The organism is Wolbachia endosymbiont (group A) of Tromatobia lineatoria (assembly GCF_964028565.1).
Classification (GTDB): domain Bacteria; phylum Pseudomonadota; class Alphaproteobacteria; order Rickettsiales; family Anaplasmataceae; genus Wolbachia; species Wolbachia pipientis.
Genome location: NZ_OZ034791.1, coordinates 1094944 through 1152178, shown reverse-complemented (window position 1 = coordinate 1152178; position 57235 = coordinate 1094944). Strand labels below are relative to the sequence as shown.

Below are 57235 nucleotides of genomic sequence, written 5' to 3'. Positions count from 1 at the left end.
CAGTAAAATGCTTTGTCTTTCTGGATGGCAGCCAGAACCAGAGGAGTTTGTTCTTAAAAGAGAAAATAAAATAATACCACTAAAATTAATGGGAACAAGATATACTAAATACAATGCTGTTTACTCCAAGGAATCAAATCAGTTCTATTATCTTCCAAGCAAGGAAATAGTTTACCCTTTGAAAGAAACTCAAGAGAGGTTGGATAAAATAATATTTAATAAGCAAGAGTATGTTTTCTTCCCTGATGAAAATGAGCAGAAGAAGGAAGAATGCAGTTATTGTGTGAAGAAAGATAGCAAAATAGACGAAAAATTAAAATCTGGTGAAGGACTGAAAGTAGTATACAAATTGACGGATGTAGAGCATAAAGAAGGATGTGAGCAAGGTGATGATGGTTGCATCTGCTTTGATGGAAAGTGTAGCCGTTCAAAACAATATTTGAATAAAAATGAAGATGATAAGCCATTCTACTTAAGGTATGAGGAAGTGGATTGTAAAGATAAGGATGGTAAAGTATTAAGAGATGAAAAAAATGAAGTACGAAAGTGTACACAATTAAAAGATCAACTGATTAAAGCAAACAGAACAGAGGTTTTTTACGCTGATAAATTGTGTAGGTTCGATTTAGAAGGTCTCAAAAAGAAATTAAAAGAAAAATTAAAAGAGATAATCAAGGAACATCTGAAAAATAAGAAACCAGATCTTGAAAAAAATAATGAAAAATCCTATGATCATAAAAATAAAGATGTTTATACAGATGACTTATCAATAAAATTTGATCGTATTAAAATAGAAGCGTGGGGAAGTGGTGAAGCAGGTCATATACAAGGTAGTGGCTGTGACAATCAAAAATGCCATTCTACTGAAAGCAGAGTAGGGATGCCAGGAGATTATATTAAAGCTAAACTGAAAATCGATCCTAATTATCCTATAATTAAGGTGCAAGTCACAGAGGGAGGGGGTAACCAGGAAAGTAACTTCTCAGATAAGGACGGGGGACCTGTTTTCATAGAAATGTGCAATTCGCAGAAGCAACATTGCCAGCAACTGATTACTGTTGCAGGTGGAGGTGAGTATAGAACATACGGTGGTAAGGGTTATGAGGAAACAGTAATTCATAAGCAAGATTTAAAGCTAGAGGAGAAAATTGTAAAGGCAGATAAACTGAAGTCTACACAAGACAATCAAATAGCATATATAGAAAATGGTGAAATCAAGTATGAAACAGTAGAGTGTGGAAGTGGTTTGAGAAGCAGTAGATCTGGTGCAGGTGGCTGCATTAATAAAAGCAAAGGAATTTATGGTAAAGGCTCTCCAGGGTATGTGAAGATTAGACCTATTATAAAGGAATTTGACGAAGAAGAAATAAATGCTGCTATTAAAAAAGTAATAGAGGATCTATACGATCTTGAAACTATGACTGATTTTTGGGTAGGGGATCTTAACGTGAATATAAGTGGGATAATTAAAGAGGAAGTCAAAAAAGAATTATCAAGGTAAAAAGATATAGCTCTGGAAATGATGCTCTTGTTTTAATAATTAATTAAAGTAAAGCATGTAGTAAATGGTGTAATTGCTGTATCTTAACAAAAAGGTATAACGAATGTAGGAGGGTGCTTTATGTGTGCGCCAAGAAGTGCGTAAGGAACAGTTGGTGAAAATCCAACACGGGTAAAGCTTAGCCGGCAACCTGGAACAAACCATTATGCTGCGTAAGGTAACGAGCGTAGTAAAGCTAATGGAATGGACAACATAGGGTGCAACGAAAGTGAAGGTATTGAGTCCCGTAATTCACGCGTCATGGGGGCTGACACTTTACATTTGGTGGAAGGCAACATGGGTAATAACGCTAAGGCAAGATATTACTCACCTCATCGGGATCGAAGGCCGCGTCATGTGTTGAGATGGACCTTACGTGAACTTGGGAGATCCTTTGTATTCCTGTAAGGGTACTCTGGAACAAGTCAATAAAGGCGAAGACTGGAGGAAGATGCAAAGGAAGTCGGACTAACTGATAGTACTCGGAGTGTGGGAAAGCCACATACAAGGGGAAGCGGTTAGCAATATAGTGACTGGTATAGGGATTGCTATACCAATACAACAGAGATTGGAGGAGTATGCAAGGAAAACTAAACCAGATAGCAGTAAGGGCTAAGCAAGATAAGCGAGTAAAATTTACATCATTAGTTCATTTGATTAATGAAGAGAATCTTGCAGAGTGTTATAAGGAACTAAAACGCAACAAGGCTTGTGGTATAGATCGTGTGACAGTGGAAGCTTATGGAGAAAATCTAGAAGAGAAACTTAAAACACTAGTGGATAGTATGAAGAGAAAACAATATCAACCGCTACCAGTGAAAAGGGTATACATACCCAAAGCCGGGAGCAAAGAGAAGCGCGGTCTCGGAATACCATCAACGGAAGATAAGTTGGTACAGGTAATGCTAAAGAAGATATTAGAAAATATTTATGAAGCAAACTTTATGGACAGCTCGTATGGATTTCGACAGGAAGAAATTGTCATCAGGCGATAAACGCTCTAGATAAAGCAGTTATGCACAAACCAATTAACTATATTGTAGAAGTGGATATCAAGAAGTTCTTTGATAATGTTCAACATAAATGGCTAATGAATTGTCTAAGGGAACGAATAGCTGACCCAAATTTATTGTGGTTAATAAAACGATTTCTAAAGGCAGGAATAGTCGAAGTTGGATGTTATAAAGCAACCGATCAAGGCACACCACAAGGTGGTATAGTAAGCCCTGTATTAGCTAATATATACTTACACTATGTGCTGGACTTATGGTTTGAAAAGAAATTTAAGCCAAAAGCCAGAGGATATTTACAGCTAATAAGGTTTTGCGACGATTTTGTAGTTGGCTGCGAGAGGGAAGAAGACGCAAAAGAATTTCTAGAATTACTGAAACAAAGACTAAGTAAATTTGGGTTGGAAATAGCTGAAAATAAAACAAAAATAGTAAAGTTTGGTAAGAAAGAATGGTATCAAGCAGAAAGAGAGAAACGTAGGACGGCTAGCTTCAACTTTCTAGGATTTACACATTATTGTGGAAAAAGTCGTAATGGTAAACTTATGATGAAGCAGAAAACTTCAAAAATAAGCCTAGCCAGAAAGATTAAAGAAATCAAAGAATGGTTGAAGATGGTACGAAGTCGTATCTGTCTCAAAGATTGGTGGCAGAAACTTAAAGCCAAACTAACAGGACACTATAGCTACTTCGGAGTTAGCGGAAATTATCGGTGTTTGATTCAATTCTATCGACCGGTAACAAAGTTAGCATTTAAGTGGATAAACCGACGTAGTCAAAAGAAAAGTATGGATTGGGAACAATTTATACACTATTTAAAAGTAAATCCATTACCAAAACCAAAGGTATATGTTTCTTTATACACAGGAGCACTAGTGTGAACGCTGTATTGTGGAGCCGTGTGCGGGAAATCCGCAAGCACGGTTCTTTTGGGGAGACTATGGTTATGAGACCAAATCGCTGGTTTCAAGGTCATGAGTCTCTACCAGACTAAGATAAATTGAAGCATTTTTGTGGAAATAAAGCGAAATATGGAAGACAAAAGATAAATGCATTCTGAAAGGCTACACAGCATGTTCGTCCCGCTAATTAATAATATCTTTATTATTGTATGAGATAGGTAATTTAGCATTTATGAATTTGTAATGTGTTGCATATAGCTCAAAGAAATAAGGTTTACTGGTTACACGCTGCAGCCAATGCCACAACACTAGGACCTATGTTTATCTGCATGTTAATTTGCGTTGTGATTTTATGGAGGTCTTCTGTTACCTATGCTAGTGAAAATTTGGAGATACAGAAGGCCTTTGATAGTGTTGTCAAGCATATAAAAGCTGATAAAAAATATAAAGATCTTGATGTTATTGAGAGAAAAAGTGATAAATTTAACATCAAAATTGCGCAGAATTCTGGCAAGAGTTTTGACATATACTCTACTTTAAAAAAAGCAAAAGATTCCTTTGAATCAGGAGATAATGAAACAGCTATTTCTCTCCTTAATCAGATCATTGCAAAGTTTCCTTATCATAAAAATGCTTTAATTGGATTGGGAAATATTTATTACGCTAATAAAGAATACAAAAAAGCTGTAGAGATTTACACAAGACTGTTAAAAGAACACCCTAGTAACCCTTACATATTAAAAAATTTTCTGACGATAATCTCACAATATAATCCTGATCTGGCGTTGAGTGAAATGTTAAAATTGTATGATATACATAAAAATTATGCTCCTTTATTAGCAAATTTAGGTATGATCTATATGAAAAAGGAGGATTATGTAAAAGGTAAAGAGTATATGATAACTGCTATTTTCCTCGATGAAAACAATATTTTTTATACTTATAATTTAGCTGTTATTCTAGATAAACTTTCAGATTTTCAAAATGCTACAATATTCTACTTAAAATTGTTGAACATGGCTACAACTTCGAAAGATGTGAGTGAAAAAATACCTTTATACAAAGTGACAGCAAGACTAAAATTTATAAAACTTCACAGCACGCACTCAAAGATTTCATAAAAGCTTATAGCTCACCTAAATCTAATTTATCGTATCTGTTCAAGGGAGTGGCTAATGTGCAAATATTGAAGCAAAGTGTGTGAAACACAGATGTACGAACATTTGTTTGCAAAGGTAATTTACACAACAAATGCATAACTGTACGAACATTGTGATTTTGGCCCATCAGGAGGGTGTCATCCCAGTGCTTGACACTGGGATCCAGGAATTTTATTAAGTTGGCGAGCATAAAAATAGCTGTTTTATGTAAAAATACAACGTTTTAATGATTATGAAAAAGCTGGATTCCAGTGTCAAGCACTGGAATGACACCATTCTTTTTTCTGGATCCCAGTGTCGGCTACTTGGATGACACCATTTATTGTAAGGACTTACCTCACATTTACTCTATGATTATCTTTTTAGATCACCTTATCTACCTATTTTGCCACTCTGCTGAACGGATACAATTTATTGCTATTTTTGTTTACAATAATAATATTGAGCTATAGAATTAGATCTAAAGGGGCAATTAGCTCAGCTGGTAGAGCATCTCGTTTACACCGAGGAGGTCGGCAGTTCAAGTCTGTCATTGCCCATTTGCTTAACTGAATGTTAGTATTATTAATTACTTCAATTAAAGTATAGAAAATGCAGGATAATATAGTACCAATCTCAATAGTAAAAGAGCTGGAAGATTCTTATCTTTCCTACGCAATGAGCGTTATCATAAGCCGGGCTATACCTGACGTGCGGGATGGATTTAAACCTGTTCACAGGCGCATATTATATGCAATGTCAAGAGCTGGATTCGATGCCGGTAAGCCATATAAAAAGGCAGCTCGTATAGTTGGGGATGTAATGGGGAAATATCACCCACATGGTGATGCAGCTATTTACGATTCCTTGGTTAGAATGGCCCAAGATTTCTCTCTTCTTTTACCACTTGTTGATGGGCAAGGTAACTTTGGTTCGATAGATGGAGATCCACCAGCTTCAATGCGATACACAGAAGCAAGACTTCAAAAAGTGTCGCACTTTTTACTGAATGATATTGATGAAGATACAGTTAATTTTAGGCCAAACTACGATGGAAATGAAACAGAACCAGTTGTGCTGCCTGCAGAGTTTCCGAATCTATTGGTAAACGGTGCAAGTGGTGTTGCAGTTGGTATGGCAACCAATATTCCTTCTCATAATCTTGGAGAAATAATAGATGCTTGTATATTATATGTAAATAATCCTGAAGTTACTTTGGATGAGTTACTTGAAGTGATGCCAGGGCCGGATTTTCCAACTGGGGGAACAATTCTTGGAAGGTCTGGAATAAGATCAGCATTTGCAACTGGTCGTGGATCAATTGTTGTGCAAGGCAAGACTCATATAGAAGATCTGCCACAAGATAGGCAAGCAATAGTGATTGATGAAATACCTTACCAGGTAAATAAAGTAAAATTAATTGAGAAGATAGGTGAGCTTGTAAAAGAAAAAAGAATTGATGGTATAACAGAAATTAGGGATGAGTCCGATAAGTCTGGTATTAGAGTAGTAATTGACCTCAAAAGAAATGCTGAAGCAAGTTTTATACTTAATCAAATATTGGGGCTAACTCCACTAAGAAGTAGTTTTAGTGTTAACACTTTAGTGCTCAATAACAACAGGCCTGCTTTGATGTCATTGAAAGAAATCATAACTGCTTTTGTTGATTTTAGAAAAGAAGTATTAATCAGGAGAACAGAATTTCGTCTAAGAAAAACGAGGGAAAAAGCTCATATATATATAGGGCTCTACATTGCGGTCCTCAGCATAGATGAAGTGATAAAAATCATCCGCGGTGCAAAAGATCCTGCGGAAGCAAGTAGAGAACTTTTAAATAAAGAATGGAAAACTTCGAATGAAATCAATACTATTATCGAGTTGATTTCAGATAGCGCAAGCTTTTTGAAAGATGGAGTGTATAGATTAACTGAACTACAAATTAAAGCTATCCTTGATATGAAACTGCAGCGTTTAACAGGCCTTGAAAAAGACAAATTAGAAGCTGAGCTAAGTTCAATGATCAACCTGATAAAAGAATATATCGCTTTTCTTGGCTCAGGAGAGAAGTTGATGAAAGAAATAAAAAACAATCTACAAGAAATAAAGAACAGATTTGCTGTGCCGCGAAAAACTTCAATAGAAGAGTCAGACGCGGACATTGAAGCTGAAGATCTAATTCCACAAGAGGATATGGTGATAACCGTAACTATGAATGGTTATATCAAGCGTGTAAAACTTTCTCACTACAGAACTCAGCGTCGTGGTGGAAAAGGAAAGCTAGGACAGGGATTAAAAGAAGAGGATGTAATCACAGAATTATTTGTTGGAAATACCCATACTAGCTTTTTATTCTTTTCTAACATTGGTCGAGTTTATAGATTAAAAGTTTATAAGTTACCTCTTGCAGAGCCAACCGCACGTGGAAGAGCACTTGTTAACATATTTCCGCTTAGCGATGGTGAAACTATAACTAATATCATGCCATTGCCAAGTGAAAATGACGAAAATCAAAACATAGTTTTTGCTACTGCCTATGGAAACATAAGGCGTAACTCCTTAGCGGACTTTCACTATATTCCAAGCAATGGAAAAATAGCAATAAAGCTCGATGAAGGAGACAAATTAGTATCGGTTAAGGTATGTAATGAAATTGACCATGTTTTACTTTCAACAACGCTTGGAAAAAGTATCAGATTTGTTGTAAGTGATGTGCGTCAATTTAAGAGTCGCAATTCAGATGGCGTAAGAGGTATCAAACTTGTAAAGAATGACAGCGTGATATCCATGACCATATTAAATGGGATAGGTGTAGCAACAGAAACAAAAGAACTTTACTTAAAAGTTCCACTTGCAAAAAGACTGGGGACTGCAATTAATAACTCCATTGATTCTAAATTGGAAAAGACTTTGAATGATTTAGGAATAGATAACGAATTATTCTTAAAACTTGCAGTGAATGAGGAGTTTATATTAACTATTACTGAAAATGGCTTTGGTAAAAGAACTTCTGCGTATGAGTATAGAGTAACTAACAGGGGTGGTGTTGGTATCACCAATATTCTTACTACTAGCAGAAACGGTAATGTTGTTGCTAGTTTTCCAGTTGAGCAGGGTGATAATATAATGCTTATTACAGATAAAGGAAAGTTAATTCGCATTTCGGTCAATGAGATTAGAATTGCAGGACGCAGCACTCAAGGAGTCACTCTGTTTAAAACAGAAAGTAGAGAAAAAGTGGTGTCAGTAGCGAAAATTGAAGATCCTGATTCCACTGAAGATAGTATTTTTGAAGTTGAAAACTCTATCGCTTCTTAACCGTAGTATAGGTTAAACAAAAAGCGCAAGTTTTTGTTGATTAATACGCAGTATTTAAATTAAAATATATACTTATGGCTAAGTAAAGATCAATGGACAAAAAATTAACTAAAAATAAAAAACCACTGGCAGACAAAGAGGATAAAAAAACACCTCCTGTTAAAGATCTTACTAAAAATAAGAGTAGGAGAGATTTTATAACATTAACTACATGCGCTATGGCAGGTATAGGAGCTGCAAGCGGACTTTGGCCACTGGTTAAATCTATGAATCCTTCTGCTGAAGTTCTAGCAACTTCCACAGTGGAGGTGAATTTGTCTGGAATTCAGGAAGGACACGGAGTAAAAGTAAAGTGGCAAGGTAAACCAGTATTCATTCGTAGACGCACAAAGCAAGAAATTGAGGCTGCAAGAGCTGTGAATGTGAAGAGCTTGAGGGATCCTCAATTAGATGAGCAGAGAGTATACGAAGGAAAAGACGAATGGTTAATTATGCTTGGAATATGTACACATCTTGGGTGTGTACCGGTTGACCACGCTACAAGAGATGGTAATGGTTGGTTCTGTCCTTGCCACGGTTCATATTATGATACATCAGGTCGAGTAATTGGGGGTCCTGCACCGAAAAATATGGCTGTACCTGATTATTTTTTTCCCAGTGAGAATGTTGTGGTAATTGGCAAGAAGGCTTAACGAATATAAATAAACTCGTTAAAAAAAACTCACAGGATCAACATCTATTATCACTGCAATACTCGAATTCAAGTTACAATTTTTAATCCAATATTTCAGCTTTTTTTGTATGGATAGACTATGCTTATTGTGTATTTTTAATAATACCCTATACCGATACTTATTATTTAAAAAATTTATCGCTGCTGGTGATGGGCCAAGAATTTCAAATTCCTTTTTGTCTACACCTACATTTTTTTCCTGGATACAAATAGTTGAGCTACTTGAATGACAGAGAAGAGATTTTACTATTTCATTCGCTGCTTTTTGTGTTGCAATCTGATTCTTACCACAGATTATAAGCGCTATTAATCTGCTAAATGGTGGCATTTTGGCTTCGCGTCTTGACTTAAGTTCGATTTCATAAAATGAGTCTCTTTTTTGATGCAGCAATGCTTTTATTATTGAACTTTCAGGATTATTGGTTTGCACTATTACCATTCCTTTTTCATTAAACCTTCCTGATCTGCCTGCAACTTGGTGCAATAATTGATACGTCTTTTCCGCTGCTCTCAAATCAGAATTTTCGAGACTCAAATCTGCATTCATTACTCCAACCAAAGTTAATTTGGGAAAATTGTGCCCTTTAGCAATTATTTGTGTGCCGATTATAATGTTCACCTCTTCTTTCAATATCAAGTCAATTACGTTACTAACCGACTTCTGATCGCTGCTTATCATCGCAGTTTTTGCGTTTGGTATTAATTTCACCATTTCTTCAAGCAACCTTTCAATTCCTATGCCGTAGAGGGACAATGGCTGTTCACTTTGGCAATTAGAGCATTTCTCTGGAAGTTTTAATTGATAAGAGCAATGATGGCACAAAAGAGCATTTTTTTTCTTGTGATATGTAAGCCAAACAGCACAATTTAAGCAGGAAATTTTATATCCACACTTTTTACAAATTGCCAGTTGTGCATACCCTCTGCGGTTTAGAAAAAGCATAACCTGCTGTTTTTTCTCTATGGTTTGTTTGATGCTTTCAAAAAGCTCAGAGGAGATCCATTGCTTGTTGTTCCTCATATCTACTACTTTAATGAGTGGCAATTCTGCACCACCAAATCGTTTAGTTAGCTTTACATGATTGTAATTCCCGTTTTTAACATGATGAATCGTTTCAAGCAGTGGAGTAGCTGATGATAAAATAATCGGAATATTTTCAAATTTGGCTAAGATTATCGCCATATCTCGAGCATTATATATAATTCCCTGTTCTTGTTTAAAAGATGAGTCGTGCTCTTCATCAATGATAATCAATTTTAGGTTTTTATAAGGCAAAAAAAGCGCTGACCGTGCACCAATAATTATCTGCGCATTTCCATTTGCTATATTGAGCCAATTATTCCGGCGAGTTTTTGGAGTGAGCCCTGAGTGCCATTCAACTAAGTTTTTTGATATCTGACCGCGAACACGATTTACCAATTGTGAAGTTAAAACAATTTCAGGTAGGAGGATTAAAATTTGTGTATTACCTTCTCCTGATGTCATTTCAACATATTCTGGTGTCATACTAGTACGTGGCAAAGACGGTATGCTAAATGTTACAGTGGGTTTTGCCTTGAGTATAAAGGTGTCATTCCAGTGCTTGACACTGGAATCCAGGAATTTTGATTGTAAATTAGGTATTGGTTTTAAGTTAAAATAAACATTTGTAATGAGGTTATATGAAAAACTGGATCCCAGTGTCAGGCTACTCGGATGACACCCTCTTGGTAGACCCAAATCACAATGTTCGTACAGTTGTGTCTCTGGGCACTGGGATGGTAAAGTCTGAGCAGCATTTGGAACGGCAGTGTAATTCTTAATCAATTGTGCAATCACAGAGAGATAAACTTCCGTTTTTCCAGATCCTGTCTCACCGTCAAGCAAAGTCACTGAATACTCGTTCAAATTGCTGATTATTTTATCACTAGCTATCTGCTGTTCAGGGCTTAATTGGCAACTTATTTCACTTGTTTCCTGCTTTTGTTCAACACAAACCAATTTATCTATGTGATTTACTTTTAACACTCCTCCCATTATCACTTTGGCAAGCATACCAATAGGTATTAAATTGTATTGTGCAACCCACTCTGCAAATGCAATCAATTTTGGTCTAATATTTGGTAAATCGATTTTTTGCTCAATAAATTTTAATTCTCGGTTACTTTTATCACTGTATTTCCAAACTATTCCGATTAAGCGTTTTTTGCCAAATGGCACCACTACGTAATCTCCAAGTAAAATCTCAGTATTTTCCTCAATTGCATATGAAAATAACTGATCAATTGGAAGTGGTAGTAATACGTCAACTGTTTTTGCCATAGTGATTGAGTTTAACATTGTTTTAAAGAGCTTGTAACTTTATTAAGCTTGGCAATATAGATGAATCGGTACAGAGAAAATCTTAACGTTTAACACATTTTTCATAGTACAGACCGTATGATTGATAAATAAAATGATTTATAGAATTTGTGGAGGCTACCAATGGTCAACGACAAGATTACTTTGAACTTTGAAATAGAAAAAGGCGAACCTATAGATCGATACTACTTTTCTGCACATATAAAGCTTACAGATGAAAGCAAAAATCTTTTGCGCGAGAAGCTTGGCAGTACAATTCAATTCGATAATCTAGATGATCACTTCAATCTTAACCATGAGAATTTTTATATCTACTACAACAAATATAGTGAGCACAATGGTAGAAGTGAGCTACACGTTAGGGATGATAACGGTAAATATTTAACCTCCAATCTTCCACTTAATTACTATGGATTCTCAATGGAACTATCACCTGACGGAGCGTCAATTGCAGATTATGGTTTTTATCCTCTGTATGCAATCTATAACCCAAATCACTATGATAAAGCAAAGGAAAAAGTATTTGATGATCACGGTGAATTGTCACCAATTGCATCAAATGTGTTAGATAATTTTTTAAGCAACACAAATAGCTTAACCACACAAGATATATTACAAAATGTATTCTCACAACTGCAGAAGAAAGCTGATGAAGAAGCAGAAAGATTGGCAAGAGAGAGAGAAGCAGAAAGACAAAGGGAGGAAGAGTTAAATGAAAAGAACGAGGAGTTAAAAGAACTTGTAGAAAAGGATGAGATTAAAATATTCAAAGTGGTAAAAGGTAATGATTTAGGTAATGGGCATTCAGCAGTAGTTTTACAACTTGATGGGGAAGAAGGTGACAAGATACCTCTCGACTCTAGTAAATACTACATAGCAGAGTATAGACACCACCCAGAATGGGAAGGCGATGAATATTTAAATTTTGTTAGCCCTGATAGTGATATGCTGGTTAATTATGAAAACTTATTTTTTGTGCTCAATCAAAGCTCCTACTCAGACTTTGAAAGTGGGTTTTATTCAGAAAACAGAACCGATCCCCATAATTATGCTAAATATTCAAAGGAACCATATTTGAGTGGTGACCAGCTATCTGAAAAATTATCTAATGAATTGGAGGAAGATAGCAATCAGATAGGTACTGAATTTACAATTGATGATGAGCAAGTAGACGAAGAAGTTGTGGTAGAGAGTGAAGCCAAGTCTGGGGAGAAAGGAACGGTTGGTGAGGATAACGCAAAAAATACTATACAGGAAGAAGAATCTAACTATATAGATCAAATGCAAGCGGATGATAGCAGCAGTTATAAACCAGCTTTGCAAAGCAATCGTGATGATTATGCTGATACGAAAAAAGCTCTGCAGGAAAAATTGCATGGAGATGAAATACACAAGCAAAGTAATGAGAAAGCTCAAAAAGATATAGAAGTAAAAAAAGTAACTGTGGAAACTGACAGTAGCAGTAATAAGACTGAAAAACAAACAAAACCAACAGAAGATGAACAAGAAACTGTTATGGCAAGTGTGATAGAAAATATGGATAAAAATTCTGATATTGAAGCAGAAACTTCTAACAGTGTTGCAAATTCACAACATCCCTTAAAAATAAAGACAGGAAGTCCTCTTGAAGTGGGAAAGTATAAGGTGGAGCTGCAAGTGACATATGATGATGTAAAGAATTTTTATGATACCGTACGTGGTAAATATCATGCTGGCGATGGATATAACTACGAACAAGTAATGGTTTTATATAATGAAATTGTTAGGCCCGCTCACAATCATCATTACGAGCTGTTTACTCTTGATGAAGCACATGTTGCTAATGATCACCTGTTTATCAAGGGTCAGGATTTTGGAACTCTAAATGATTTTAATGAGATGTTCTATAAAAGTGATGAGTTAATGTGATGTAAAAAGCAAGATTCAATCTGGTGAACGAGAGTTAACTGACAGAGGAGATTGACACGTATGCCTTTATCTTTAAGATTGTTTATCAAGTATAGACATCAGCTCGCCCCATTCTCTTTTACCAATATTACTTTCTTCTCTAGTAACGTTTTCCCCTTTAATTAATTTGCGAATTATTTCTAGACCAGTTCTTGAAATACAGGCTGATTCTAGGCAATATTCAACAAAGGCATTGTAGGCCAGTGGAACCCATTTTTTTATTATATCCAGCATAACTTCTGCATAAACTCTGATTTCATATTGGGCATGCTTATCAGCTCTAAGCTTCAAAAAATGAAGGAGATTATGCAGATCTATTTTCCAATAAAATTGCGTGTAGTAATTAAGCATTAGGTTAGTTCTGGCAATTTCTCTTGCAAGCCCCTGCTCAATAAATTTTTCATAATGAGAATATACTAAATTAGAGTCATTTATTAGAGAATCTATTATTTCCTTTGAGGTATCTGGATCAAAAGCTTCCCCGCTACCTTGTTTATTATTGTCAGATTGTTTTGCAACTTGTTCTGGTTTAGGTGTATAAAATTCATTATCAAGTATTGAATACCTTGCTGAATATTCATTCACATTTGCAGTTCTATGCCTTATCCATTGCCTTGCAACAAAAATTGGAAGTTTCACGTGAAACTTAATTTCACACATTTCAAATGGAGTTGTATGATGATGTCTCATTAAATACTTTATAAGTGCTTCATCCTGACTTATCTGTTTTGTTCCCTTGCCATAAGAAACACGAGCAGCTTGAACTATAGCGCTATCAGAGCCCATATAATCCACTACTCGAATAAATCCATGGTCTAATACCTTATGTTCTTCATATAAGATTGCATCTATTTCTTTTACTATAGTTCGTTTGGTTGCTTCATTCATAAAATATCCTCAAGACGAAATGGAGATATCAGCTCCACATGAATTGAGTTTTTCATGCATTGCTTCATATCCTCTCCATAAATGATGTGAATTGTTTATTATAGTTTCTCCACCGGCTACCAAAGAAGCAAGCACCAAAGCTGCTGTTGATCTTAAGTCAGTAGCATATAGATTAGCTCCAGATAAGCTTTTTATTCCACTTATAGTAGCTTTGCTTTTCTCGATGCTGATATTAGCACCTAACTTTCTCAATTCATCTGCATGTGTAAATCTGTTTTCAAAAATGTTCTCTTCAATTACTGATATCCCATCAGCGATGCACATTGCAGACATCAGTTGTGGTTGCATATCACTGGGAAAATTGGGATATGGATCTGTCGCAACGTTAGCAGACTTAATAGAGCCATTTTTTCTGGAAATAACAATGCCTCCATCATACAGTTCAACCATAGCTCCTATAGTCTCCAACTCATTTGTAATACACCTTATATCAGATAGATTTATTCCTTCCAACTCCAACTTACCACCGGTTATTATAGCAGCTAGTGCATAGGTGCCTGCTTCTATGCGATCTGGTATTATTTTATGAACACATCCATTTAGTGCTTCAACTCCTGTTATTATGACCTTTGTATTATCAATTTCAATATCAGCACCCATTTTCTTCAGAAAATCTATTAAATCAAGAACTTCCGGCTCAGTTGCAGCATTGTTTATTGTTGTCACTCCTTCTGCAAATGTTGCTGCCATTATTACATTTTCTGTTGCGCCAACACTTATTTTCTCAAATGTGATTTCTTTTCCTTGTAGCTTTCCTTTCACTGTTGCAATTATATTATAGCCGTCAATTTCAATTTTAGCTCCCATTTCTTCTAATGCTTTAATATGCATATCAACGGGACGCTTTCCAATGTTGCATCCACCAGGAAATGCTGTTCTCGCTTTGCCAAATCTGCTAAGCATTGGACCCAATATTAGAAAAGAAGTTCTTAGCTTACTTGCGGTTTTATATGGCATCACGTGATTGTTGATATTGCTGCAGTCAATTTTCAAAGTATGGTTCGCTTTATAATTTTTATTGTGCATAAAGTTCACTTCTGCTCCAAGACTTTCAAGCAACTTAGACATTAGATGCACATCAATTAAATCAGGTACATTATGCAAAATTACCGGGGGGCTACTTAATAGACTTGCTGCCATTATTGGTAAAACAGCATTTTTTGAGCCATTAATCTTGATTTTTCCGACCAAAGGTTTGTAGTTATTTCTTATTAATATCTTGTGCATTTAATTAGATATAAAGTATAATTCATTAGTTTATTGAAGTCTTACTAAGTATAATAGATTGACCGTAAAAGGCAAAATTTGCTTTTTCTTCCTCATCATCCCAGTGTCATGCTACCTGCATGACACCTGATGCGAATTGCCCCCGAAATTTTATACTATGAATTACTCAAATGACGCTCTCGAGCTTTATCAAACCAAATAACACCAATTGCAACAATGAAATAACCAGCTGCTCCTAATGTAAGGCGAATTACTGCATCGAAAGTTGACAGAGGAGGAGACGGCATTAGAATGCTCAAAACACTATACACAAGATTATTTGTTGCATGAGCAATAGTTACTGGCCAAATCGAGTTGTCTTTTTCAAACAACCAGGTAAACATTATAGACATTGCACAAATATAAAGGGTATAAGCACAAATAGTCGGGAATGTAAAGCCATCCTTCCACAAAGCTGAGCCAGCAACCACATAAGTTGGTATGTGCCATACTGACCAAATAATACCGACAATAATTGCTCTGATATAAAAATTTGATATTTTGCTTTTAAGATTTTTCAAAAGATAGCCACGCCAACCGATCTCTTCACCAAGAGACATAATGATCCACATCACAAAGGTTGATAATAAAACAAATAACATCACTAATGGACTCAAAACTGCACTCAAATCCTTTACACGGTCTAACGTAAAAGACTCTCGGAAAAATGAAAAACCGCAATAAATTGACAAAAGACCATTGGAAATTAGCATACTTACCAGAATAAGTATAAACCCTAATAGACAGTTTTTTGGCGAACTAAGTTTAAAAAGATCCCTTACCTTCTGTTTATTATAAATGGTTAGCAAAATTGCAACTGAAGCCGGAACAAATGTTGTTAATAATGTTATGTCTTTGAAAGGTAAGCACCAAGCTATAATGCACGTCAAAAAATATGTAATTACAACAAATAATGTACAATTAATAGTGGTTAAATTCATGCATACGCCCATCAATTCCTTTTCTGCATTATTGATCTTTATTCATAAATTGTCAATAAAATACTTCTTCAGGGATGAATAGAATATTTTTTCTTTTTGAATTGCTATTGATAGTTTAATTTTTATATGTATTCCCTTTCACAACCGTTTGTCATCCCAGTGTCACGTGCTGGGATGACAGTAGGAGAGCTGCTTGCATGACAAGAGGAGGGTACTGGAATGACAAGAGGAAGACACTGGGGTGACATCAACTAAACTTGTCCAAATATGAGCGATGCATTAGTGCCACCAAAACCAAACGAATTAGAAAGTGCATATTGAATTTTATGCTCCTGAGCTTTAAACGGTACAAAATTTAAATCACATCCTTCTGAAGGCTTGTGTAAATTTAAGGTTGGCGGAATAATTCCATTATTTAACGCAAGAATACTGAATATTGCTTCAACGCTCCCTGCAGCACCAAGTAAATGTCCTATAGAAGATTTAGTTGAAGAAACAGGTATTTTATAAACGTAGTCACCGAATAACTGTTTCATTGCTATTACTTCAATTTTATCTCCAAGTGGCGTTGAAGTTCCATGTGCATTGATATACCCTACTTGATTGGGATTAATTTGTGCGCTCTTTAAAGCAAGCTGCATTGCCTTAAATGCGCCTCTTCCTTCTGGATGTGGTGCTGTAATGTGGTGCGCATCTCCTGTGAGTCCGTACCCAACCAGTTCAGCATGTATTTTTGCCCCCCTTTTTTTCGCATGTTCGTATTCCTCCAGCACCAATATACCTGCTCCTTCACCCATAACAAAACCATCGCGTTCTTCATCCCATGGCCTTGAAGCTTCTTCCGGTTTATCGTTAAATTTAGTTGATAACGCCTTCATAGATGCAAAACCTGCAATTCCAACTCTACACAGTGCACTTTCTGCTCCACCTGCAATCATAACATCCGCTTCACCAAGTTTTATAGTTCTTGCTGAGTTTATGATTGCATGCGCACCTGTTGCACATGCGGTTACTGCTGAATCGTTTGGACCTGTAAATTCGTATTTAATAGAAATATGGCCAGATATCAAATTTATTAGACTTGCAGGGACAAAAAATGGACTGACACGTCTGGGCCCTTTTTCCTGCATGGTAATAACATTTTCCTGAATTGACGGAAGACCACCTATACCAGAGCCAATAGTCACACCAACACGTTCCCGATTGATATTTTGGCTTTCCAAAATTAATGAATCATCTACTGCCTGAATAGCTGCTGCAATACCGTAATGGATAAAACGATCTGTCCTTTTTGAGTCTTTCTCAGAAATATAATCTAGTGGATTGAAATGGTGCTCAATGTTGTCTGATTGCAACGGCACCTGCCCTGCAATTTTGCAAGCAAGATCAGAAGAGTCAAATCTATCCGTATTGATTGCTTTTATGCCAGACTCACTTTTTATTAGCCTTGACCAAGTGTTGTCAACATCTGCCGCTAGTGGAGTGATTAAACCAACACCAGTGACTACTACTCTTCTGCTCATTTAACACTAACTATTAGCCTTTTTTATTATTAATGTACTCAACTATTTGCTCCATAGTTTCCATTTTTTGTGCGTCTTCATCTGGAATTTCTATTCCAAACTCTTCTTCTGCTGCCATGATGATTTCAACTGCATCTAAGCTGTCTGTACCATGCTCCGAAAGCTTTGAAGAGCTGTTGAATTTCTCTACATCCTTACTAATATGCTCTAGTATAATCTTTTTCACTTTTTCTTCTATGTCTTCTCTAGTGCTCTTTGCTAGTTCGCTATTCACATTTCTTACCAAAAAAATAACCTATTCTTTGATGTTATAAAAAATTTTTATGTTTGCAATATCTTTTATAACTGGTAAACTACAGTAAAGTTTTCTACTGCCCTAGCTGGCTAGCGTTACGTGCTAAACAATTAACAATTCAAAAATGCTAGACGAAACAACAAAAAATTTGCTTATTGTAGAAGTAAATAAACTCTTACCCGAAAATAGCGAGAATAAGCTTATATCAGCTATGCGTTATATACTCCTTGCTCCTGCAAAACATATACGCTCCTTTTTAGTCGTAGCTTCATCGCGAGTGTTTAACGCGGAAGCTAAAAAAGTAATATCAGTTGCTGCAGCAATTGAATTTGTTCATGCTTACTCTCTAATTCACGATGATTTACCGTGCATGGACAACAGTGATACTCGCAGAAGCCAGCTAAGCTGCCATAAAAAATTTGATGAAGCAACAGCAGTGCTTGCCGGAGATGCACTACTTACTCTGGCTTTTGAGGTATTATCTTCGTTAAATGAGAAACGCTGTGAGATCATAAAAGTTCTTTCTCAGGCAATAGGAATTAGGGGAATGGTGGGAGGACAGGCTTTAGATATTAACAGTGAGCATATAGATTTTAGCCCCCAACCCTCTGTCATTCAAGTAGCGGACACTGGGATCCAGAAGGCTTTGCCTACAAGCATTTCGTGCAAAAAGCCATGCGATAGTGGAGCTGAACATGAAATGGATTCCAGTGTCAGCTACTTGCATGACACCCTTTCTACCTTAAAACTACAACATTCGTACGGCTGTATGTATGACGCTGGAATGACGTCGGGCCAAGCTGATAAAATAAAAGAAATTCATTTGATGAAAACCGCAAAACTATTTGCAGCTTCATGTGAAATAGGTGCTATAATAGGGGGTGCTACAGACAAGCAACGTAAAGCGTTATATAACTATGGAATAAATCTAGGGCTTATCTTTCAAGCTAAGGATGATATTGAAGACTACGAACAAGATAAAACAAATAATCTTATGTCTGTGCTTGGTAAAAGTGAAGTAGAGGACTATATAGACGGCCTCTTTAAACAAGGCTTGGATAATTTGAGTGCGCTTTCAGGGGATACTAATTATTTATATGATTTATTGAATCAAGTAAAGAAAGATGGTTAGAAAAATTATATTACAAATGCTTATTTCCGTAGTAATGATTCTCACTTTAACTTCTGCTTTTGTGTTTACTATTGTCTATATAAACAAAGGTAAACCGGAAAAAAAGGACAAGCTTTATGAGATAAATGCCACGCATGGTGGTTTGATACAGACGATAGCACATTACCTAGTGAAGCCAATACTTGAATCAGCACTTGACCGCTATATTGAAAAGCATGGGCTGACAGAATATTTAGAAGAAATAACGCAGCAAAAGGAAGAAGATTCAATAAATTTTTATGAAATTACTGAAGGCAGTGGCAGCAAGGCTTTTTGTGGCCTGGAAGTCCTATTGCAAATATATAAAATTTCTAATAATAACTCAGCAACACTCCCTAGCAAAGTTTCTGATGTTACTTTGAAAATAGGTCAAGATGACCTAAAAGAAGTGAGTTTAGGGGTAATAGGTATGAAAGAAGGCGGAGAGCGTGTAGTTACTATTGCCAATGAGAACAAAATGAATTTTAATTCTTATTACGTCAAACTGATCGAAGTAAAGGATAAATATCCCGACTCAGTAAATAATCTGATGGTTTTTAATGACTTAATTAACAAGACTGGAAAACAAGTAAGGTGCGGTGATGAGATATCGGTTAAATATAGCGTAAAGGAGCATAATGGGGAATATATAGTCAAAGATCAAACAGTGCAATTTAGGGTTGGCGATAAAAAAATACCACTTGCTATAGAGCTTGGAGTTGTGGGAATGAGAGCTGGTAATAAAAGAACTATTCTTTCTCCGCCTGACCTTTTGACTATTACTGACGATATGTTAATAAAAGACATAGATTATGATGAAGAAAATATCTCAATAATTGACTTAAGCTTAGATGTTAAGCAAGAGGTCGCAGCACACCATTCTACTGTTGAAAAACAGCCTAAAGAATATAGCTGAAATTTTAGGTCTACTGGCTAATCTTCTGAACACTCTCTATACTACTTAAAGTAGGCTTTTCGTTTTTCCTAAAGTATAAACTTAGATAAATCAAGCTGCTTCGAAATTGACTCAAGTTTATCTTTTACATACTTGCTGTCTATAATGAATTTTTCGCTATTTTTCTCAGAAGCAATGAAACTTATTTCATCTAAAAGCTTCTCCATGACAGTGTGAAGCCTTCTTGCGCCTATATTTTCCACTTGCCTATTAACTGTAAACGCTATTTCAGCTATGGTTTTTATACCATCATCAGTGAACTCAAGTGTCACATTTTCTGTTTTCATTAAAGCTATGTACTGCTTTAACAAACTAGATTCTGGTTCCTTTAATATTCTTATTAAATCCTCTTGAGTAAGTGCCTTAAGTTCTACCCTGATCGGTAATCTGCCCTGCAATTCCGGTAAGAGGTCAGATGGTTTAGACTGATGAAAAGCACCAGATGCAATAAATAATATATAGTCTGTTTTTACATGGCCATACTTAGTTGTAACAGTTGTTCCTTCAAGTAATGGTAACAGATCGCGTTGCACTCCTTCTCTGTTTACTTCACCTTTTACTTCTGTACGCGCTGCAATTTTGTCTATTTCATCCAAAAATACTATACCGTCATTACTAACAAGATCAATGGCTTCTTTGATTATCTTATCTTCATCCATTAGCCTTTCACTTTCTTCATTAATTAATATTTCACGCGCTTCTTTTACCTTCACCGTAATAGTTTTTGTTTTTTTGCTCCCGTTAAACATCTTGCCCATTATTTCTGTTACATTCATCGCACCAACTTGCCCACCTGGCATGCCTGGTATATCGAAAGTAGGTAACATACTCTTGCTCTCTCTGACGTTAATAGAAACTTCTCCGTCCTCAAACTCTTTATTCCTCAACCTTTCTCTAAAAATTTTTTTACTCTCTTCGGTTGCATTTTCGCCTACCATAGAGTTTACTATTGTTTTCTCAGCTAAAATTAAAGCCTTTTTAGCTAAGGCTTTACGGGCTTTCTCTTTAACTAAAACTATTGCTGCATCAACTAAATCGCGTATTATCGAATCAACGTCACGTCCAACGTACCCTATTTCAGTAAACTTCGTTGCCTCAATTTTTATGAACGGTGCACCGGCAAGTTTTGCTAAGCGACGAGCTATTTCAGTTTTACCAACCCCTGTATGACCGATCATCAATATATTCTTAGGTATGATTTCATCACGCAATGGAAATGGAACCTGATTGCGACGCCAACGATTTCTGAGCGCAATAGCAACAGCACGCTTTGCATCATCCTGTCCGATTATGAATCTGTCCAATTCTTTAACTATCTTCTGTGGTGGCAGGTCATCTAACAAAACTTGAGTGCTGTCATTAACTTGAACATCGCTGTCATTTGAATCAAAACCACTCTTAGTATCTTTATAGAGGTTATCTTTTTCATCGTAGGTGTCACTACTACAAGACCGCCCTTCTGAAAGGGTTATGGGCTGATTGGAAAAATTGGTGCATAAAGTTTTTTGCTTGGAAGACATATCACTCCTCTATCTTTTCAATAACTACATTATGATTTGTATAAACACATATATCGCCAGCTATCTTCATAGCCTTTTTCGCAATTTCCTCTATTGATATTCCTTTAATGTCAATTAAAGCTCTTGCTGCAGATAGAGCAAAATTTCCCCCAGAGCCAATAGCTGCGACTCCATCTTCAGGTTCAAGAACATCACCTGTTCCCGTAATTACTAATGAAATAGATTTATCTGCAACGATCATCATAGCTTCTAATTTCCTCAGATATTTATCCATTCTCCAGTCTTTTGCAAGTTCAACACATGCTCTCATTAATTGCCCTGGGTGCTTGTCAAGTTTAGATTCTAATCTTTCAAAAAGAGTAAATGCGTCGGCTGTTGCCCCGGCAAATCCAGCAATTACGGAATCACCAGAAAGACGCCTAACTTTTTTTGCTCCAGATTTTATAACAGTGTGGCCCAGTGAAACTTGTCCGTCACCTATTACTACTACACTTTTATCTTTTCTAATTGATAATATAGTAGTGCCATACATTTTATTGTTATCGTGTTGAATCATTTTTCTATCACTTTAAATAAGAATCTCATTATACTTTAATCTTTAGTCAAATTTACTAAATATGTTCAACTATAGCTTATAATATAATACCTTCCTTATAACATTTAAAGTGCAGATGCAAAACATAATTCACCCAGATTTGGAAAAAAGTATAAATAATTGGTTCGAAGCAAAATTTAATGGCCTTACATCGCCATTTTATAGCTCTATAGATCTTAGAAACTCTGGCTATAAAATCGTTCCAGTAGACGCTAATTTATTTCCTGCGGGGTTCAATAACTTAAGTGAAGAATCAAGAACGATGGCAGCAAGATTGATAAAAAGCTATTTTAAAAGACATCAATACAAAAAGGTTCTTATAATACCGGAAAATTATACACGCAATAAAATGTATATAGAAAACGTATTTGTTATAGAGAAAATACTACAACTCGCAGGTTTTGAGACTAGAATTGGCCTTTTATATAATGAAGTATACAATTTAATAGAACAGTATGAAACTGTTGTGAAAGAAAACTCTCTGCTAAAGACAACTTCAGGATTTGTGCCTGATGTTATTATACTGAACCGTGATATGACGAGCCACATTCCAGACACGCTGAAAGACGTAAAGCAAGATATAGTACCAAGCCCACTATACGGTTGGCATAGCAGGCAGAAATTTAAGTATTTTGAAATCTATCAAGAATTAGCATCTGAGTTTTGTGGCAAATTTAAAATAGACCCATGGCTAATTTCTGTGCTTACAGAGAGCTGTGATGGAGTTGATTTTGATGATGATTTGTCACTAGGAGCAGTAGCAACTAAAGTTGACCAAATATTATCTCTAGTGCAAAAAAAATACGAAGAATATAAAATAAAAACACAACCTTACGTTTTTATCAAAGCAAGCAATGGCACATATGGGATGGGCATTATAACAGCAACAAGTGGAGAGGAAATATTAAACCTCAATAAAAAAAAGCGTCATAAAATGAAAAAGATAAAAGAAGGAATAGCAATCAATAGCGTTATTATACAAGAAGGTGTACCAACCATTGACATGTTTAAAAGCAGTTCTGCAGAACCGCTAATATACTATATAGGAGATACTTCAACATGTTACTTATACCGATGTAATAGCAGAAAAGATGTATATTCTAGCTTGAATGCCACTGACTGTGAGTTTCATGATGTTAGCCAGGTTGTAGAAGGTAAAATTCTATCACTTTGGAGTATTGTTAGCAAATTAGCAGTACTAGCGTTGGCAGTAGAAATAAAATCTTTTCATCCCTAATTCTTATACCTCTACAGTGCTGTCATTAGAATGACCGTTTATATTATGAACATCATCAAGTTCAGTGGAAGGATCATCATTGACAGGTTGATTAAACAACTTATCAAGTTGAACTGCAAGAAATACTGCACTATATATTATGCTGACTGTTACGCTTAAGTTGAAATTATAGATTATACCACTACCCAAGTTTATTGGTATAGTTGGAGTTTCTATCCTTCTTAATATGAAGTTTAATAAACCTAACGACAAAGTTAATGTGCTGATAATAAGGTCCTTCTTACACTTAGCAGACTTTTCAGGATCCTTATTATCCAGATATTTCTTGCATGTATAATAATAGCTTATAGGTTCTGAAATGAACAAAAATAGGATCGTTGATGTTGAACTAATATAACTTGTTACATCTGCATTACCTCTAGCCAAAAAATGGATGACTTTCAACATCATCAATGCTTCTATGGTGCTGCTTGCAAGGTTAGCCGATTTACCCAAAATTTTTGCTAATTCTTTTTTACCCTTAGGGTCTTTATAATCTTTTACCAAATTCCGTAAGATAAATGCAGAATGGGCAATGTATAGGGTAGATGTCGGAAATTTCACCCATCGGGCAACATTCTTTATAAAGGAGATATTGGATCTATTATTGTCAATGAACTCGCAGCAAAATTGCAGTGAAATCTTACACAATAGGGCTGTTAAACCTGTTGTGATGCAGATTACCTTTCTGATATCATGATTATAAGCATCATGTACCTTTTGTGCGGGCGTGTTAGATTTCTTTTTTAGCTTGTTTAGCATAAAATAGTTAATAAAATAATAACTTTCTGTTATTCTATCACATAAAATCCTAAAAGAAAAGCCCTATGAATCAGGACTTTAAGGGAGATTTATGCACAAATCGGCTAAGCATTTTATAAACAAGGGATCGGTACTGAGAGTTGGCACACGAAAGTAATATCCATCCTTGATAATTGCTTTATATTCTATATCAAGTTCAACTAGAGTTTCTGAATGCTCAGAAACAAAAGATATAGGTGATAGAACTACAGGTACACCATCAGCTTTTGCGCGTAATAGCTCACTTTCAGTGCTTGGCTCTAGCCATTTTACAGGACCAATCTTACTCTGATAACATATTGACCAATCTAAGTTATTGATAGCTAACTTTTCTACTATTAACTCTACGCTTCTTTCTACCTGTGAAGCGTAAGGGTCGCCCTTTTTAATGATACTAAGAGGTAAGCTATGGGCTGAAAATAGGACTCTTGGTTTACCGATTTTGCTAGCCAATTTATAGTACTTAGCTATCAGATTAGCGTGAGCTTCAATAAAATCTTGGTTATCATAATAACGGTGAATCATTTTTGTATTGCATTTTAGGCCATACCGTTTAGCATTTTTTTGCCAATTCTCGATGGATGACAGAGTTGTGGTAGTTGAATATTGTGGATACAGTGGCAACAGAATTACTTCGTCAGGATCAAATTGTTTTACACTTTTAACAACTTCGTCGGCAAAAGGGTGCCAGTAGCGCATGCAGATGAATACCTTGTATACATGGTTTCTATCTTCATTTAATTTTAGTTCTAAAGCATTAACTTGTGCTTTCGTATTATCCAAAATCGGCGATTTGCCTCCGATTTGCTCATATATTTCTCGTGCAGTATTTTCTCGTTTCGCAGATATAAACTTTGCTAAAAGAAACCGAAAGGGATTCGGTAGATTGATTATTCTCCTGTCATAAAAAAGGTTGAATAAAAAAGGACGAACCGCATTCAATGAATTAGGTCCGCCAAGGTTAAATAAGATAACTGCCTTTTTCACCTACGCACTACTACAACAAGTTACTTTTGGGGTGCCTATAAAATTAGCTACACACTCATCAAATTTAGTTATGGGCACTAAATTTCTTACACTTGCATACAATAAATGACCTGATCTCTGCAGGTTACTCTTGGTAGATGTGAAGCTCCAATCGAAAAATGTATCGACAAAAAGACTTGGTACCGTTTCAAGAAGTTCAACAGCAGCTAAAGATAGCATTATACAACTTTGCAGGACATTCAGAAGAACCTTGAGGGGAAAAAGTAAAACTTTAACGAAAAGAGAGGTGCTATTTGTTTCATCCAGTAGTCGCCCTGAGTTAGGCGAATTATACTCGGTGTGTTTTCTATTTTGATCAAAGATAGGAAATTTTATAGTATCTTTCTTAAATTCCGCGTCTATTTCTTTTCTACTATGGTTAGTGATTTTTTCCATTAACTTCTCACGCAGATGAAAAGTTCTGACAATAAAACATGTGGCAATCATTAAGGAAGCACATAAAAGTGCGCATTGCATGAGGCTCATACTGCCTAGCATAGCTGGCAGTGCAAAACAAACAAGCGGTGCTATGATTGTCATTTCAAGAAATGGAATAGTGTTTCTTTTCATTGCAAAAGCAGCACCTTTTTTTAATTCTGTATTATGATGTAAGCTATATTCCAAAAAGCTTAAAAAGGCCAAATTAAAAGTTAAAAATCCTTTTGTTCCACAAAAAAGTGATGACTTAAAGTTACTTACTAATTTTTTAGTAGTAGATTTAGCTTGTTTTTTAGTGGTAGGCTCAGCTTGTTTAGTAGTGTTATTTTTACAACATTCACCCATACAATACCTCCTTGATGGTTTATTCTTAACTATAAGTAAAAAACTGCTTTTATCAAATCAAAATTTACAATAAAATAAATCTATAAATATACTATTTTATATAAGGAAATAATATGGCAATTGAGAGAACACTTTCGATATTAAAACCTGATGCAGTAAAAAATAATATTACAGGCAATATAAATTCCTACATCGAACAATCTGGGCTGAAAATCACAGCACAAAAAATGATGTTACTAACAAAAAAACAAGCAGAGCTGTTTTATGAAATTCATAAAGATAGGCCTTTTTTTGGGGAATTAGTAGAGTTTATGACCTCTGGTTCTGTGGTAGTTCAAGTTTTAGTTGGTGAAAATGCAGTAAGTAAATACAGACAAATCATGGGAGCTACCAATCCAAAGCAGGCAGATAAAGGCACAATCAGGGGTGATTTTGCTGATGATATTAGTGAAAATAGAGTCCACGGCTCGGATAGTCTAGAAAATGCTCATAAGGAGATAGCTTTCTTTTTTGCTGAATGTGAGTTGGTGTAGTTAACTCAGATTGGCGTCATCCAAGTAGCTGACAACATAGAAACGAAAAAACTTGCTTGACACCCTCCGCCAGCCCCCTTATCATGAAACTGAAGCTATTGTATTTGCTTTCGCCAATCTGCAGATTAAAAGGTAAGGATTACTTAATGTATCGGCGTCTTATGTTCAATTTTTTGCAGTATATAGATACTGTATGTCTTTACAAAACTTCATCTACATCTAGGTTTTTATCTAAATAAGCTGAACGCGCTTATAAAGCGTTACAAGACATCAAAAAATGCCAATACTCGACAGAGATAGTAAAAGACTAGCTAACTCGGGGATTCTTTGTCTTTTTTTCTGCTTAGTAAATTTCTTAAACATTTGCAGCGTAAGTTAGTTGCAATTAAAAGCGGCTGAATCTCGCTTGTCAAGCGTTTAAAACATAAAAAACGCCAATATTTTAAAGCGGATAATAACCCCAGGGCTTCTTTTGCCTTTTTTTTCATTTGGTAAATTTCTTAATATTTATAGCTAAAGTAATTTAAAAGTCCGTGAAGGGTGTCATGCCAGTGCTTGACACTGGCATCCAGTTTTCCATATAATCTCATCAAAAATGTTTATTTTCTAGCTACTTTTATACTTATCAACCCAGTATGCTTACTTACAATTAAAATTTCTGGATCCCAGTGTCTGGGCACTGGGATGACAGCTAGCCTGACAACCGTCATCCCGCTACTTGTTAGCGGGATCTAGAGATACCGAGAATGAATCGCGGTATGACGTAGGACTGCTGTCATTCCAGTCTGGAATCTAGTTCTTATTGTACATTTACTTGGTAGAGTTAAATTTCCTGGATCCAAGTAGTCGGCTACTCGGATGACAGGAGAAGGTACTGCCGTCATAAAGGAACCAGTGTCAGCTACTTGGATGATACCTTTTTTCTACTTAGTTTGGGTTATGCAAGAAGTCTATTATAATCAGGCTTTAAGTGTGCGGAAGTAATTTTTTTCGTTAAAGTAAAAAATTTTTTCTATAGCTGATCAAAGTGGGATCAAGAGAAACTTACCACTTTCTTTACAAAGGGTTTGATGTTACCATTTGACTGCCTATTCTGAATTTATTGAATGAACGTTAACATAAAAAATCTAGTTCATGCTTTCTCTAAATTGCCAAGTTTAGGGCCATCATCATCACGCAGGTTAGTTATACATTTACTCCAAAACAAAGAAAAAGTTATGCTACCACTTGCATCTTTGATTAAAGAGCTAGCAGATCTTATAATAGAGTGTGAAGTTTGCGGAAATCTAGATACTAAGTCACCTTGTTCTATTTGTACTAACCCAAAACGTGACACTAAGTTACTGTGTGTAGTAGAAGAATTAGGTGATCTATGGGCGTTTGAAAAAGGAAATATATATTCAGGTTTATACCATGTTTTGGGTGGCAGATTGTCTGCAATAAATGGCATAGGTCCAAAAGAACTCAACCTTGACACTATTCTGAAAAGAGTGACAGAGTCTAAAATTGAAGAGATAATTATCGCAATTAATCCGACATTAGAGGGTCAAGTTACTGCACAATATATAATTGAATTGCTAAAAAATTTGGATGTGAAAATATCACGTCTTGCTTGCGGCATACCAATGGGCGGAGAAATTGACTATCTTGATGAAGGAACGCTGAGGATAGCACTTACTTCAAGACAAGAATATGAGTTAAATATAAAATAAGACATGTGCTTAAAAAAACTTATATCGCTAATAACATTCAAAAAGAAAGAAATAGCGCCACCACTTAAAGTGGTGGCTTGGGAAAATGACCGTCTAAACTATAAGCAATTTTCAGGTAAATTTAACAATATAATTAAAACAATTGATCAGTCTTTTACAATAATATCTTTGGAAGGATATGATGGATGGGGCAAGACGTTTTTTTTGAAAGAATGGGTAAAAGAGTTAAAACAGCAAAATGAAATTGCAGCTTATTATAGTGCATGGGATATCAATGCATTGGACCAACCACTGCCTTCTTTTTTAAATTTCCTATTTGAAGATTTATTTGTATCGTATAAAGTAAAAAGAAGTGTTATACAACAGTTCAAGAACATAAACCAAGAGCTATTTTCTCTAAACACACTAGGAAAGCTGATCAGTAAATCTCCACTTGCTATGCTTTCAGTATTTCTTGATGCTGCAAAAGAGGCTGATAAAAAAGACATAGGTTTTGTCTTGAGTGAATTAAGTCTTCTCCAAAGAAGAAAAGAGAGTACTAGAGATTTTAAAACACAGTTAGCGGATGTGGTTCATAAAATCAGAAAAGACAAAAACATTTATATAATGGTGGATAATCTTGATGTGTGCCGTCCTAAATTCGTTGTCGATTTTTTGGAATCTATAAAGTATATGCTTGATGTGGAGGGGCTGGTTTTCATTATTTCTGTAAGTAAAGATAAGAGTAATGTACAAAGAGCAATCAGCACAATACTTGGACCAAATTTTGACCTAAAATCTTTTACTGATCTCTCTTTACATTTGCCAAAACAACCGATAGAAAAATTTACAAAAGAACTATTTGAAAATATTAAATTACCGAAAAAGTCAAAAAATTTGATTGTAGATAGTTTTATATTTTATGCAGAAAGCCTGTCACTATCGTTAAAAACAATAGAATACTGCGTAAAAAAAATAAAGCTGTGTCTTCTGAATCACACAAGAGAAGAATTACCTGATCCGAATTTGTTTTCATTTTTGGTAAGAGGTTGTCCGGAAACAAGTAAAAGGCTATAATATCTGAAATTTTAGTACGGGGTAAAGATGAGAAAAAAGTATCCAACAGATCTAAGCGAAAGGGAATGGGCAAGAATAGAAAAACACTTCAGAGTATCATACAAGAAAGGAGGAAGGCCGCCAAAGTATAGCAAAAAAGAAATATTAGAAGCAATTTTCTATGTATTGCGTACAGGGTGTCAATGGCGGTATTTACCAAATGATTTTCCGCTATGGAAGACTGTGTATGAGCAGTTCAGGCAATGGAAGAAGCAGGGAATTTTTGAGAAAATGAATTATGAAATTACAAAATATAGTAGAAGAAAAATAGGAAGGAATGAGCAGCCGAGTGCCTGTATAGTAGATAGTCAATCTGTAAAGACTACAGAAAAGGGGGGATCAAAGGCTATGATGGAAGTAAAAAAGTAAAGGGTAGAAAAAGGCATATAATTACAGACACTCAGGGTTTTATACTAGGTTGTTACGTAGGCGCTGCTAACGAAAATGATAGAGATGGTATTAAAATAGCATTAAACAATATGAGAACAAAATATACTAAAGTTAAAAAAATGTGGGCTGACATGGGATACCAAGGAAGAAATTTAAAGAATCACATAAAGGAAGAATATGACATAGATATTGAAATTGTTAAAAGGCCTCCATGTAGATTTTGGGTGCACAAAGATACGCCACCTGAGCTACTACCAACAAGAGAACAAGGGTTTAAAGTACAGCCAAGAAGATGGGTTGTAGAAAGGACTTTTGCTTGGGTTAATAGGAATAGAAGGCTATCGAAGGAGTATGATTTACTCACAACATCCACTGAGAATTTCATATACCTAGCTATGAGTAGGGTTATGTTAAAGAGGGAATATGCTTGAATTTACTAGTTTCCGGACAACCTCTAATACTGCAATCGATAAATATTGATATATATGAGGAATTAGGTTTTTCATATCAAAGAGCATTGGAAAAAATTGAAAATGAATATAAATCTTTAGTTCTAAATGGTCAAGAAGAATGGGAAAAACTTAAAACCTCTCTAGAAACTGCTTTTGCAGAGAGGGAGTCAAAAATTAACAAAGCTATAAAGGATATACTATTTTGAAAAGATACCCTACCTTTACATATACAAAGATAGGGTAACATTTGATTAACGCCCTTTTACTATGTCATTACCTTGTTCAAACTTTCTGATTAATTCGCTTACATTGACATTAGATAATTTTTTACCTGCAGATTTGTCATTATGTGAAGCATCAGGTTTACGAAGGTCTTCCTTACTGTTACTCCTAGTAATATTACATCTAACAATGTTTGAATTATTAGACTTATCGCTTACATCTGAAATATTGCTTTTTTCACTACATGAAGACGAATTACTCGACATATTGCCTAAGCTAAAGAGCTTTTTACCTTGATAGATTGGATTCCAATCAAGTGGATTATAAGTTTTTTTGCTAGTCTCAACCTTTTGGTTATTTTGCTGTTTAGGAGAAAAACCAAGTTTTTCTCTTTCTTTCTTGCTTAGCGTTTTGAGAAATTTTACGGTTTCTAATTCATCAGTTGCTTGTACTTTATGTAAATCAAAGCTTTTTTGATGGTTATCCTGCTTAACATTTTCCATCATTTTATCTTTTATTGTTCTATCCTCATCATCAGAAGTGCTGCTACTAATATCACTGATACCACTATCCCCTGAATTGCGGCGTTGTTTGTTAGGAGTGCTATGAATGTTGTCTTCCATGAGTTTTTGCATTGTTGGGCCAAATGTTCTTCCAAGATTGCTACTCACTGTTTTATTACTATCATTTGCTTGAGAATGAGGTACATTTCGCTCAAAAATTGCTTTTATTCCAGTAAATTTAGCTTGGGAAGATTTCGGAGGAACAGGTGGGGCAACCATGCCTTTTGAGTTAATCTTTCCTTCATTTTGAGGAAAAATTTTTGGATTATTTTTTTCTACTGTAGTATTCATTTTTTTACCTCTAAACCTATTAACTAATAAAAGTATAAACTTAGAGGTATTAATTTTGTAATAACAATGCTAATAGATTACCGCAGTTTCAATAAGCATCACCAGAGGATTCTCTATATAATGCTTAAAGGCATTTAAAAACTTTGCTCCGAGTGCCCCATCAACTGCTCTATGGTCAACAGAGAGCGTTACTGTCATTATTTCTGCTATTTCTATTTTCTCATTCATAACAATTGATTGTTTTTTAGATGCACCAACTGCCATAATGCAAGATTGCGGCGGATTGATTATAGCACTGAAGGCTTTTATACCAAACATCCCTAAGTTGGAGATAGTAAACCCTCCTCCTTGAAACTCTTCAGGTTTCAATTTTCCAGATCTTGCTCTGCTTACTAAATCTTTCACTTCTTTTGATATAGATAAAATACCCTTTTTATCAGCATTTTTTACTATAGGAGTAATTAGCCCATCTTCAAGTGCCACAGCGATTGAAATATCTATATTTGAATATCTCAGTATTTTATTATCTATCCACGAAGAATTTATATCAGGAAATTTTTTCATGCTGAAAGCTGCAGCTTTTATGATTAGATCATTAATTGTTACTTTATTGTTTTCATCTGCTGAATTAATCTCGTTTTTTAACGATATTAACTTATCAACCTGGCAATCTACAGTTAAATAAAAATGTGGAACATTCTGTTTTGATTCAGTCAGGCGCTGTGCTATCACTTGGCGCATGTTGCTTACTTCAACTATGGTATCTTTCTCAGGACTTTCAGTATGTATACCACTGCCTAAAAACTCCAACACATCAGCCTTAATTATGCGACCATATGGTCCTGTACCTTTTAATTGCTGCACATTAACCCCTTCATTTTGAGCTATTTTCTTAGCTAATGGGCTTATTTTTGTTCTACCTTCTGCATAACCCTCTGTCATCTGAGTAGCTGACACTGGGATCCATTCTTCTTTTCTAGATCCCAGTGTCAAGCACTGGGATGACATTGAGGGGTTGGATTCCAGCGTCACGCGCTGGAATGACACCGAAGAATGACTTATTGGCTTTCCGTTTAAATCTTGGTGTTCTGATTTTTGATTATCAACAGCACTTTTTGTCACTTCCTTTTTAACTGCACTATTGATGGAAGTTGAAGTATAGTTGTTAAGTGCACTTTCATCTTCTCCTTCTTCCAGCATTAAAGCTATTGGTTGATTTACAGACACGCCACTTGTTCCTTCTGTTACTAAAATTTTTGCTATGACTCCTTCATCTATAGATTCAAACTCCATTATGGCTTTATCAGTCTCTATCTCAGCAATTACGTCGCCTACTTCAACTTTGTCTTGTTCTTTTTTATGCCACTTTACAATTTTTCCTCCAGTTTTGCTCATTGTCGGTGAAAGAGCAGGCATTAATATTTCTATAAGCATTGATTTTGCATTTAAAGATCTATTCAATTTTTAATTTACTCTTTATCTTATGTCAACCTAATCGTGAATTATGATGAATAAGTCTGTTACACTATCCCTCACGTTATCCCAGTGCGTGACACTGGGATCTTGGTTCAGTACTATTATCCTATTGTTTTTATTATTTAGCCATAGCTTGTTTGCTAACAACTTTGTTTCAACCAAATCAAATAAGATCAACATGAGAACGGGGCCAGGGTTTCACTATCCTGTAAAATGGATATACACTTGCAAAAATCTGCCCCTGAAAGTGATAGAAGAGTTTGAGAGTTGGAAAAAGGTCTGCGATATAGATGAAGACTGCGGATGGATAAAAGGCAATCTTCTTAGTGATAAGCGCTACGCGATTGTAAAAGAAGATACTTATGGATATCAAAAACAGAGTGTAGACAGCAAGATTACTATGAAAATAGACAAGTTTGTTGTGATGAAGATAGAAAAATGCAACGAAGAATGGTGCTTTCTTTCCACCCCAAAACGCAAAGCATGGGTACAAAAAAAACATATATATGGGGTTGATTAGGTTGACAAAAGATCTGAATTAACACTAGTTTCTGGGCCTTCTGTAGCATGCTCTTCAGATGAAGCAGAGGGTTCTTGAGGCTCTGGAGACTGTACAGGGCTATCACAGAAACTCCTTAACATCTCCTCAGCGGATGAATCTAAAATTTGTACAATAGACTTTTCACTCTGCTCTTTTAGCGATTGATCCACTCTAGAAATCAACTCAGAAAACTCGCTACCTGATTTTTCAGCTTCACTTTTTATTTTACTTTCTATGCTTGCAATATTACCTTGGTCAATTTCTTCTTTTGTTATGTTGAATGACTTTGCAACATCTTGATATCCAATCTTGCAATTTCCACAACCAATTATGCAAAAAGTAATAGAATCAGATATTTCGCTTGCAGCCCAATTATGTATAGTGTAAGCCAAATAATTGTCATGGTATTTAATGCTAAATTGTTGTTCTATTAACTCAGAAATTTTATTCTTTAGAGGTCTGGTAGAGACTCATGACCTTGAAACCAGCGATTTGGTCTCATAACCATAGTCTCCCCAAAAGAACCGTGCTTGCGGATTTCCCGCACACGGCTCCACAATACAGCGTTCACACTAGTGCTCCTGTGTATAAAGAAACATATACCTTTGGTTTTGGTAATGGATTTACTTTTAAATAGTGTATAAATTGTTCCCAATCCATACTTTTCTTTTGACTACGTCGGTTTATCCACTTAAATGCTAACTTTGTTACCGGTCGATAGAATTGAATCAAACACCGATAATTTCCGCTAACTCCGAAGTAGCTATAGTGTCCTGTTAGTTTGGCTTTAAGTTTCTGCCACCAATCTTTGAGACAGATACGACTTCGTACCATCTTCAACCATTCTTTGATTTCTTTAATCTTTCTGGCTAGGCTTATTTTTGAAGTTTTCTGCTTCATCATAAGTTTACCATTACGACTTTTTCCACAATAATGTGTAAATCCTAGAAAGTTGAAGCTAGCCGTCCTACGTTTCTCTCTTTCTGCTTGATACCATTCTTTCTTACCAAACTTTACTATTTTTGTTTTATTTTCAGCTATTTCCAACCCAAATTTACTTAGTCTTTGTTTCAGTAATTCTAGAAATTCTTTTGCGTCTTCTTCCCTCTCGCAGCCAACTACAAAATCGTCGCAAAACCTTATTAGCTGTAAATATCCTCTGGCTTTTGGCTTAAATTTCTTTTCAAACCATAAGTCCAGCACATAGTGTAAGTATATATTAGCTAATACAGGGCTTACTATACCACCTTGTGGTGTGCCTTGATCGGTTGCTTTATAACATCCAACTTCGACTATTCCTGCCTTTAGAAATCGTTTTATTAACCACAATAAATTTGGGTCAGCTATTCGTTCCCTTAGACAATTCATTAGCCATTTATGTTGAACATTATCAAAGAACTTCTTGATATCCACTTCTACAATATAGTTAATTGGTTTGTGCATAACTGCTTTATCTAGAGCGTTTATCGCCTGATGACAATTTCTTCCTGTCGAAATCCATACGAGCTGTCCATAAAGTTTGCTTCATAAATATTTTCTAATATCTTCTTTAGCATTACCTGTACCAACTTATCTTCCGTTGATGGTATTCCGAGACCGCGCTTCTCTTTGCTCCCGGCTTTGGGTATGTATACCCTTTTCACTGGTAGCGGTTGATATTGTTTTCTCTTCATACTATCCACTAGTGTTTTAAGTTTCTCTTCTAGATTTTCTCCATAAGCTTCCACTGTCACACGATCTATACCACAAGCCTTGTTGCGTTTTAGTTCCTTATAACACTCTGCAAGATTCTCTTCATTAATCAAATGAACTAATGATGTAAATTTTACTCGCTTATCTTGCTTAGCCCTTACTGCTATCTGGTTTAGTTTTCCTTGCATACTCCTCCAATCTCTGTTGTATTGGTATAGCAATCCCTATACCAGTCACTATATTGCTAACCGCTTCCCCTTGTATGTGGCTTTCCCACACTCCGAGTACTATCAGTTAGTCCGACTTCCTTTGCATCTTCCTCCAGTCTTCGCCTTTATTGACTTGTTCCAGAGTACCCTTACAGGAATACAAAGGATCTCCCAAGTTCACGTAAGGTCCATCTCAACACATGACGCGGCCTTCGATCCCGATGAGGTGAGTAATATCTTGCCTTAGCGTTATTACCCATGTTGCCTTCCACCAAATGTAAAGTGTCAGCCCCCATGACGCGTGAATTACGGGACTCAATACCTTCACTTTCGTTGCACCCTATGTTGTCCATTCCATTAGCTTTACTACGCTCGTTACCTTACGCAGCATAATGGTTTGTTCCAGGTTGCCGGCTAAGCTTTACCCGTGTTGGATTTTCACCAACTGTTCCTTACGCACTTCTTGGCGCACACATTTTGTCAACTACCTTTGTAGATTTAAAAGGGCATTTTTACATATTCCATATGGCTGCCAGTTGCACCCCTCACATGCGTACTCGAATTTCTCTAAAGACATTTTCTCCCTAATCTTTTCTACCGCTTCACTCCAGGTCAAAGTCTCGCCAATTTTAATTCCTAAAATTTCCATATGCCTTCTATCTAGCTCTAAAACTTTAGCTTGTGTGGTGCATTTACCTTGTTTAGTCTGATTTGGACAAGCACTACAGATATTATCAAGGTTACCAACTACTTCGATTTGAGTACTAATTACTTTGCTTGCTATCCTTTTATAATTTTCTACAAAACCCTGAGAATACCCATATCCCCGAAACGCGAGGGTGCACATAAAATGATGAGGGCGAAATTTTATCATTTTTTCAAATATTGCAAAGCTGCTACAAGTAGAAAAATTTTTATCAAACCAGGAAGGATAAATGGTAAAACACCCACCATTATTGCTTGTTCCAGACCCAAGTAAACAGCAAGCCAACTAACACCACAAATAAAGATTACAACTGTACCAGCCAGACAACTTAAAGAATTACATACAAATGATTTATACTTAGAGTTCAGTAATTCATTTACTTTGCTCATTACCATAACAGCAGCTAAAAAGCCAATTAAATATCCACCTGTTGGTCCAAGGAGAGCGTGATAACCACCAGAAAAATTTGCAAGAACAGGCAATCCTGCTGCACCAAGTGATAGATATGTAAGCACAGAATAGAATGCTGTTCTGCGGTTAAATTTAAGCCCAATAAGCATTACTCCTAAAGTTTGCAATGTGATAGGCACAGGCTGCAATGGTATACTTATTTGAGCCATCAAGAATAAAAGTAAAACGCAAGACAATATTTCAGCCAGTGTTGATCTGCTGCTAGATTGTGTTATAAACATACCTTCCCAATAAAAATAACTTATTAAATGTAATATATGTGTATGAGAGGTTTTGCAATTTAAATTTTGCTTATATTGTGCTACAATGAATTGTTTATGCACTATTAAATTAAAAATGATGAGTAAACAAGATCTATTATCGTTGATGAAAGCAAGACACAGCGGACGTTCATACGATCCTACAAGAGCAATATCTCAGGAAGACATGGATATTTTAATGGAAGCTGTAAGGCTGACTCCCTCATGTTTTGGTGATGAACCCTGGAGATACGTAATATGCAACAAACAGAACAATCAAAGCGCATGGGAAAAGCTGCTAAATTGCCTTGATGAATCTAATCAAAAATGGGCAAAAGATGCACAAGTGTTAATCATATCTTTAAGCGCTAAGAATTTCCGCAAATCTGATAAAGGTGAAAATTTTTGGGCTAATCACGATACTGGTGCAGCGAATTATGGACTTATGTTACAAGCTGCAGTTATGAACTTAATGGCCCATCAAATGGGTGGATTTGATAGAGATAAAATAGTGAAAGAGTTCAATATACCCAATGACTTTAACGTAATGTCAGTGATAGCGGTTGGTTACGAAGAAGAGGGTGCTGAAACAAGTAAGAAGAAAAGAAGACCAATAGAAGAAATATTTTTTTATGATGAGTGGCCAAAATTCTGAAAATTTTATCAAAATGCACGGCACTGGTAACAATTTCGTTATCATAGACTCACGTTCAACAAACAATTTAGACTGGAACCATAGACAAATTGCTGATCAAAGCAGTTGTGATCAAGTGATAATTATAACAATGTCTAATGCTGCAGACTGTTTTATGCATATCTATAATGCTGATGGCAGTCGAGCTGAAATGTGCGGAAACGCAGCACGCTGTGTTGGATATTTGATAATGTCAGAAAAAGGTGCTGAATACTCCATTATTGAGCTAACAAGCAAACGCATTTTAGAGTGTTTTAAAGTGGGTGATAAATCCATAAAGGTTAACATGGGTAAACCTTTGCTAAAATGGCATGAAATTCCCTTATCTACTGAGTGTGACACTCTTCACTTACCTATAGAGCTTGAAATGCTAAAAGATCCTGTTGCAGTAAATATTGGCAATCCTCACATAGTTTTTTTTGTTGATAACATAAGTGAAATACCATTGCGAAATTTAGGACCAAAGCTAGAAAATCACGCATTATTTCCTCGGAAAATTAATGTTAGTATTGCACAAGTTGAAAAGTCTGGAGAAATAGCTTTAAGAGTTTGGGAAAGAGGTACAGGCATTACTGCATCATGCGGTAGTGCAGCCTGTGCAGCACTTGTTGCATCCACACTACGTGGATATCTGGTTGCCCAACAGACTTCAGTAAATTTACCAGGAGGCAAGTTATTAATCGAATGGGCAAATAACGTATTCATGACCGGTGATATAGGGTTTTTGTGACCCTAATTCTAGTGATGCATTACTTCCAATACCTTCTTACCAATTACTGCAGGGGTTTCAGCAATTGCAATTCCAGCGCTCCGCATAACTTCTAGTTTTGCACCAGCACTTCCACCGCTGGAAGAGATGATTGCTCCAGCGTGTCCCATACGTCTTCCTGGAGGTGCCGTTTGGCCTGCTACAAAACCAACGATTGGCTTTTTAGTTTTTTCTGTTTTCACAAAATGTGATACATCTTCTTCTTCGTTTCCACCTATTTCACCAATAACTACAATACCATGAGTATCGTTATCTTTTAAAAAGAGCTCCATACAGTCGACAAATGTTATACCATGAACTGGATCCCCCCCAATTCCGATACACGTGGATTGACCAAGACCAACAGCGGTTGTTTGTGCTACTGCCTCGTAAGTTAAAGTTCCGGAGCGAGACATAATTCCTATGTGTCCACGCTTATGGATATGGCCAGGCATAATTCCTATTTTGCATTCTTCAGGGGTAATAATTCCCGGGCAGTTGGGACCAATCAATCGACTTTTTGAGCCGATAAGCGCACGCTTAACTTTCACCATATCAAGTATAGGAATGCCCTCTGTAATACAAATTATCAATTCTATTTTTGCATCTATTGCTTCAAGTATTGCAGCAGCAGCAAATTTAGCAGGTACATATATAACTGTAGCATTTGCACCGGTTTTTTCTTTGGCTTCTGCTACAGTATTAAAAACCGGTAAATTAAGGTGAGTGCTCCCACCCTTTCCAGGAGTTACACCTCCCACCATTTTCGTTCCGTAATCAATTGCTTGCTCTGAATGAAATGTGCCTTGTGCACCAGTAAAACCCTGGCATATTAATCTTGTATCTTTGTTTACTAAAACGGACATGCTTTATTTTACCTCTTTTACTATCTTTTGCGCAGCTTCATCTAGCTCATCTGCAGCAATAATATTTAATCCTGACTCTTCTAAAATTTTTTTTCCTTCTTCAAAATTAGTACCTGATAATCTAACCACTAGAGGAACTTTAATGCTCATTTCTTTTGCAGCCGCAACAATTCCACTTGCGATAATATCGCAACGCATTATACCACCAAATATGTTAACCAGAATTCCTTTTACGTTGCTATCAGACAATATGATTTTAAATGCTTCAGTTACAGTTTCTTTACTCGCTCCACCACCAACATCCAAAAAGTTAGCAGGCTCTGCTCCGTAGTATTTTATTATATCCATTGTTGCCATAGCAAGACCTGCACCATTTACCATGCAACCAATACTGCCATCCATTTTGATGTAACTGAGCCCATACTTTGAAGCCTCTATCTCTTCTTTCACTTCCTCATCATAATCACGAAGTTCCATAATTTCTGGGTGACGATATAAAGCATTATCATCGAAATTAATTTTTGCATCGAGCGCAATAAAATCTCCAGAATTTGTTTCAACCAGTGGATTAATTTCAATTTGGCTCGCATCAGTTGCAATAAACGCATCATATATTTTTTTTGCAATGTTCGATATCTTTTCTATTTGTTCTGGACTCAAATGAAAACTGCTGCTTAACTTGCTGCTATCAAAACTTGTAGCAGGATCAATATCAAATTTCACAATTTTTGCAGGAGAATTTTTTGCCACTTCTTCGATGTCCATTCCACCTTCTGAGGAAAATATGAATATTGGCCTACTGAGCTTCGGGTCGATTACCAGGCTTAAATAATACTCTTTCTTAATGCTTGAGCCTTCTTCAACGTACACTTTTCTTACTTGCTGCCCGCTTGGCCCTGTTTGATGAGTAACTAAAGTCATACCAATCATGTCCTTTACAAACTGTTGAGCTTCTTCAACTGACTTTGCTAGCTTTACGCCACCGGCTTTACCCCTACCACCTGCATGAATTTGAGCTTTAACTACAAACACGTCAGATTTTAATTGACTTACTTGAGTCTTTACTTCTTCTGCAGATGTAGCAACAAAACCTTTTGGCACTGGGACATTAAATTTATGCAAAACTTCTTTCGCTTGATATTCGTGAATATTCATAAAATAACCAATGATAAACTATTAACTTGAGTACAAACTACCAACCATAACGTTGCCTTCTGCACTCTTGTTGGTACCTCTTTTTTTTAGCTTCAGCTTTCTTTTTAGCTCTTTTTTCTGATTTTTTTTCATGATATTGTTTTTTCATTTTCAACCCTCTTCCTTCCTTTTGAATTGTTTTTTTCAATACTGGAAGAGCTCTGTCTACATCACCATAATGGACTGATACTTCTATCAAACTCTATACCTCCTTCGGTAATCATTTCAAAATCTATTTATAAATTAGAAAATTAACATTGTCAATTATTTTATAAACTTGAGCGTTAAAATGTAATATGCCATAATTTACATGGTAAATAATGTCATTCCAGTGTCAGCTACTTGCTTACTGATGGAGATTGCTCTTATGTTACAGCGTTCTTACAATTATACTAACATCGGGGCGGAGAGATTTGAACTCTCGACCCTTTGGTCCCAAACCAAATGCGCTACCAGGCTGCGCTACGCCCCGACTTCTTTACTCAGAGTATCAATAACTCAGGCAAAATGCAAGATTCATTTGTTTACTTTAGAAAAAATATAATATGAGATTTAATATTATCTTAGAATATGTTTTTTATTAGCTCCTCTTTAACAACAGACTGCTTCGTAGAAAGTCTACAGGGTTTTTGTGCGCGCAACACTGAACCAGATTTCTTTATGACCCAAACCTTAGTCATATTTAAAAATCTAGCTACACCAATTGGTGAAAGTGAGTGCAGCAACTACAGCAGTATCGACCCTTAAAATTCTTTTTCCTAGACTCAATTTTTAACAAAACTTATCGGCAAGATCAAGTTCATAAGATGAAAAACCACCTTCAGGGCCAACAATAATAGCAACATTTTTTTTGCCTTTCAGCACTTTGTCAGCTTTACCTGTTTCATCACACAAAACAAAATTTTTACTCTGGGAATCAGGTAACTCACAAAAGTTAATAGGAGGCAAAATCTCTGGTATACTTATCCTACCTGATTGTTCCGCTGCTTCGATTGCTTGTAATTTTGCTCTACTTAGGTTAATATTTTTTACCACTGTACGTTCCGTTGAAATAAATTGAATGCAGATTACTCCCATTTCAGTTGCCTGTCTTACTATGTTGTTCAAAGCAGCACTTTTTACCATGGCACAATACAGGTATAAATTTTCCTCATATTGCTGTTGTTTAGTGCATTCTTTGGGTGTAACTTCTGTCAATTTACGCGATATATTAACTACTTCTCCTAACCATTCTCCATCTTTTCCATTAAAAAGAGAGAGATTATCATACTTCTTAAGCCGCATTACATTGCAAATATAGTGACTTTGTTGTGGATTAAGTGCTAAACTCACGCCTTGTGATAAAGCTTCTTCAACATAGAGCCTAATTTTTCCCATTCAAAACTTTAATTATATTCTACTTGAGTGACTCTTACGGGATTTGAACCCGTGTTACCACCGTGAAAGGGTGGTGTCCTAACCACTAGACGAAAGAGTCAACTTGAATCTAACTAGGTTATATCGATTACATATATAAAGTCAATTCAATTATTTTGAATCACATAGTTAGAGGGATATATCAGTAATCTTATATCGACAGCCTCCTATTACTCCATGCTCAATACTCACTGAACCTATCTCAGATTTAGGAGCTAATTCTAATTGTTGTTCAACTTTTGTATCGGAATCATAGCCAGAATCGTAGCCAGAATCTCTACGCTCATATTTCTGCCTTATTTCTTCTACACTAAAGCCAGCCTTGGTCTTAATTTTTTGATCATTAGTCTGTTGCTGACTTATCGACTTATTAGCACTTAGCTCATTTAGCTTCACTTGCCAATCATTCACTTTATCTTGCACTAACCCATGGCAAGTTCCAGAATTAGCTTTTATGTCTTTTGCTTTTCTTTCTGCTCTTTTCTTGGACAAATCTACCCTAGCATAAATAGGTTCTGACGACTGTTCTGGCTCTTTCTGTTTTAGGCTAGTAGGCTTTTTGTTCTGAAAGATCATCTATAGTGCAATAAATAGGTTCTTCTGATATACTCAAATAACCACTATCTTCCAATGATAAATTTTCAGTGGATTTTTTATGTGAATCATATATTTTAGCATAAATAGATTCTTCTGATACACTCAAATAACCATTCTCCCCTAATGAGTTACTAACCTTAGCATCATACACCTCAGCGTAAATTGGCTCTTTTGAAGGCAAAGCATCATAATTAGTGCTCTTTGGCTTATACTCAAAAGTTCTAGAAGGTTTTTGAGGTGGTATTACATTGTTGTTCACCTCAGCGTACATAGTTATTGGCTCATATTCAGAGGTTCTAGGAGGTTTTTGTTGTATAGCTTCAACATTCAAATCATCTGTAGAATAATACTCTGCGCCTTTTCCTAGTAAAAAGGAAACTGTGGGGTGAAGAATTATCTCTGCTGGTAAGTTTTTCTCACTATCCAATTTTAGATTTTTTGATTCTGCTAAACTCTCAATAACACGAATTATAACATTCTTTCCATTCTCATCTATTGAGTGGATATCAGCTCCACGATTAATCAGCAATTCCATTATTTTGTGATCTGTAGCATGTCCTAAAGCCTGATTTAAGGCTTGATTATTATTTATATCAAATGATCCTGTATTCTTGAGAGACATAGTCTTTGAAAAGAATTTTCTAAAACTATTTAATGCATCATAGAGAATTAGAGTCAGTTTAACACCTTTTATGTCATTGTTTTTGACAGATTTAATTAAAAAATTATCTATTATGCCCATGATTATACCCCCTATATAAAAGCTCACTACCATGGTACAATTTTAAACTATGATGATTTATTTTCTACTAATAGCAGCTCTCTATAACCACTTAACAAGTGGTGGCATTGACATCATAATTGCATCTGGATTGCCGTCAGTCATTAAACCAAACCTTGTGCCACGATCGTATAACAGATTGAATTCTACATATCTGCCACGTTTTATTAATTGATTTTCTCGTTGTTCTTTTGTCCAAGATTTTTGTATATGTTTACGTATGATGTGCAAATAAATTTCCAAAAAGGCTTCACCTACTGCTTTTGTGAACTCAAAATCGTTTTCCCAGTTGCCAGAACTCAGATTATCATAGAAAATGCCACCAATACCACGTGGCTCTTTTCTGTGTTGTAAGAAAAAATAATTGTCACATTGCTCTTTAAATTTTGGATAATATCCGGTGTCAAATCTATCACATGTCATTTTGATTGATTCATGGATATACTTGCAATCTTCTTCATTTTTATATATTGGCGTAAAATCCATTCCTCCACCAAACCATTGTTTTGAAGTATATATCAGCCTTGTGTTCATATGTGCTGCAGGGATAAGGGGCGATTGCATATGAGACACTAAAGATATACCGCTTGCCCAGAACTCTCCGTTACTTTCACTTGCACCAGGAATTTCATTAATGGCTGAATCTGCAAATTTTCCGTGTACTTTTGAAACGTTTACTCCAACTTTTTCAAAAACATTACCAAAAATAATTGTAGATTCACCACCTCCACCACCTGGGCGATCCCACTTTCTCTTTTCGATTTTTGGCTCTGCGGATGATTGTTTTTCAATTAATAAGAAAGATTCTATAATCTTATCTCTTAGTGCACAGAACCATTTAAATGCTTGTGTTTTTTGTTTTTCCATAATATCCTCTTGCTAGCTTATTAACATTGTTATATCTGATATTTAAGGAACTTAATTAGATTTGGATGATAATTATCTATCAAAGACGTTAATAAATCTATAATAATTAAATCAATATAATAGAACATTTTCGTATGTACAACAATGCCAAGTAACAATAATGAATAAAAGATACATAGATAACAAAAAAGAGAACAGGGTTGACTTCATACTAAGAAATTATGGAATGTCAATTGTTGTGATGGCAGTTATTATGCTCTTACCTCCAGTAGCAATATCGATACTCTACTTTTTTGATATATATAGTCAGCATATTAATATAGAGATTAATTTATTAGTTAGCATTCTAACAACTCTCTTTATGATGTATAATGTAAAACGCTACAGATACCTACTTAATACTATAGAATTTCAAAATGCAATATTTGCAAATGCACTAAATCATAATACAGAATTTTGCCTTATTTTACATAAAGATGAAGGTATTATTTATGCTGATGCAAGGTTCTACGAAAGGTTTAAAGATCATATAGATGATGACATTACGTTAGACAAGATTCTTGAAATAGGAGATGTTTCAGAAGCAGACAAAAAAGTACTCTATCATGCACTAAAAAATAACTCTTCTGTACAGGTATGCATTTCCTTAAACAAGAAGAATAGAGTATCTAACTTTCTTTTGCTCTTTGAGCCGATACCAGATAATCCCCAAATTGCTATAAATAGTAATAAGATTTTAAATTTATCATTAGTGCCAATAGCAAGGCCAGATGGGTATTTTGTATTAAAAGCAACACAGATAAACAAGGAGCAGATATATGAAGAGTTAATAGAAAAACACAGCATAGGAACTTACATTGCAAATGCCAAAGGGGTGATTTTATCTGTAAATAAAAGATTTTTAGACATATTTGAACTAAAAAAACTGGAAAAAGGTAGCTCAATCAGTGATTTTATATCTCAATCTAAATATAACAATACAACAACCGATAATGAAATTTTGTTTTTTACTATAAGTGGTATTCCATTCAAGGCTTATATGAGCACTGCTATATTTTGTGATAAATACAACCATAGCTATATATATGGCTTTATAACACCAACCGAATCAAATATTGTTGATTATCAATTACACCCTTGTTTTGCAAATTCATCAATTGCTATTGCACAATGTGACATAAACGGCAACTTTGTAAAGAAAAATACGGCACTAATAAAGCTTGCAGGGTCAGATAATAATTCAATCTTTACGTTGATATTGGATAGTTATCATGTGAAAATACGTGAATATTTTTCGAGTAATAGAATAAATAATGCGTCTTTTGATGTACAGCTCAACGGCGGTAATAACATAAAAATATATTTCAATAAGTTTCTTCATAATAAAATGATCTTCATACTTTGTTATTTTATTGACAATACTGAACACAAAAACCTAGAGATAAAGCTTGAGCATTATCAAAAGATGCAAGCTATAGGGCAGTTAGCAGGTGGTATTGCGCATGATTTCAACAATATATTGACTGGGATAATAGGATTTTGCGATTTGCTTTTACTCCAACACTCAGCTGGTGACCCATCTTTTGGAGATATAATACAGATACAGCAAAATGCAAAGCGTGGATCAAATTTAGTAAGACAATTGCTTGCTTTCTCAAGAAGACAGACCTTGCAGCCAAAAATTATTGATGTAAATAATACTATAGCTAATCTTTATGAAATGATAAAAAGATTAATAGGTGAAAATATAAAATTTAATATTTATTATGGTAGAGACTTGGGTGCTGTTAGGGCTGATCAAGGGCAATTAGAGCAAGTTATACTTAACTTAGCAGTCAATGCTAGTGCTGCTATGGAAAAGGGCGGAGAATTAACTATACGAACCTTTAATCAAAAGATTGACTCATTAAATTCTACACCTCAGGATATGTTTTCTCCAGACAAGGAAGCGATTGAACATGGAAATTATGTTGTGATTGAAGTAATTGATACTGGATGTGGAATGACGAGTGATACAACTGAAAAGATCTTTGATCCATTTTTTTCTACCAAAGATATTACCTCTGGTACAGGTCTTGGCCTCTCTACTGTATATGGCATTATTAAACAAACTGAAGGATACATCTATGTTGCTAGCAAAGTAAATCATGGAACTAAATTTAGCATATTTTTGCCCATGGTTTACATATCAGATGAAAATGATAGAGAGGAAGATAGTGAAGAAACAGAAAAACCGGTAGTAAGTGAAATTAAAGGTAATGGTATAATTTTATTAATCGAAGATGAAGATTCAGTAAGGGAATTCATCTCTAAAGCACTCAAAAGAAAAGGATTTGATGTAATAGAAGCAAGCATAGGCAGCGAGGCGCTAGAAATAATCAGTAAAAAAAGTCAACATATAGATCTTATAATCACTGATGTAATCATGCCAGAGGTGAGCGGCCCAGAAATAGTTAAAGAAGCATTGATCCATAGGCCAAATATCAACGTTATTTTTATTTCTGGGTATGCAGAAGATGCTTTTTTAAAGAGTGATGACATCAATATAGAAGATTTTCACTTTTTGCCAAAACCATTCACTCTGAATGAATTAGGAAACAAGGTTCAAAGTGTGTTACACAAAGCAAAAAAGACAGTCTAATTTTAGTGTGGTTAGCAACAAAAAAATTTTCTAATGCAAAAGTTTCTTGCATATATACAATAGAATTATTTTATACATAAGATAAAAGGCGTGAGCAAGATTATTGCAATAGTAAATCAAAAGGGTGGAGTTGGCAAAACCACAACTAGTATAAATTTGTCGACAGCCTTTGCTGCTGTGGGAAAAAGCACTTTATTGGTAGATCTTGATCCTCAAGGAAATGCTAGCACCGGACTCGGGATTTCTTATCGTAGTAGGGAAGAAAAAAACATATACAAAATACTACTAAGCAGCGAAAATAAATTGATAGAATCGGCAATTTTCAATATAAAGGAAATTCCGAATTTATCGCTAATTTCGTCAGTAGTTGATTTGTCAGCTGCAGAAATTGAATTATCGCAACTTGAGCGAGGAAAATTCGTACTAAAAAGCGCATTGGAGAAGATACGCGATAATTATGAGTATATAATCATCGATTGCCCTCCATCACTTGGGCTTCTGACCATAAATGCTTTGACTGCTGCTAATTCTATTATTGTTCCTCTTCAGTGTGAATTTTTTGCTCTGGAAGGATTAAGCCATTTAGTTAAAACTGTGGAGCTAATAAAAAGGAATAACCTAACCCCTTTTTTGGCAATAGAAGGGATAGTGTTAACAATGTATGACAGGCGCAACAAACTCAGTGAACAGATTAAAAACGATATTTGCCAGTATTTAAATGATAAAGTATACAAAACTATCATCCCATTGTATGAGACTGTTATTCCACGTAACGTACGGTTATCAGAAGCGCCTTCTCATGGAAAACCCGCTATTGTGTATGATCTTAAGTGTCCTGGTGCACAAGCATATATAAGTTTGGCAAGGGAAATTTTAAAAAAGCACGCGAGCAGTTGTAAGGAGAAGAAACTAGTAAGCGAGGGCGTAGTATGAAGGATGATAGACGCCTCGGCAGAGGTCTTGCCGGCCTCATAGGCGATAATTATGATAATAAAGAAGATCGACAAGAGCATTTGCCTATTTCATTACTGCACCCAAGCAAATTTCAACCGAGGAAACATTTTGACGAGGAGTCATTAAGAGAACTTGCAAATTCGATAAAGAAAAGTGGCATTATACAGCCTATCGTGGTACGCAAAGATTCAAATGATGATGGTTATGAAATAATAGCTGGAGAACGTCGTTGGCGAGCAAGCAAGATTGCAAATCTTGATAGTGCACCGGTTATCATAAAAGATCTGAGCGACAAGGAATGCTTGGAAGTATCCATTATTGAAAACATACAAAGGCAAGATATTAATCCAATAGAGGAAGGTGAAGCTTACAGAAAACTGATAGATGAGTTTTTCTATACACATGAGGAATTAGCTTCAGCTATAGGCAAAAGCCGCAGCCACATAACCAATATGATTCGGATGTTGTTGCTCCCTGATAGGGTGAAAACAATGATCAATGAGAAAAAATTGTCTATGGGTCATGCAAGAGCGTTGATTAATGTTGAAAATGCGGAAAGTATTGCAGAAAAAATAGTTTCTCAGGGCTTAAGCGTTAGACAAACTGAAAAACTGATAAAGGACCTACATCAAAACAACAATCAAAAAGAGCAGAGATATACTAGAAATCAAGATATGACAGTAATAGAAGGCGCTATATCTTCTCAACTTGGTTTAAAGATCAAAATTAATGACAACAATTCTAAGGGTAAAGTTATGATACGGTATGATAATCCAAATGAATTGGATTTGATATTGAAAATTTTGAATAGGAAACTTGAGGCATAGCTAGTAGTTGGCTAGCAAAGCAACAAACCAATATCAACTGTTGGTGTCATGAAAGTAGCTGACACTGGAATCCAGGAATTTTATTAAGTTGGTAAGCATAAAAGTATAACTTCTACGTCATACCGCCGCGGTATCCGCTAACAAGCAGCGGGGTGACGATTGTCAGGGTAGCTGTCATCCCAGTGCCCTGACTACTTGGATCCAGGAAAAAGAATGGTGTCATCCCAGTGCGTGATACCCTAGTAGAAATCGTTTTTGTAATTGCAACATTCGTGCAATCTTTAGCCATAAATATTTAAAAAATTTACCAAATGAAAAAAAAGGCAAAAGAAACCCCGTGGTGGTTGGCTATTTACCATGTACTAAAATATCGGCGTTTTTTTTATTCTAAAACGCTTGATTAAGAGCGATTTAGCTGCTTTTAACTTGCAACTAACCTACACCGCAAGTGTTTAAGAAATTTACTAAGCAGGAAAAAAGGCAAAGAAACCCCGTAGTAGCTAGCATTCAAATTCTCCCTTGTCAATTTGACGTTTTTTGCTGTCTTAAACGCTTTGTAAGCGCGTTTCGGCTTATATAGGTAAAAACCCAGAAATTTTTAAAGACATGCGATGCACGTAGTGCGAAAAATTAAACATGAGACGCCAAATACCCTAAGTTTTTTGTCATTAACCTGCACAGATTGCGAAGATAAATAAATAGCTTCAGTTTTATGATAAGGGAGCTGGCGAGGCTTGTCAAGGAAGTTTTTCGTTTCATCCAATGCGCTGCCAAAAGCTATGCAAAAAGTCCAATGAGTTAACTCCCATATATCCGGAGTAGTTCTTGTGCATTAGCCTTTATTAGAGTAGGGCATTTTCTGTCATTTAATAGGGAACGCAATACTTCAGTTGCACCTTTAATGTCGTTATTGTGTATCTTTACTACAGCGATAGCTTCTTGGCTTGAATAAGGATACACTGCACTTGATTCTAAATTATCAATTTTATCTTTATTTATTTTTTCACCGTTGGAGTGAAGTAAGCTCATTACTTCTAAATATTGTGCTAACTCACGCAAAACATTAGGAGCATCTTTATCATCTGCCAAATCATTATAAATAGATGCTGTGTCTGTTGGCATTGAATCTGAGATATGATTGAATGCGCGTTCAAAATTTGCTAAATACTCCCAATTTGAATCTATTTCTTCTAGCAGCGGCTTATTATCTTTTTTTAAGAATAATACTTCGTAAAACTTGTCACCTGCAGTTATAGATTGTTTTGTGTTATCAATGTTGCGCAATAAGTATAATGTGATGCCAACTAACATTGGCGCGAGTGCAAGCAGAAAGATGTATTTTTTCATGGTAATATTCCAAATAGTTATATATTTATACATTAATGCTTTTGATTTGCAAAAACATATTGACATAGTGATTATATCACATAATAATATTCTTAAAGTTGTTTGAATAGTTGGAGATTAAAATATTTCTAAAGTAGAAATAAAGACAGCAGTATTAAGCTAAATTATTTTTTGTCGGATTTATCCGATGTACCCTCAACCTTTTATAGGTTGAAGTCTAAATTTGAGAGTTTGATCCTGGCTCAGAATGAACGCTGGCGGCAGGCCTAACACATGCAAGTCGAACGGAGTTATATTGTAGCTTGCTATGGTATAACTTAGTGGCAGACGGGTGAGTAATGTATAGGAATCTACCTAGTAGTACGGAATAATTGTTGGAAACGGCAACTAATACCGTATACGCCCTACGGGGGAAAAATTTATTGCTATTAGATGAGCCTATATTAGATTAGCTAGTTGGTGGAGTAATAGCCTACCAAGGCAATGATCTATAGCTGATCTGAGAGGATGATCAGCCACACTGGAACTGAGATACGGTCCAGACTCCTACGGGAGGCAGCAGTGGGGAATATTGGACAATGGGCGAAAGCCTGATCCAGCCATGCCGCATGAGTGAAGAAGGCCTTTGGGTTGTAAAGCTCTTTTAGTGAGGAAGATAATGACGGTACTCACAGAAGAAGTCCTGGCTAACTCCGTGCCAGCAGCCGCGGTAATACGGAGAGGGCTAGCGTTATTCGGAATTATTGGGCGTAAAGGGCGCGTAGGCGGATTAGTAAGTTAAAAGTGAAATCCCAAGGCTCAACCTTGGAATTGCTTTTAAAACTGCTAATCTAGAGATTGAAAGAGGATAGAGGAATTCCTAGTGTAGAGGTGAAATTCGTAAATATTAGGAGGAACACCAGTGGCGAAGGCGTCTATCTGGTTCAAATCTGACGCTGAGGCGCGAAGGCGTGGGGAGCAAACAGGATTAGATACCCTGGTAGTCCACGCTGTAAACGATGAATGTTAAATATGGGAAGTTTTACTTTCTGTATTACAGCTAACGCGTTAAACATTCCGCCTGGGGACTACGGTCGCAAGATTAAAACTCAAAGGAATTGACGGGGACCCGCACAAGCGGTGGAGCATGTGGTTTAATTCGATGCAACGCGAAAAACCTTACCACTCCTTGACATGGAAATTATACCTATTCGAAGGGATAGGGTCGGTTCGGCCGGGTTTCACACAGGTGTTGCATGGCTGTCGTCAGCTCGTGTCGTGAGATGTTGGGTTAAGTCCCGCAACGAGCGCAACCCTCATCCTTAGTTACCATCAGGTAATGCTGGGGACTTTAAGGAAACTGCCAGTGATAAACTGGAGGAAGGTGGGGATGATGTCAAGTCATCATGGCCCTTATGGAGTGGGCTACACACGTGCTACAATGGTGGCTACAATGGGCTGCAAAGTCGCGAGGCTAAGCTAATCCCTTAAAAGCCATCTCAGTTCGGATTGTACTCTGCAACTCGAGTGCATGAAGTTGGAATCGCTAGTAATCGTGGATCAGCACGCCACGGTGAATACGTTCTCGGGTCTTGTACACACTGCCCGTCACGCCATGGGAATTGGTTTCACTCGAAGCTAACGACCTAACCGCAAGGAGGGAGTTATTTAAAGTGGGATCAGTGACTGGGGTGAAGTCGTAACAAGGTAGCAGTAGGGGAATCTGCAGCTGGATTACCTCCTTAGGCTTTGCACATAATTTACCATTTTTAATGATGGTGTTGTTATGTGCTATACTGCTGTCTTTACTTCTACTTTATTTTAATTTCCCGATAACGGAATTTTATGAGTGATAGACCTCTTTCTCCACATTTACAAATATATAAAGTACAAGTTACTAGTTTTTTCTCTATTATGCATAGATTGACTGGTATCTTGCTATTCCTTTTATTAATGATACTTTCTTGGTATTTCATATTACATGTTTACTTTCCTGAGTTACTTATAGTAAGGTACTTAAATGCATTATTATTCACTCCTGTTGCTAAATTAGCTTATGTCTTATGTTTTATAAGTTTTGTATATCATTTTCTTAATGGTATTCGTCATTTATTGTGGGATGTTGGGCTTAATTTAGAAATTACTGGCGTTTCAAGGAGTGCTATACTGCTGACAGTAACGCTACTTCTTTCTACTATGGCTTTTTTATTTATGTTTATATGAGTCAGTCTGGAAATTCAGTACATCATTGGTGGGTTCAGCGTGTTTCTGCGGTAATTTTACTGTTCCTGTTTCCTTGGTTTATCTATTCATTTTCTTGCACATTTTATACTGATAGCTCTTTGTCTTTTAGTGAAAAATTTATTAATCACCCTCTAGAGCTTTTATTTTTTGTTGTATTGTTGTTTTGCATTTTTTGGCACGCAGTTCTTGGAATGCAGGTAGTATGCGAAGATTATATACACAGCGTACCTTTGAGGATTTTTACAATTACATGCATAAAGTACTTATCAAGCATTACTTATATAACCCTCGCTTTTACAATCTTTATCTTCTACAGGCATATTTTCTTGTAAAATCACCGGTGCTGTGTTAATATATTATTAGTGTACTAGTTTTATTATTGAACTATAGCATTATAGCGATTTTGGTTTGACAATATGTTTGAAGCATTAAAAAAGGGAGCAATAGATCTTACACTTAAAGCAAAAGGTCTGCTTACTTCACCTGAATCTCAAGTTTACGTCGAAGACCTTAGAAAGGTAATGATGTATGATGGAAGGAAATGCCAGTATCCAAAAAATTATGATCAAATTGTACAGTCTGCTAAAATCATAGAAAACAGGGATATGCATGGAAATGCTATACTAGATAAAGATAAAAATCCAACCTATAAACTTTTGTATGGTCAAAAAGATGAGAATGGAGAACAACCAAGTTTCAGATTATCTTTAGTTACCAAAGATAAAGATAATGATAGATCTTATTTTACTATCAATTATATAGACAATCAGGGTAAGCAAATTCCGATAAATGAGTTGCATAAGTCATATTTTGAGCCATTAGGCTTTTCGAGAATAGATTTGAAAAAACACGTGCCAATTTTTGAAGCTGAAAAAACTAAGGATCCTCAATATCCATTTGAATTAACTAATTCTTCTGTGCTAACTAAAGAGGTAAAAAATAAAGAAGGTAAAGTTCAGGAAGTTGTTGATGAAAAAGGAAGAAATGGAGAATTATTATACACTAGTGATTACAAGAAGCTAAGCACCCATTTTTCAGAAATTAGAGATCAGAATGGTAATCTAGAGCTAGATAAAAGTCTTATATCTGTTCCTATCGTTTTTGCTACAAGTTTAGCTAAAGTTTGTACTAAATTGTTGACTTCTCTTCCTATAAAGTTAGGGGAGCATTTAATAAGCGAACAAAACCCAATTGCAAAGTCTTTTGGTTATCTTTTATTTACTCCTGCAATGGCAGTAAAAAATTTAGTGGATATGGGAGCTACCATACTTAAGGCTCCAATTTTATTGTTTGTAGCAAATGAGAAAAAATATGGTGATGCTTACTACACCATGTGGAAACACCAACTGAAAGGATGTTTGGAAGAAGCAAAAAGTGACTTTAATGTTATTAAAGGTGAAGAAAGGCTAAAGCCGGATCATGGGAATCGTGATTCACTAGTGGGCACATGGGATGAGCTTAACGCTAGAAGGCCAAAGAAACAAGGGGATGATAAAGAAGTTAGCAAGAGTAATGAAATACTAAAGAGTCCTGAGGAAGAACAAAATAAGGGTAATGAAATATTAAGTGATAAAAGAAAAGGTCATGTTGAGGAATTACAAAATAGAAGAAATTCACAGCAAGGGCAAGGCGCTACACATGATCACTCTCATTAGCAATTACTTTAAATCAACATTTACTTTCTTTATTAACTATTCCACAACAAAAACTTGCATGTATTTTGCCCTCAGTATAAGATATTAATTATTTAATTAATATCTTAACTAAATGCGCCCTGTAGTATTGTGTGGTGGTAGTGGTAGCAGACTTTGGCCTTTATCTAAGCCAAAGCAATTTCAGAAAATATTTAGTCAGAACACTATGTTTCACAACACTTTGTTGAGGCTAAAAAGCGATTATATGCCGCCCATAATTGCTACAAATATACAGTACGAGTCATTAGTGATGGAGGAATTGCATGCACTGCAAGAATATAAAGTGATTTTCGAACCAGTGAAAATTGGAACAGCAGCGGCAATATTAATTGCTGCACTTCTCTGCAATGAAAACGAGACAATGTTAATTCTGCCTTCAGACCATTTTATAGGTGATTTGAATAGTTTTTATGCTTCTACTCAAAAAGCGTCTAAGTTAGCCTCTGAAACTAACTCTATAGTCACTTTTGGGGTTAAGCCTCATGAATTCAATTCTGAATACGGCTATATAAATGCAGTATATGATCAGAAAGAAAAATGTCATATAGTGAAAGATTTTACAGAAAAGCCCGAGCGTAAGTTAAGTAACGATCATTATTGGAACTCTGGAATATTTGTGTTTAAAGCAAAACGCTACATAGATGAGATTAAAAAATCTGCCCCGAATCTTTACAATTTATGTTTTAAATATTTCACACCGCAAGAGAGATTTCTGTATTTAAAACAACGAGATTTTGCAGGAATTGAAGGCATATCCATTGATTACTTGGTGATGGAGAAAGCAAAAAACGTTGCAATGATAGAAGCTAATTTCGATTGGTTGGATGTTGGAACTTGGAATTCAGTTTTAGAATTGAGTGAGAAGTTTAGTAAAGAACCGGCATCATTTCAGCATGTGATTAGAGAAAAAGAACCAGTTTCAACGACAGAAAGTAATAAAAATTTATTGAGTGGAGCTTGTAAGCAACCAAACAAAAGTCTAATTTCATTTATTCATAAAGTTAAGAAAGTAAAGGTGATAAGGAAAGAAGTTAAACCATGGGGATTTTGTAGTATAATTTTAATGAGCGAAAATTTTCTTATAAAATATCTTTTTATCAATCCATTAAGCTGCACTTCTAAGCAATTCCATCACTATAGAGATGAATACCATATAGTGCTATCAGGAGTTGGATATGTTAGTTTAGAAGACAAAGAATATGCTATAGCAAAGGACCATATGATAGAAATCCCAAGGGAAGTTTCCCATAGGATTGAAAATAGAAGCACAAGCTTTCCACTTGAAATAGTTGAATTTCAGATAGGAGAGCATTTATCTGATAATGATATAGTGAGATTGGATGATGTATATGGAAGAATATGGTAACGCCATAAATGCATTTGTTGGCAATTTATAATATGGGTATAGCTGCTTTATGTAAAAAATAATATTTACTAAATCTTAATATTTTAAACCTATACCCATATTTTAATAAATAATGAGTTGTAATTAATATGAAGGATCCATTTAAAAGTGACAATTATAGAGAAAATCTCGGTTTCCTTAAAGAAGCTATAAAAGCAAGAGATGAGTTAGTAACTATTAGACATTATAATAAAACGGTAAGGGATTTATCTCAGGCATTAAAGCGTTTTACAGATAAGGCAGAAGATGTAGCTAAGTTTGTTATACGTAGTGACTCAATTGATTATGTAAAATTGATGAATGGAAAGCCATCAGGTCTTAAGATATTAAAGGAAATATTGAATAGAATCTCGGGAAGAAATGTTCCAGTTAAGAATATAAGTAGTTTTATTGATAAATTACCTCCTCCTACTTCAATGACAATCTTTGAATATCTAGAGGCTTATCGTAAAATTTCAGGTTTGGAGCAAGTTGAAAGAGGAAATATTGCAATAGCTCCAGAAAAGCCAGAACGCAGTTTTCTAAAAGAAGATAGACAAGTAGAAGTTAATTATAATGATTCAGGCCATGGAAATTCATTAGATGAAAAGCCTGGATACAAAGAGATATCAAATTATCAAGAGAAGAAGAGTAAAATTTTAACAGAAAATTCACAAAGTTCAAAATCGCCTAGAGAAGAGCTAATTTATGTAACAGTTCCTAAAGAACATATGGAAGCAAAAAGAGAACTTAAACAAAAACAACAATCTAAACCTCCAATATTGCCAAAACCATCAATAGCACCCCCATTGCCAAAAAAAATGTTTACTGCTGGTCAAGAAGTTAGACAAAAACCAAAAGTAGTAGGAACTGTTCCTAAATCAACTAAAGATAAACCTGAATTACCACTAAAACTTAAAAAGTTAGGTCATACTGATCAAAAATCAAGCACAAAGCTAGAAATGGTAGTATCTTCTATGGAAAAAGAAATTAATTATAATATCGATATTAAAGTACAAGAGATAAGAAAAAAATTCAAACAAAATCAAGCAAAAGAAAGTCCTAATGCGCAAACTATTGAAAGCAGGACCCCTCCTGTTGCACAAGTGAATATAGATGTGGAGAAAAAAACTAGGCCATCACCAAAAGTTGCTTCCCAATCTCGCTTATTTTCAATGAGGGATGAAATATCTCAGATGAATCCCTTATCAGCAAAATCTGATCCGAGACCTCATGTTAGCAAAAATGCTCTTCTCACAGATGTAAATGTAAAGCAACTAGTTGTACAATTTGAAAATTATGGAAGGAAAGAATTATAACTTATTGAATAAACCCAATAATATTCTTGATTTTTTCTATGTTATAAAAGCACAAGCTCTCCACTTGAAATAGTTGAATTTCAGATAGGAGAGCATTTATCTGATAATGATATAGTGAGGTTGGATGATGTATATGGAAGATTTTGAAATTCTAATGTTAAAGATACTCTATAAGTCTGCTAAATTTAAGGAAGCAAAAATCTCTAGTTTTTAAATAAAGAAAAGTCTACAATTATACGAAGTTTCAAAAATATAATGTCTAACCTCAAAATATTTTGTAATGTCCATTGCCTTTGAAATTACTATGGCTGCTTGCTATTTGCGAGCAAGAAATGCCAGATTTTGCTCTATAATGACTTTATTCTCTATTATCGGCATTGCCCTTGGAGTTGCAACACTAATAGTGGTGATGTCTGTGATGAACGGATTCAGAGCAAAGTTGCTTGACTCAATACTTGGCATTGATGGCCATATTAACGTTTATTTTGATAGGAACATAAATTCAGATTACTACGCAGTTTCAAAATCTATTGAGAGAATTCCTGGTATATTAAAAGCTACTCCTATGACCAATGATCAAGTTATTATTGTAGCAAATGGTAAAATTGCAGGTAGCGTAGTGCGAGGTGTGTCAACTAAAGATTTGCTTGATAGTACTGCCGTTACAAATAATGTAATTATAGGTGATGTAAAAAAATTTGATGAAGGGATAATAATAGGAGCACGCTTAGCAGAAGTTTTGAACATTGACTATGGCGACGAAATTACGTTTATATCATCTGAAGAATTTGATGCATTACTTGGTGAAATGCCGCGAATGAAAAAATATAAAGTTATAGCAATATTTGATATGGGTATGTTTGAGTATGATAATACCTTGATATATATGCCTCTAAAATCAGCACAAGCCTTTTTTAATTATAAAAATAGCATAAAAAATATAGAAGTACTTGTAGACGACGTTACTAGAGCTGATAAGCTGGCAGATGCTATAGAAAAAGAAATAGGAATGGAAGCTGAAAGTTGGCAATCACAGCAAAGCCATTATTTTAGTGCTTTAAAAACTGAAAGAAATGTGATGTTTT

General features: G+C 35.5%; 61 protein-coding genes, 3 tRNA genes, 1 rRNA gene and 1 pseudogene (2 of these 66 running past the window's edge). 32 read left to right on the top strand and 34 right to left on the bottom strand.

Annotated elements, in window-relative coordinates; translation table 11 throughout:
* The 5 genes from ABWU48_RS06080 to ABWU48_RS06060 form a co-directional block, all read left to right on the top strand.
* On the top strand, positions 1-1501 hold the 3' portion of the coding sequence (locus tag ABWU48_RS06080; RefSeq protein WP_353288358.1) for a hypothetical protein. The gene continues 1361 nt to the left of window position 1, outside the view; only the last 1501 of its 2862 coding nucleotides appear in the window; the start codon falls outside the window, past its left edge; its stop codon occupies positions 1499-1501.
* Between the two features lie 526 nt (positions 1502-2027).
* A complete protein-coding gene (locus ABWU48_RS06075; protein WP_255324786.1) occupies positions 2028-2156 on the top strand; it encodes a hypothetical protein in 129 nt (42 codons plus the stop codon).
* Complete coding sequence (locus ABWU48_RS06070) at positions 2119-2535, top strand: hypothetical protein (RefSeq protein ID WP_353288247.1); 417 nt, start codon at positions 2119-2121, stop codon at positions 2533-2535. The genes ABWU48_RS06075 and ABWU48_RS06070 overlap by 38 nt, the downstream gene beginning before the upstream one ends.
* Before the next feature lie 20 nt (positions 2536-2555).
* Complete coding sequence (locus tag ABWU48_RS06065) at positions 2556-3431, top strand: reverse transcriptase domain-containing protein (protein ID WP_353288246.1); 876 nt, start codon at positions 2556-2558, stop codon at positions 3429-3431.
* Between the two features lie 266 nt (positions 3432-3697).
* A complete protein-coding gene (locus ABWU48_RS06060) occupies positions 3698-4573 on the top strand; it encodes a tetratricopeptide repeat protein (protein WP_353288357.1) in 876 nt (291 codons plus the stop codon).
* Positions 4574-4577: 4 nt separating this feature from the next.
* Here ABWU48_RS06060 and ABWU48_RS06055 read toward each other — a convergent pair whose 3' ends face one another.
* Entirely contained in the window at positions 4578-4802 is a 225-nt protein-coding gene (locus ABWU48_RS06055) for a hypothetical protein (RefSeq protein ID WP_152550491.1), read from the bottom strand.
* Positions 4803-4863: 61 nt separating this feature from the next.
* On the opposite strand from ABWU48_RS06055, the gene ABWU48_RS06050 reads away from it, so the two are divergent.
* The 4 genes from ABWU48_RS06050 (at position 4864) to petA (ending at position 8598) form a co-directional block, all read left to right on the top strand.
* Complete coding sequence (locus ABWU48_RS06050; RefSeq protein ID WP_353288356.1) at positions 4864-5064, top strand: hypothetical protein; 201 nt, start codon at positions 4864-4866, stop codon at positions 5062-5064.
* Positions 5065-5078: 14 nt separating this feature from the next.
* A tRNA-Val gene (locus ABWU48_RS06045) sits at positions 5079-5151 on the top strand.
* Between the two features lie 52 nt (positions 5152-5203).
* Positions 5204-7906 carry a DNA topoisomerase (ATP-hydrolyzing) subunit A gene (gyrA, locus tag ABWU48_RS06040; RefSeq protein ID WP_070356997.1) on the top strand — a complete coding sequence of 901 codons (2703 nt, stop codon included), beginning with the start codon at positions 5204-5206 and terminating at the stop codon, positions 7904-7906.
* 92 nt (positions 7907-7998) lie between these two features.
* The gene (gene petA / locus ABWU48_RS06035) at positions 7999-8598 is read left to right on the top strand and encodes a ubiquinol-cytochrome c reductase iron-sulfur subunit (RefSeq protein ID WP_010963095.1); all 600 of its coding nucleotides are present in this window, start codon (positions 7999-8001) and stop codon (positions 8596-8598) included.
* Positions 8599-8616: 18 nt separating this feature from the next.
* On the opposite strand, the gene priA is transcribed toward petA, so the two are convergent.
* Positions 8617-10959 carry a primosomal protein N' gene (priA, locus tag ABWU48_RS06030; protein ID WP_353288355.1) on the bottom strand — a complete coding sequence of 781 codons (2343 nt, stop codon included), beginning with the start codon at positions 10957-10959 and terminating at the stop codon, positions 8617-8619.
* A gap of 144 nt (positions 10960-11103) precedes the next feature.
* Between priA and ABWU48_RS06025 the strand changes: the two genes are divergently transcribed.
* Complete coding sequence (locus tag ABWU48_RS06025) at positions 11104-12888, top strand: hypothetical protein (protein ID WP_010963093.1); 1785 nt, start codon at positions 11104-11106, stop codon at positions 12886-12888.
* 72 nt (positions 12889-12960) lie between these two features.
* Here ABWU48_RS06025 and thyX read toward each other — a convergent pair whose 3' ends face one another.
* From thyX to ABWU48_RS06010, 3 genes are all read right to left on the bottom strand, one after another.
* The gene (gene thyX / locus ABWU48_RS06020) at positions 12961-13815 is read right to left on the bottom strand and encodes an FAD-dependent thymidylate synthase (protein WP_010082033.1); all 855 of its coding nucleotides are present in this window, start codon (positions 13813-13815) and stop codon (positions 12961-12963) included.
* 9 nt (positions 13816-13824) lie between these two features.
* Positions 13825-15102, bottom strand: coding sequence for a UDP-N-acetylglucosamine 1-carboxyvinyltransferase (murA, locus tag ABWU48_RS06015; RefSeq protein ID WP_353288354.1), 1278 nt, complete (start codon positions 15100-15102; stop codon positions 13825-13827).
* A gap of 155 nt (positions 15103-15257) precedes the next feature.
* Entirely contained in the window at positions 15258-15701 is a 444-nt protein-coding gene (locus ABWU48_RS06010) for a CPBP family intramembrane glutamic endopeptidase (RefSeq protein ID WP_231115834.1), read from the bottom strand.
* Positions 15702-15939: 238 nt separating this feature from the next.
* On the opposite strand from ABWU48_RS06010, the gene ABWU48_RS06005 reads away from it, so the two are divergent.
* Complete coding sequence (locus tag ABWU48_RS06005) at positions 15940-16164, top strand: hypothetical protein (RefSeq protein WP_010082031.1); 225 nt, start codon at positions 15940-15942, stop codon at positions 16162-16164.
* A 40-nt stretch (positions 16165-16204) separates the two neighbouring features.
* On the opposite strand, the gene ABWU48_RS06000 is transcribed toward ABWU48_RS06005, so the two are convergent.
* From ABWU48_RS06000 to acpP, 3 genes are read right to left on the bottom strand one after another with little or no spacing between them, the layout of a single operon-like run.
* Entirely contained in the window at positions 16205-16330 is a 126-nt protein-coding gene (locus ABWU48_RS06000) for a hypothetical protein (protein WP_255322260.1), read from the bottom strand.
* A 3-nt stretch (positions 16331-16333) separates the two neighbouring features.
* The gene (fabF, locus tag ABWU48_RS05995) at positions 16334-17605 is read right to left on the bottom strand and encodes a beta-ketoacyl-ACP synthase II (protein WP_010082030.1); all 1272 of its coding nucleotides are present in this window, start codon (positions 17603-17605) and stop codon (positions 16334-16336) included.
* A gap of 13 nt (positions 17606-17618) precedes the next feature.
* Entirely contained in the window at positions 17619-17879 is a 261-nt protein-coding gene (gene acpP / locus ABWU48_RS05990; RefSeq protein WP_006279836.1) for an acyl carrier protein, read from the bottom strand.
* A 145-nt stretch (positions 17880-18024) separates the two neighbouring features.
* Here acpP and ABWU48_RS06315 point away from each other — a divergent pair, with 145 nt between their 5' ends.
* Positions 18025-19032, top strand: coding sequence for a polyprenyl synthetase family protein (locus tag ABWU48_RS06315; protein WP_010082029.1), 1008 nt, complete (start codon positions 18025-18027; stop codon positions 19030-19032).
* The gene (locus ABWU48_RS05970; protein WP_010963087.1) at positions 19025-19966 is read left to right on the top strand and encodes an FKBP-type peptidyl-prolyl cis-trans isomerase; all 942 of its coding nucleotides are present in this window, start codon (positions 19025-19027) and stop codon (positions 19964-19966) included. Before ABWU48_RS06315 ends, ABWU48_RS05970 begins: the two co-directional genes overlap by 8 nt.
* 68 nt (positions 19967-20034) lie before the next feature.
* Here ABWU48_RS05970 and hslU read toward each other — a convergent pair whose 3' ends face one another.
* Together hslU and hslV are read right to left on the bottom strand one after the other, a co-directional pair.
* Positions 20035-21525, bottom strand: coding sequence for an ATP-dependent protease ATPase subunit HslU (gene hslU / locus ABWU48_RS05965; protein ID WP_353288353.1), 1491 nt, complete (start codon positions 21523-21525; stop codon positions 20035-20037).
* A gap of 1 nt (position 21526) precedes the next feature.
* On the bottom strand, positions 21527-22081 hold the full coding sequence (gene hslV, locus ABWU48_RS05960) for an ATP-dependent protease subunit HslV (protein ID WP_006280198.1): 555 nt from the start codon (positions 22079-22081) through the stop codon (positions 21527-21529).
* A 115-nt stretch (positions 22082-22196) separates the two neighbouring features.
* Between hslV and gshA the strand changes: the two genes are divergently transcribed.
* The gene (gene gshA, locus ABWU48_RS05955) at positions 22197-23357 is read left to right on the top strand and encodes a glutamate--cysteine ligase (RefSeq protein WP_010963085.1); all 1161 of its coding nucleotides are present in this window, start codon (positions 22197-22199) and stop codon (positions 23355-23357) included.
* A 3-nt stretch (positions 23358-23360) separates the two neighbouring features.
* On the opposite strand, the gene ABWU48_RS05950 is transcribed toward gshA, so the two are convergent.
* The 3 genes from ABWU48_RS05950 to ABWU48_RS05940 all read right to left on the bottom strand — a co-directional run bounded on the left by ABWU48_RS05950 (position 23361) and on the right by ABWU48_RS05940 (position 26006).
* Positions 23361-24158 (bottom strand): hypothetical protein, encoded by a 798-nt coding sequence (locus ABWU48_RS05950; protein WP_353288352.1) that lies wholly within the window; start codon positions 24156-24158, stop codon positions 23361-23363.
* Positions 24159-24236: 78 nt separating this feature from the next.
* On the bottom strand, positions 24237-25184 hold the full coding sequence (gene hemH, locus ABWU48_RS05945; RefSeq protein ID WP_209472379.1) for a ferrochelatase: 948 nt from the start codon (positions 25182-25184) through the stop codon (positions 24237-24239).
* Positions 25185-26006 carry a hypothetical protein gene (locus tag ABWU48_RS05940; RefSeq protein ID WP_209472381.1) on the bottom strand — a complete coding sequence of 274 codons (822 nt, stop codon included), beginning with the start codon at positions 26004-26006 and terminating at the stop codon, positions 25185-25187.
* Between the two features lie 113 nt (positions 26007-26119).
* Between ABWU48_RS05940 and ndk the strand changes: the two genes are divergently transcribed.
* Complete coding sequence (gene ndk / locus ABWU48_RS05935) at positions 26120-26539, top strand: nucleoside-diphosphate kinase (RefSeq protein WP_353288351.1); 420 nt, start codon at positions 26120-26122, stop codon at positions 26537-26539.
* A 599-nt stretch (positions 26540-27138) separates the two neighbouring features.
* Here ndk and ABWU48_RS05930 read toward each other — a convergent pair.
* Both ABWU48_RS05930 and ABWU48_RS05925 read right to left on the bottom strand, forming a co-directional pair.
* Positions 27139-27249, bottom strand: a complete 111-nt coding sequence (locus ABWU48_RS05930; RefSeq protein ID WP_080717651.1) for a WPE palindromic element domain-containing protein — start codon at positions 27247-27249, stop codon at positions 27139-27141.
* A 21-nt stretch (positions 27250-27270) separates the two neighbouring features.
* Complete coding sequence (locus ABWU48_RS05925) at positions 27271-27423, bottom strand: hypothetical protein (protein ID WP_156517965.1); 153 nt, start codon at positions 27421-27423, stop codon at positions 27271-27273.
* 222 nt (positions 27424-27645) lie between these two features.
* Between ABWU48_RS05925 and recR the strand changes: the two genes are divergently transcribed.
* From recR to ABWU48_RS05905, 4 genes are all read left to right on the top strand, one after another.
* Entirely contained in the window at positions 27646-28251 is a 606-nt protein-coding gene (gene recR, locus ABWU48_RS05920; protein WP_010963080.1) for a recombination mediator RecR, read from the top strand.
* Positions 28252-28254: 3 nt separating this feature from the next.
* The gene (locus ABWU48_RS05915) at positions 28255-29307 is read left to right on the top strand and encodes a KAP family NTPase (RefSeq protein ID WP_264705851.1); all 1053 of its coding nucleotides are present in this window, start codon (positions 28255-28257) and stop codon (positions 29305-29307) included.
* Positions 29308-29334: 27 nt separating this feature from the next.
* A protein-coding gene (locus tag ABWU48_RS05910) for an IS5-like element ISWpi1 family transposase (protein WP_209472412.1) occupies positions 29335-30167 on the top strand; the annotation gives its coding sequence in 2 pieces (ribosomal slippage) (positions 29335-29704 and positions 29704-30167; 834 coding nt in all).
* Positions 30164-30394 carry a hypothetical protein gene (locus ABWU48_RS05905; RefSeq protein ID WP_264705852.1) on the top strand — a complete coding sequence of 77 codons (231 nt, stop codon included), beginning with the start codon at positions 30164-30166 and terminating at the stop codon, positions 30392-30394. Before ABWU48_RS05910 ends, ABWU48_RS05905 begins: the two co-directional genes overlap by 4 nt.
* Before the next feature lie 45 nt (positions 30395-30439).
* Here the strand turns inward: ABWU48_RS05905 and ABWU48_RS05900 are convergent, their stop codons facing one another.
* Complete coding sequence (locus tag ABWU48_RS05900) at positions 30440-31264, bottom strand: hypothetical protein (RefSeq protein WP_209472386.1); 825 nt, start codon at positions 31262-31264, stop codon at positions 30440-30442.
* 69 nt (positions 31265-31333) lie between these two features.
* Complete coding sequence (locus tag ABWU48_RS05895; RefSeq protein ID WP_353288350.1) at positions 31334-32698, bottom strand: pyruvate dehydrogenase complex dihydrolipoamide acetyltransferase; 1365 nt, start codon at positions 32696-32698, stop codon at positions 31334-31336.
* 70 nt (positions 32699-32768) lie between these two features.
* Between ABWU48_RS05895 and ABWU48_RS05890 the strand changes: the two genes are divergently transcribed.
* Positions 32769-33260: an SH3 domain-containing protein gene (locus ABWU48_RS05890; protein ID WP_007551030.1), complete on the top strand. Its 492-nt coding sequence runs from the start codon at positions 32769-32771 to the stop codon at positions 33258-33260.
* Here the strand turns inward: ABWU48_RS05890 and ABWU48_RS05885 are convergent.
* The 6 genes from ABWU48_RS05885 to ABWU48_RS05860 form a co-directional block, all read right to left on the bottom strand.
* Positions 33257-33724, bottom strand: a complete 468-nt coding sequence (locus ABWU48_RS05885; protein ID WP_138264841.1) for a hypothetical protein — start codon at positions 33722-33724, stop codon at positions 33257-33259. The two genes, ABWU48_RS05890 and ABWU48_RS05885, sit on opposite strands and share 4 nt — an antisense overlap.
* Positions 33725-33848: 124 nt before the next feature.
* The gene (locus tag ABWU48_RS05880; RefSeq protein ID WP_353288246.1) at positions 33849-34724 is read right to left on the bottom strand and encodes a reverse transcriptase domain-containing protein; all 876 of its coding nucleotides are present in this window, start codon (positions 34722-34724) and stop codon (positions 33849-33851) included.
* Positions 34725-34744: 20 nt separating this feature from the next.
* A complete protein-coding gene (locus ABWU48_RS05875; RefSeq protein ID WP_353288247.1) occupies positions 34745-35161 on the bottom strand; it encodes a hypothetical protein in 417 nt (138 codons plus the stop codon).
* Complete coding sequence (locus ABWU48_RS05870) at positions 35124-35252, bottom strand: hypothetical protein (RefSeq protein WP_255324786.1); 129 nt, start codon at positions 35250-35252, stop codon at positions 35124-35126. Before ABWU48_RS05870 ends, ABWU48_RS05875 begins: the two co-directional genes overlap by 38 nt.
* 414 nt (positions 35253-35666) lie before the next feature.
* A complete protein-coding gene (locus tag ABWU48_RS05865; protein WP_209472357.1) occupies positions 35667-36056 on the bottom strand; it encodes a DUF1284 domain-containing protein in 390 nt (129 codons plus the stop codon).
* The gene (locus ABWU48_RS05860) at positions 36053-36580 is read right to left on the bottom strand and encodes a biotin transporter BioY (protein ID WP_264705842.1); all 528 of its coding nucleotides are present in this window, start codon (positions 36578-36580) and stop codon (positions 36053-36055) included. The genes ABWU48_RS05865 and ABWU48_RS05860 overlap by 4 nt, the downstream gene beginning before the upstream one ends.
* Before the next feature lie 85 nt (positions 36581-36665).
* On the opposite strand from ABWU48_RS05860, the gene ABWU48_RS05855 reads away from it, so the two are divergent.
* Together ABWU48_RS05855 and dapF are read left to right on the top strand one after the other, a co-directional pair.
* On the top strand, positions 36666-37253 hold the full coding sequence (locus ABWU48_RS05855) for a nitroreductase family protein (RefSeq protein ID WP_353288349.1): 588 nt from the start codon (positions 36666-36668) through the stop codon (positions 37251-37253).
* On the top strand, positions 37234-38022 hold the full coding sequence (dapF, locus tag ABWU48_RS05850) for a diaminopimelate epimerase (RefSeq protein ID WP_006279822.1): 789 nt from the start codon (positions 37234-37236) through the stop codon (positions 38020-38022). Before ABWU48_RS05855 ends, dapF begins: the two co-directional genes overlap by 20 nt.
* A gap of 8 nt (positions 38023-38030) precedes the next feature.
* On the opposite strand, the gene sucD is transcribed toward dapF, so the two are convergent.
* The 9 genes and pseudogenes from sucD to hemF form a co-directional block, all read right to left on the bottom strand.
* On the bottom strand, positions 38031-38906 hold the full coding sequence (sucD, locus tag ABWU48_RS05845; RefSeq protein ID WP_010963102.1) for a succinate--CoA ligase subunit alpha: 876 nt from the start codon (positions 38904-38906) through the stop codon (positions 38031-38033).
* A gap of 3 nt (positions 38907-38909) precedes the next feature.
* On the bottom strand, positions 38910-40061 hold the full coding sequence (sucC, locus tag ABWU48_RS05840) for an ADP-forming succinate--CoA ligase subunit beta (RefSeq protein ID WP_006279820.1): 1152 nt from the start codon (positions 40059-40061) through the stop codon (positions 38910-38912).
* Between the two features lie 37 nt (positions 40062-40098).
* Complete coding sequence (rpsU, locus tag ABWU48_RS05835) at positions 40099-40299, bottom strand: 30S ribosomal protein S21 (protein WP_006279819.1); 201 nt, start codon at positions 40297-40299, stop codon at positions 40099-40101.
* Between the two features lie 199 nt (positions 40300-40498).
* Positions 40499-40572 (bottom strand) — tRNA-Pro (locus tag ABWU48_RS05830).
* A 218-nt stretch (positions 40573-40790) separates the two neighbouring features.
* A pseudogene (locus ABWU48_RS05825) lies at positions 40791-41477 on the bottom strand (16S rRNA (uracil(1498)-N(3))-methyltransferase).
* A 28-nt stretch (positions 41478-41505) separates the two neighbouring features.
* Positions 41506-41577 (bottom strand) — tRNA-Glu (locus ABWU48_RS05820).
* A 68-nt stretch (positions 41578-41645) separates the two neighbouring features.
* Positions 41646-42092 carry a hypothetical protein gene (locus tag ABWU48_RS05815; protein WP_233641030.1) on the bottom strand — a complete coding sequence of 149 codons (447 nt, stop codon included), beginning with the start codon at positions 42090-42092 and terminating at the stop codon, positions 41646-41648.
* Positions 42064-42855, bottom strand: coding sequence for a hypothetical protein (locus ABWU48_RS05810; RefSeq protein ID WP_353288348.1), 792 nt, complete (start codon positions 42853-42855; stop codon positions 42064-42066). The genes ABWU48_RS05815 and ABWU48_RS05810 overlap by 29 nt, the downstream gene beginning before the upstream one ends.
* Before the next feature lie 81 nt (positions 42856-42936).
* Positions 42937-43761, bottom strand: a complete 825-nt coding sequence (hemF, locus tag ABWU48_RS05805; RefSeq protein WP_064124995.1) for an oxygen-dependent coproporphyrinogen oxidase — start codon at positions 43759-43761, stop codon at positions 42937-42939.
* A gap of 160 nt (positions 43762-43921) precedes the next feature.
* Here hemF and ABWU48_RS05800 point away from each other — a divergent pair, with 160 nt between their 5' ends.
* The 3 genes from ABWU48_RS05800 (at position 43922) to ABWU48_RS05790 (ending at position 48183) form a co-directional block, all read left to right on the top strand.
* Entirely contained in the window at positions 43922-46402 is a 2481-nt protein-coding gene (locus ABWU48_RS05800; RefSeq protein WP_151807519.1) for a response regulator, read from the top strand.
* A 90-nt stretch (positions 46403-46492) separates the two neighbouring features.
* The gene (locus ABWU48_RS05795) at positions 46493-47335 is read left to right on the top strand and encodes a ParA family protein (protein WP_038199588.1); all 843 of its coding nucleotides are present in this window, start codon (positions 46493-46495) and stop codon (positions 47333-47335) included.
* Complete coding sequence (locus tag ABWU48_RS05790; RefSeq protein ID WP_006279814.1) at positions 47332-48183, top strand: ParB/RepB/Spo0J family partition protein; 852 nt, start codon at positions 47332-47334, stop codon at positions 48181-48183. Before ABWU48_RS05795 ends, ABWU48_RS05790 begins: the two co-directional genes overlap by 4 nt.
* A 112-nt stretch (positions 48184-48295) precedes the next feature.
* On the opposite strand, the gene ABWU48_RS05785 is transcribed toward ABWU48_RS05790, so the two are convergent.
* Complete coding sequence (locus tag ABWU48_RS05785) at positions 48296-48472, bottom strand: hypothetical protein (protein WP_179943664.1); 177 nt, start codon at positions 48470-48472, stop codon at positions 48296-48298.
* A 509-nt stretch (positions 48473-48981) separates the two neighbouring features.
* A complete protein-coding gene (locus ABWU48_RS05780; RefSeq protein ID WP_264705839.1) occupies positions 48982-49596 on the bottom strand; it encodes a hypothetical protein in 615 nt (204 codons plus the stop codon).
* A gap of 153 nt (positions 49597-49749) precedes the next feature.
* On the opposite strand from ABWU48_RS05780, the gene ABWU48_RS05775 reads away from it, so the two are divergent.
* The 7 genes from ABWU48_RS05775 to ABWU48_RS05745 all read left to right on the top strand — a co-directional run.
* Positions 49750-51254, top strand: a 16S ribosomal RNA gene (locus ABWU48_RS05775).
* Between the two features lie 100 nt (positions 51255-51354).
* Positions 51355-51732 carry a succinate dehydrogenase, cytochrome b556 subunit gene (gene sdhC, locus ABWU48_RS05770; protein WP_010963112.1) on the top strand — a complete coding sequence of 126 codons (378 nt, stop codon included), beginning with the start codon at positions 51355-51357 and terminating at the stop codon, positions 51730-51732.
* Complete coding sequence (gene sdhD, locus ABWU48_RS05765) at positions 51729-52085, top strand: succinate dehydrogenase, hydrophobic membrane anchor protein (RefSeq protein ID WP_010963113.1); 357 nt, start codon at positions 51729-51731, stop codon at positions 52083-52085. Before sdhC ends, sdhD begins: the two co-directional genes overlap by 4 nt.
* Before the next feature lie 84 nt (positions 52086-52169).
* The gene (locus ABWU48_RS05760) at positions 52170-53408 is read left to right on the top strand and encodes a hypothetical protein (protein WP_149168777.1); all 1239 of its coding nucleotides are present in this window, start codon (positions 52170-52172) and stop codon (positions 53406-53408) included.
* 112 nt (positions 53409-53520) lie between these two features.
* Complete coding sequence (locus ABWU48_RS05755; RefSeq protein WP_264705838.1) at positions 53521-54813, top strand: sugar phosphate nucleotidyltransferase; 1293 nt, start codon at positions 53521-53523, stop codon at positions 54811-54813.
* A gap of 128 nt (positions 54814-54941) precedes the next feature.
* A complete protein-coding gene (locus tag ABWU48_RS05750) occupies positions 54942-56150 on the top strand; it encodes a hypothetical protein (RefSeq protein WP_353288347.1) in 1209 nt (402 codons plus the stop codon).
* 280 nt (positions 56151-56430) lie between these two features.
* Positions 56431-57235: the 5' portion of a lipoprotein-releasing ABC transporter permease subunit gene (locus ABWU48_RS05745; protein WP_070357005.1), read on the top strand. It continues 425 nt past the right edge of the window; 805 of the gene's 1230 nt are visible here — the first part of the coding sequence; it begins with the start codon at positions 56431-56433; its stop codon lies beyond the right edge, outside the window.

Excerpts from the sequence above, each read along its gene's own strand:
- ABWU48_RS06070 (WP_353288247.1), top strand. The coding sequence starts at position 2,119 with ATGCAAGGAAAACTAAACCAGATAGCAGTAAGGGCTAAGCAAGATAAG.
- ABWU48_RS06065 (WP_353288246.1), top strand. The coding sequence starts at position 2,556 with ATGCACAAACCAATTAACTATATTGTAGAAGTGGATATCAAGAAGTTC.
- ABWU48_RS06055 (WP_152550491.1), bottom strand. The coding sequence starts at position 4,802 with ATGCTCGCCAACTTAATAAAATTCCTGGATCCCAGTGTCAAGCACTGG.
- gyrA (WP_070356997.1), top strand. The coding sequence starts at position 5,204 with ATGCAGGATAATATAGTACCAATCTCAATAGTAAAAGAGCTGGAAGAT.
- petA (WP_010963095.1), top strand. The coding sequence starts at position 7,999 with ATGGACAAAAAATTAACTAAAAATAAAAAACCACTGGCAGACAAAGAG.
- priA (WP_353288355.1), bottom strand. The coding sequence starts at position 10,959 with ATGTTAAACTCAATCACTATGGCAAAAACAGTTGACGTATTACTACCA.
- ABWU48_RS06025 (WP_010963093.1), top strand. The coding sequence starts at position 11,104 with ATGGTCAACGACAAGATTACTTTGAACTTTGAAATAGAAAAAGGCGAA.
- thyX (WP_010082033.1), bottom strand. The coding sequence starts at position 13,815 with ATGAATGAAGCAACCAAACGAACTATAGTAAAAGAAATAGATGCAATC.
- murA (WP_353288354.1), bottom strand. The coding sequence starts at position 15,102 with ATGCACAAGATATTAATAAGAAATAACTACAAACCTTTGGTCGGAAAA.
- ABWU48_RS06010 (WP_231115834.1), bottom strand. The coding sequence starts at position 15,701 with ATGTCTCTTGGTGAAGAGATCGGTTGGCGTGGCTATCTTTTGAAAAAT.
- ABWU48_RS06005 (WP_010082031.1), top strand. The coding sequence starts at position 15,940 with ATGGTTAGCAAAATTGCAACTGAAGCCGGAACAAATGTTGTTAATAAT.
- ABWU48_RS06000 (WP_255322260.1), bottom strand. The coding sequence starts at position 16,330 with ATGTCACCCCAGTGTCTTCCTCTTGTCATTCCAGTACCCTCCTCTTGT.
- fabF (WP_010082030.1), bottom strand. The coding sequence starts at position 17,605 with ATGAGCAGAAGAGTAGTAGTCACTGGTGTTGGTTTAATCACTCCACTA.
- ABWU48_RS06315 (WP_010082029.1), top strand. The coding sequence starts at position 18,025 with ATGCTAGACGAAACAACAAAAAATTTGCTTATTGTAGAAGTAAATAAA.
- ABWU48_RS05970 (WP_010963087.1), top strand. The coding sequence starts at position 19,025 with ATGGTTAGAAAAATTATATTACAAATGCTTATTTCCGTAGTAATGATT.
- hslU (WP_353288353.1), bottom strand. The coding sequence starts at position 21,525 with ATGTCTTCCAAGCAAAAAACTTTATGCACCAATTTTTCCAATCAGCCC.
- hslV (WP_006280198.1), bottom strand. The coding sequence starts at position 22,081 with ATGATTCAACACGATAACAATAAAATGTATGGCACTACTATATTATCA.
- gshA (WP_010963085.1), top strand. The coding sequence starts at position 22,197 with ATGCAAAACATAATTCACCCAGATTTGGAAAAAAGTATAAATAATTGG.
- ABWU48_RS05950 (WP_353288352.1), bottom strand. The coding sequence starts at position 24,158 with ATGCTAAACAAGCTAAAAAAGAAATCTAACACGCCCGCACAAAAGGTA.
- ABWU48_RS05940 (WP_209472381.1), bottom strand. The coding sequence starts at position 26,006 with ATGGGTGAATGTTGTAAAAATAACACTACTAAACAAGCTGAGCCTACC.
- ndk (WP_353288351.1), top strand. The coding sequence starts at position 26,120 with ATGGCAATTGAGAGAACACTTTCGATATTAAAACCTGATGCAGTAAAA.
- ABWU48_RS05930 (WP_080717651.1), bottom strand. The coding sequence starts at position 27,249 with ATGACGGTTGTCAGGCTAGCTGTCATCCCAGTGCCCAGACACTGGGAT.
- ABWU48_RS05925 (WP_156517965.1), bottom strand. The coding sequence starts at position 27,423 with ATGACGGCAGTACCTTCTCCTGTCATCCGAGTAGCCGACTACTTGGAT.
- recR (WP_010963080.1), top strand. The coding sequence starts at position 27,646 with ATGAACGTTAACATAAAAAATCTAGTTCATGCTTTCTCTAAATTGCCA.
- ABWU48_RS05915 (WP_264705851.1), top strand. The coding sequence starts at position 28,255 with ATGTGCTTAAAAAAACTTATATCGCTAATAACATTCAAAAAGAAAGAA.
- ABWU48_RS05900 (WP_209472386.1), bottom strand. The coding sequence starts at position 31,264 with ATGAATACTACAGTAGAAAAAAATAATCCAAAAATTTTTCCTCAAAAT.
- ABWU48_RS05895 (WP_353288350.1), bottom strand. The coding sequence starts at position 32,698 with ATGCTTATAGAAATATTAATGCCTGCTCTTTCACCGACAATGAGCAAA.
- ABWU48_RS05890 (WP_007551030.1), top strand. The coding sequence starts at position 32,769 with ATGATGAATAAGTCTGTTACACTATCCCTCACGTTATCCCAGTGCGTG.
- ABWU48_RS05880 (WP_353288246.1), bottom strand. The coding sequence starts at position 34,724 with ATGCACAAACCAATTAACTATATTGTAGAAGTGGATATCAAGAAGTTC.
- ABWU48_RS05875 (WP_353288247.1), bottom strand. The coding sequence starts at position 35,161 with ATGCAAGGAAAACTAAACCAGATAGCAGTAAGGGCTAAGCAAGATAAG.
- ABWU48_RS05865 (WP_209472357.1), bottom strand. The coding sequence starts at position 36,056 with ATGATAAAATTTCGCCCTCATCATTTTATGTGCACCCTCGCGTTTCGG.
- ABWU48_RS05860 (WP_264705842.1), bottom strand. The coding sequence starts at position 36,580 with ATGTTTATAACACAATCTAGCAGCAGATCAACACTGGCTGAAATATTG.
- ABWU48_RS05855 (WP_353288349.1), top strand. The coding sequence starts at position 36,666 with ATGAATTGTTTATGCACTATTAAATTAAAAATGATGAGTAAACAAGAT.
- dapF (WP_006279822.1), top strand. The coding sequence starts at position 37,234 with ATGAGTGGCCAAAATTCTGAAAATTTTATCAAAATGCACGGCACTGGT.
- sucD (WP_010963102.1), bottom strand. The coding sequence starts at position 38,906 with ATGTCCGTTTTAGTAAACAAAGATACAAGATTAATATGCCAGGGTTTT.
- sucC (WP_006279820.1), bottom strand. The coding sequence starts at position 40,061 with ATGAATATTCACGAATATCAAGCGAAAGAAGTTTTGCATAAATTTAAT.
- ABWU48_RS05815 (WP_233641030.1), bottom strand. The coding sequence starts at position 42,092 with ATGATCTTTCAGAACAAAAAGCCTACTAGCCTAAAACAGAAAGAGCCA.
- ABWU48_RS05810 (WP_353288348.1), bottom strand. The coding sequence starts at position 42,855 with ATGGGCATAATAGATAATTTTTTAATTAAATCTGTCAAAAACAATGAC.
- hemF (WP_064124995.1), bottom strand. The coding sequence starts at position 43,761 with ATGGAAAAACAAAAAACACAAGCATTTAAATGGTTCTGTGCACTAAGA.
- ABWU48_RS05800 (WP_151807519.1), top strand. The coding sequence starts at position 43,922 with ATGAATAAAAGATACATAGATAACAAAAAAGAGAACAGGGTTGACTTC.
- ABWU48_RS05790 (WP_006279814.1), top strand. The coding sequence starts at position 47,332 with ATGAAGGATGATAGACGCCTCGGCAGAGGTCTTGCCGGCCTCATAGGC.
- ABWU48_RS05785 (WP_179943664.1), bottom strand. The coding sequence starts at position 48,472 with ATGGCTAAAGATTGCACGAATGTTGCAATTACAAAAACGATTTCTACT.
- ABWU48_RS05780 (WP_264705839.1), bottom strand. The coding sequence starts at position 49,596 with ATGTCAATATGTTTTTGCAAATCAAAAGCATTAATGTATAAATATATA.
- sdhC (WP_010963112.1), top strand. The coding sequence starts at position 51,355 with ATGAGTGATAGACCTCTTTCTCCACATTTACAAATATATAAAGTACAA.
- sdhD (WP_010963113.1), top strand. The coding sequence starts at position 51,729 with ATGAGTCAGTCTGGAAATTCAGTACATCATTGGTGGGTTCAGCGTGTT.
- ABWU48_RS05760 (WP_149168777.1), top strand. The coding sequence starts at position 52,170 with ATGTTTGAAGCATTAAAAAAGGGAGCAATAGATCTTACACTTAAAGCA.
- ABWU48_RS05755 (WP_264705838.1), top strand. The coding sequence starts at position 53,521 with ATGCGCCCTGTAGTATTGTGTGGTGGTAGTGGTAGCAGACTTTGGCCT.
- ABWU48_RS05750 (WP_353288347.1), top strand. The coding sequence starts at position 54,942 with ATGAAGGATCCATTTAAAAGTGACAATTATAGAGAAAATCTCGGTTTC.